The sequence below is a fragment of the Mycobacterium syngnathidarum genome, assembly GCF_001942625.1.
Lineage (GTDB): Bacteria > Actinomycetota > Actinomycetes > Mycobacteriales > Mycobacteriaceae > Mycobacterium > Mycobacterium syngnathidarum.
In genome coordinates this window covers 1-47,127 of the sequence record NZ_MLCL01000068.1, presented here as the reverse complement: position 1 = coordinate 47,127, position 47,127 = coordinate 1, and the positions used below count along the sequence as shown (strand labels likewise).

General features: G+C 66.3%; 46 protein-coding genes, 5 tRNA genes and 2 pseudogenes. 28 read left to right on the top strand and 25 right to left on the bottom strand.

The window, feature by feature from the left end; all coding sequences use genetic code 11:
• Positions 1 to 366: 366 nt before the first annotated feature.
• Positions 367 to 432 (top strand): annotated as a pseudogene (locus tag BKG60_RS32845) (alpha/beta-hydrolase family protein); the annotation flags it as partial.
• Between the two features lie 84 nt (positions 433 to 516).
• Here BKG60_RS32845 and BKG60_RS18365 read toward each other — a convergent pair.
• The 3 genes from BKG60_RS18365 to BKG60_RS18360 form a co-directional block, all read right to left on the bottom strand.
• The gene (locus BKG60_RS18365; protein WP_070947227.1) at positions 517 to 1,500 is read right to left on the bottom strand and encodes a hypothetical protein; all 984 of its coding nucleotides are present in this window, start codon (positions 1,498 to 1,500) and stop codon (positions 517 to 519) included.
• A gap of 64 nt (positions 1,501 to 1,564) precedes the next feature.
• Complete coding sequence (locus BKG60_RS32710; protein WP_255742145.1) at positions 1,565 to 1,699, bottom strand: hypothetical protein; 135 nt, start codon at positions 1,697 to 1,699, stop codon at positions 1,565 to 1,567.
• A 282-nt stretch (positions 1,700 to 1,981) separates the two neighbouring features.
• Positions 1,982 to 2,054: transfer RNA gene (locus BKG60_RS18360), tRNA-Gly, on the bottom strand.
• 131 nt (positions 2,055 to 2,185) lie between these two features.
• On the opposite strand from BKG60_RS18360, the gene BKG60_RS32005 reads away from it, so the two are divergent.
• Positions 2,186 to 3,895 (top strand): serine/threonine-protein kinase, encoded by a 1,710-nt coding sequence (locus BKG60_RS32005; RefSeq protein ID WP_070947226.1) that lies wholly within the window; start codon positions 2,186 to 2,188, stop codon positions 3,893 to 3,895.
• Positions 3,896 to 4,151: 256 nt separating this feature from the next.
• On the top strand, positions 4,152 to 4,835 hold the full coding sequence (locus BKG60_RS18350) for a hypothetical protein (protein ID WP_070947225.1): 684 nt from the start codon (positions 4,152 to 4,154) through the stop codon (positions 4,833 to 4,835).
• Positions 4,836 to 5,411: 576 nt separating this feature from the next.
• Here the strand turns inward: BKG60_RS18350 and BKG60_RS32195 are convergent.
• The 7 genes from BKG60_RS32195 to BKG60_RS18315 all read right to left on the bottom strand — a co-directional run bounded on the left by BKG60_RS32195 (position 5,412) and on the right by BKG60_RS18315 (position 8,328).
• Entirely contained in the window at positions 5,412 to 6,599 is a 1,188-nt protein-coding gene (locus tag BKG60_RS32195; protein ID WP_070947224.1) for a hypothetical protein, read from the bottom strand.
• Positions 6,596 to 6,871, bottom strand: a complete 276-nt coding sequence (locus BKG60_RS31740; RefSeq protein WP_070947223.1) for a hypothetical protein — start codon at positions 6,869 to 6,871, stop codon at positions 6,596 to 6,598. Before BKG60_RS31740 ends, BKG60_RS32195 begins: the two co-directional genes overlap by 4 nt.
• A 105-nt stretch (positions 6,872 to 6,976) precedes the next feature.
• Positions 6,977 to 7,231 carry a hypothetical protein gene (locus BKG60_RS31735; RefSeq protein WP_131823458.1) on the bottom strand — a complete coding sequence of 85 codons (255 nt, stop codon included), beginning with the start codon at positions 7,229 to 7,231 and terminating at the stop codon, positions 6,977 to 6,979.
• Between the two features lie 358 nt (positions 7,232 to 7,589).
• Positions 7,590 to 7,664, bottom strand: a tRNA-Val gene (locus BKG60_RS18330).
• Positions 7,665 to 7,681: 17 nt separating this feature from the next.
• Positions 7,682 to 7,755 (bottom strand) — tRNA-Cys (locus BKG60_RS18325).
• 31 nt (positions 7,756 to 7,786) lie between these two features.
• Positions 7,787 to 7,859: transfer RNA gene (locus tag BKG60_RS18320), tRNA-Gly, on the bottom strand.
• 109 nt (positions 7,860 to 7,968) lie between these two features.
• On the bottom strand, positions 7,969 to 8,328 hold the full coding sequence (locus BKG60_RS18315; protein WP_070186077.1) for a DUF6636 domain-containing protein: 360 nt from the start codon (positions 8,326 to 8,328) through the stop codon (positions 7,969 to 7,971).
• Positions 8,329 to 8,590: 262 nt separating this feature from the next.
• Between BKG60_RS18315 and BKG60_RS18310 the strand changes: the two genes are divergently transcribed.
• Both BKG60_RS18310 and BKG60_RS18305 read left to right on the top strand, forming a co-directional pair.
• A tRNA-Val gene (locus BKG60_RS18310) sits at positions 8,591 to 8,665 on the top strand.
• Between the two features lie 105 nt (positions 8,666 to 8,770).
• Positions 8,771 to 11,149, top strand: coding sequence for a Tex family protein (locus tag BKG60_RS18305; RefSeq protein WP_070947221.1), 2,379 nt, complete (start codon positions 8,771 to 8,773; stop codon positions 11,147 to 11,149).
• Positions 11,150 to 11,152: 3 nt separating this feature from the next.
• On the opposite strand, the gene BKG60_RS18300 is transcribed toward BKG60_RS18305, so the two are convergent.
• Both BKG60_RS18300 and BKG60_RS18295 read right to left on the bottom strand, forming a co-directional pair.
• Positions 11,153 to 11,866, bottom strand: coding sequence for a TVP38/TMEM64 family protein (locus BKG60_RS18300; RefSeq protein ID WP_070947220.1), 714 nt, complete (start codon positions 11,864 to 11,866; stop codon positions 11,153 to 11,155).
• Between the two features lie 191 nt (positions 11,867 to 12,057).
• On the bottom strand, positions 12,058 to 12,441 hold the full coding sequence (locus tag BKG60_RS18295) for a thioredoxin family protein (protein WP_070947219.1): 384 nt from the start codon (positions 12,439 to 12,441) through the stop codon (positions 12,058 to 12,060).
• Between the two features lie 163 nt (positions 12,442 to 12,604).
• On the opposite strand from BKG60_RS18295, the gene BKG60_RS18290 reads away from it, so the two are divergent.
• Entirely contained in the window at positions 12,605 to 13,006 is a 402-nt protein-coding gene (locus BKG60_RS18290; protein ID WP_070947218.1) for a DUF302 domain-containing protein, read from the top strand.
• A gap of 18 nt (positions 13,007 to 13,024) precedes the next feature.
• Positions 13,025 to 13,825: an SDR family NAD(P)-dependent oxidoreductase gene (locus BKG60_RS18285; RefSeq protein WP_070947217.1), complete on the top strand. Its 801-nt coding sequence runs from the start codon at positions 13,025 to 13,027 to the stop codon at positions 13,823 to 13,825.
• Here BKG60_RS18285 and BKG60_RS18280 read toward each other — a convergent pair whose 3' ends face one another.
• From BKG60_RS18280 to BKG60_RS18255, 6 genes are all read right to left on the bottom strand, one after another.
• Positions 13,826 to 14,890 carry an NAD(P)H-dependent amine dehydrogenase family protein gene (locus BKG60_RS18280; RefSeq protein ID WP_070947216.1) on the bottom strand — a complete coding sequence of 355 codons (1,065 nt, stop codon included), beginning with the start codon at positions 14,888 to 14,890 and terminating at the stop codon, positions 13,826 to 13,828.
• An 88-nt stretch (positions 14,891 to 14,978) separates the two neighbouring features.
• A complete protein-coding gene (locus BKG60_RS18275) occupies positions 14,979 to 15,935 on the bottom strand; it encodes a glycine betaine ABC transporter substrate-binding protein (RefSeq protein ID WP_070943582.1) in 957 nt (318 codons plus the stop codon).
• Positions 15,935 to 16,714, bottom strand: coding sequence for an ABC transporter permease (locus tag BKG60_RS18270; protein ID WP_070943583.1), 780 nt, complete (start codon positions 16,712 to 16,714; stop codon positions 15,935 to 15,937). The genes BKG60_RS18275 and BKG60_RS18270 overlap by 1 nt, the downstream gene beginning before the upstream one ends.
• Positions 16,711 to 17,907 carry an ABC transporter ATP-binding protein gene (locus BKG60_RS18265; protein WP_070943584.1) on the bottom strand — a complete coding sequence of 399 codons (1,197 nt, stop codon included), beginning with the start codon at positions 17,905 to 17,907 and terminating at the stop codon, positions 16,711 to 16,713. Before BKG60_RS18265 ends, BKG60_RS18270 begins: the two co-directional genes overlap by 4 nt.
• The gene (locus BKG60_RS18260; RefSeq protein WP_070186086.1) at positions 17,900 to 18,547 is read right to left on the bottom strand and encodes an ABC transporter permease; all 648 of its coding nucleotides are present in this window, start codon (positions 18,545 to 18,547) and stop codon (positions 17,900 to 17,902) included. The genes BKG60_RS18265 and BKG60_RS18260 overlap by 8 nt, the downstream gene beginning before the upstream one ends.
• Before the next feature lie 155 nt (positions 18,548 to 18,702).
• Positions 18,703 to 19,200: a DUF1990 domain-containing protein gene (locus BKG60_RS18255; protein ID WP_070943585.1), complete on the bottom strand. Its 498-nt coding sequence runs from the start codon at positions 19,198 to 19,200 to the stop codon at positions 18,703 to 18,705.
• 31 nt (positions 19,201 to 19,231) lie between these two features.
• Between BKG60_RS18255 and BKG60_RS18250 the strand changes: the two genes are divergently transcribed.
• From BKG60_RS18250 to pdxT, 11 genes are all read left to right on the top strand, one after another.
• Positions 19,232 to 19,852 carry a PaaI family thioesterase gene (locus BKG60_RS18250; protein WP_070943586.1) on the top strand — a complete coding sequence of 207 codons (621 nt, stop codon included), beginning with the start codon at positions 19,232 to 19,234 and terminating at the stop codon, positions 19,850 to 19,852.
• Entirely contained in the window at positions 19,849 to 20,280 is a 432-nt protein-coding gene (locus BKG60_RS18245) for a TIGR02611 family protein (protein ID WP_070943587.1), read from the top strand. The genes BKG60_RS18250 and BKG60_RS18245 overlap by 4 nt, the downstream gene beginning before the upstream one ends.
• A gap of 60 nt (positions 20,281 to 20,340) precedes the next feature.
• Positions 20,341 to 22,392: a threonine--tRNA ligase gene (gene thrS / locus BKG60_RS18240; protein WP_070943588.1), complete on the top strand. Its 2,052-nt coding sequence runs from the start codon at positions 20,341 to 20,343 to the stop codon at positions 22,390 to 22,392.
• A 4-nt stretch (positions 22,393 to 22,396) separates the two neighbouring features.
• A complete protein-coding gene (locus BKG60_RS18235) occupies positions 22,397 to 22,987 on the top strand; it encodes an ATP adenylyltransferase (protein WP_165617728.1) in 591 nt (196 codons plus the stop codon).
• On the top strand, positions 22,984 to 23,631 hold the full coding sequence (gene pgsA / locus BKG60_RS18230; RefSeq protein WP_070184621.1) for a phosphatidylinositol phosphate synthase: 648 nt from the start codon (positions 22,984 to 22,986) through the stop codon (positions 23,629 to 23,631). The genes BKG60_RS18235 and pgsA overlap by 4 nt, the downstream gene beginning before the upstream one ends.
• Complete coding sequence (locus BKG60_RS18225; RefSeq protein ID WP_070943590.1) at positions 23,628 to 24,539, top strand: phosphatidylinositol mannoside acyltransferase; 912 nt, start codon at positions 23,628 to 23,630, stop codon at positions 24,537 to 24,539. Before pgsA ends, BKG60_RS18225 begins: the two co-directional genes overlap by 4 nt.
• Positions 24,540 to 24,573: 34 nt before the next feature.
• Positions 24,574 to 25,698, top strand: coding sequence for a glycosyltransferase family 4 protein (locus BKG60_RS18220; RefSeq protein WP_070943591.1), 1,125 nt, complete (start codon positions 24,574 to 24,576; stop codon positions 25,696 to 25,698).
• Between the two features lie 2 nt (positions 25,699 to 25,700).
• Positions 25,701 to 26,759 carry an NUDIX hydrolase gene (locus tag BKG60_RS18215; RefSeq protein ID WP_070943592.1) on the top strand — a complete coding sequence of 353 codons (1,059 nt, stop codon included), beginning with the start codon at positions 25,701 to 25,703 and terminating at the stop codon, positions 26,757 to 26,759.
• A 65-nt stretch (positions 26,760 to 26,824) separates the two neighbouring features.
• A complete protein-coding gene (gene pdxS / locus BKG60_RS18210; RefSeq protein WP_070943593.1) occupies positions 26,825 to 27,736 on the top strand; it encodes a pyridoxal 5'-phosphate synthase lyase subunit PdxS in 912 nt (303 codons plus the stop codon).
• Positions 27,737 to 27,745: 9 nt separating this feature from the next.
• Positions 27,746 to 28,594, top strand: a complete 849-nt coding sequence (gene tesB, locus BKG60_RS18205) for an acyl-CoA thioesterase II (RefSeq protein WP_070184606.1) — start codon at positions 27,746 to 27,748, stop codon at positions 28,592 to 28,594.
• The gene (pdxT, locus tag BKG60_RS18200; protein ID WP_070184607.1) at positions 28,591 to 29,172 is read left to right on the top strand and encodes a pyridoxal 5'-phosphate synthase glutaminase subunit PdxT; all 582 of its coding nucleotides are present in this window, start codon (positions 28,591 to 28,593) and stop codon (positions 29,170 to 29,172) included. The genes tesB and pdxT overlap by 4 nt, the downstream gene beginning before the upstream one ends.
• Positions 29,173 to 29,202: 30 nt before the next feature.
• On the opposite strand, the gene BKG60_RS18195 is transcribed toward pdxT, so the two are convergent.
• From BKG60_RS18195 to BKG60_RS18185, 3 genes are read right to left on the bottom strand one after another with little or no spacing between them, the layout of a single operon-like run.
• A complete protein-coding gene (locus BKG60_RS18195) occupies positions 29,203 to 30,093 on the bottom strand; it encodes an NAD(P)-dependent oxidoreductase (protein ID WP_075909804.1) in 891 nt (296 codons plus the stop codon).
• Positions 30,090 to 30,476 (bottom strand): carboxymuconolactone decarboxylase family protein, encoded by a 387-nt coding sequence (locus BKG60_RS18190; RefSeq protein ID WP_070184608.1) that lies wholly within the window; start codon positions 30,474 to 30,476, stop codon positions 30,090 to 30,092. Before BKG60_RS18190 ends, BKG60_RS18195 begins: the two co-directional genes overlap by 4 nt.
• Before the next feature lie 11 nt (positions 30,477 to 30,487).
• On the bottom strand, positions 30,488 to 31,159 hold the full coding sequence (locus BKG60_RS18185) for a TetR/AcrR family transcriptional regulator (protein WP_070943594.1): 672 nt from the start codon (positions 31,157 to 31,159) through the stop codon (positions 30,488 to 30,490).
• An 82-nt stretch (positions 31,160 to 31,241) separates the two neighbouring features.
• On the opposite strand from BKG60_RS18185, the gene BKG60_RS18180 reads away from it, so the two are divergent.
• Together BKG60_RS18180 and BKG60_RS18175 are read left to right on the top strand one after the other, a co-directional pair.
• On the top strand, positions 31,242 to 31,547 hold the full coding sequence (locus BKG60_RS18180; RefSeq protein WP_070943595.1) for a hypothetical protein: 306 nt from the start codon (positions 31,242 to 31,244) through the stop codon (positions 31,545 to 31,547).
• 76 nt (positions 31,548 to 31,623) lie between these two features.
• Positions 31,624 to 32,379, top strand: a complete 756-nt coding sequence (locus BKG60_RS18175; RefSeq protein ID WP_070184611.1) for a YebC/PmpR family DNA-binding transcriptional regulator — start codon at positions 31,624 to 31,626, stop codon at positions 32,377 to 32,379.
• Positions 32,380 to 32,429: 50 nt separating this feature from the next.
• Here the strand turns inward: BKG60_RS18175 and BKG60_RS18170 are convergent, their stop codons facing one another.
• Positions 32,430 to 33,089 carry an NAD(P)H-binding protein gene (locus BKG60_RS18170; RefSeq protein WP_070943596.1) on the bottom strand — a complete coding sequence of 220 codons (660 nt, stop codon included), beginning with the start codon at positions 33,087 to 33,089 and terminating at the stop codon, positions 32,430 to 32,432.
• A gap of 94 nt (positions 33,090 to 33,183) precedes the next feature.
• Here BKG60_RS18170 and ruvC point away from each other — a divergent pair, with 94 nt between their 5' ends.
• From ruvC to BKG60_RS18145, 5 genes are all read left to right on the top strand, one after another.
• Complete coding sequence (gene ruvC, locus BKG60_RS18165) at positions 33,184 to 33,741, top strand: crossover junction endodeoxyribonuclease RuvC (protein WP_070184613.1); 558 nt, start codon at positions 33,184 to 33,186, stop codon at positions 33,739 to 33,741.
• Positions 33,738 to 34,325 carry a Holliday junction branch migration protein RuvA gene (gene ruvA, locus BKG60_RS18160; RefSeq protein ID WP_070943597.1) on the top strand — a complete coding sequence of 196 codons (588 nt, stop codon included), beginning with the start codon at positions 33,738 to 33,740 and terminating at the stop codon, positions 34,323 to 34,325. The genes ruvC and ruvA overlap by 4 nt, the downstream gene beginning before the upstream one ends.
• Complete coding sequence (gene ruvB, locus BKG60_RS18155) at positions 34,325 to 35,380, top strand: Holliday junction branch migration DNA helicase RuvB (protein WP_070184615.1); 1,056 nt, start codon at positions 34,325 to 34,327, stop codon at positions 35,378 to 35,380. Before ruvA ends, ruvB begins: the two co-directional genes overlap by 1 nt.
• Positions 35,381 to 35,385: 5 nt before the next feature.
• Positions 35,386 to 35,769, top strand: a complete 384-nt coding sequence (locus BKG60_RS18150; RefSeq protein WP_070184616.1) for a DUF1304 domain-containing protein — start codon at positions 35,386 to 35,388, stop codon at positions 35,767 to 35,769.
• A gap of 99 nt (positions 35,770 to 35,868) precedes the next feature.
• The gene (locus BKG60_RS18145) at positions 35,869 to 36,630 is read left to right on the top strand and encodes a MerR family transcriptional regulator (protein ID WP_070184623.1); all 762 of its coding nucleotides are present in this window, start codon (positions 35,869 to 35,871) and stop codon (positions 36,628 to 36,630) included.
• Positions 36,631 to 36,722: 92 nt separating this feature from the next.
• Here BKG60_RS18145 and car (BKG60_RS18140) read toward each other — a convergent pair whose 3' ends face one another.
• Both car (BKG60_RS18140) and car (BKG60_RS18135) read right to left on the bottom strand, forming a co-directional pair.
• Positions 36,723 to 40,193 (bottom strand): carboxylic acid reductase, encoded by a 3,471-nt coding sequence (gene car, locus BKG60_RS18140; RefSeq protein WP_070943598.1) that lies wholly within the window; start codon positions 40,191 to 40,193, stop codon positions 36,723 to 36,725.
• Between the two features lie 168 nt (positions 40,194 to 40,361).
• The gene (car, locus tag BKG60_RS18135) at positions 40,362 to 43,847 is read right to left on the bottom strand and encodes a carboxylic acid reductase (RefSeq protein WP_070184618.1); all 3,486 of its coding nucleotides are present in this window, start codon (positions 43,845 to 43,847) and stop codon (positions 40,362 to 40,364) included.
• 269 nt (positions 43,848 to 44,116) lie between these two features.
• Here car (BKG60_RS18135) and BKG60_RS18130 point away from each other — a divergent pair, with 269 nt between their 5' ends.
• Positions 44,117 to 44,728, top strand: a complete 612-nt coding sequence (locus tag BKG60_RS18130) for a hypothetical protein (RefSeq protein WP_070184619.1) — start codon at positions 44,117 to 44,119, stop codon at positions 44,726 to 44,728.
• Positions 44,729 to 44,732: 4 nt separating this feature from the next.
• Here BKG60_RS18130 and gabT read toward each other — a convergent pair whose 3' ends face one another.
• Positions 44,733 to 46,073 (bottom strand): 4-aminobutyrate--2-oxoglutarate transaminase, encoded by a 1,341-nt coding sequence (gene gabT / locus BKG60_RS18125; RefSeq protein WP_070943733.1) that lies wholly within the window; start codon positions 46,071 to 46,073, stop codon positions 44,733 to 44,735.
• Between the two features lie 160 nt (positions 46,074 to 46,233).
• On the opposite strand from gabT, the gene yajC reads away from it, so the two are divergent.
• Positions 46,234 to 46,587: a preprotein translocase subunit YajC gene (gene yajC, locus BKG60_RS18120; RefSeq protein WP_070184620.1), complete on the top strand. Its 354-nt coding sequence runs from the start codon at positions 46,234 to 46,236 to the stop codon at positions 46,585 to 46,587.
• A gap of 72 nt (positions 46,588 to 46,659) precedes the next feature.
• Positions 46,660 to 47,127 (top strand): annotated as a pseudogene (locus BKG60_RS18115) (protein translocase subunit SecD); the annotation flags it as partial.

Genomic DNA, 47,127 nt, shown 5'->3' with positions numbered 1-47,127 from the left:
TAGGCCGGTCCGGTCGGCAAGTTCACGCAACATACCCATCCCGGCATGCGACACGACGCCATGGCCATCAGCAGACACTTTCACCCGTGCAACGACCGCGATATTCTTCACCCGCGAAGTGCCTTCCCGTCAGGACGATTGAACCCTAGAGAAGTCCAATTATCCCTTGCAGGACAGGCACTTTCGCTTACCTACACACCCCACACGCAACATTCCGTGAAAAATCCGGGCTAACGTCCGCTGCGAAATCCGAACCTGTTGGTCCGGCTTTGGTGATTCGCCCGGTGCTCATACGGTCCACCGCAGTCTCGATACCCAACTGATGAAGGGCGGGGCCCACCTATCCAGTCGCGCATCGCCTCTGGGTGGCTGCCGTTCGTGACGTTCTGGCAGGTGACGCTGGACATGATCTTCTCGGCGGACGTGCCCGCCGACCTGTGGTTGCGATCCCGCGCTGACTGACCGGATTCAGGACGCCATAGCCGCGGGCTGAGGGTGATCAAACTCGCCGAATGGTCATCGGACGACATCGCGAAAGAGTTCGCGCCACATCGCCATGACACTTATATCGTCATGCTCGCCCCGGCGCAGTGATGCCCATATCGTCCGAATCTGCTCGCGGCCGCCAGGAAATTCTTCGAGGGTCGGGTTGCACCACCTCTGGTAGTACTCGCTGTCCCGGTATGCTTCACCGTGTTTCCGGAATCCGGCCAGCATCCTGAACTCGGCGATCCAGGGAATGGCGGCCGCGAGTGTGGTCGGGATTTTGACGTACCACGCAATTACCGGTACCGCGAATGGCGCGAGGACGTCGAAGGCGTAATGCAGATTCGGCGGATACAGCCATTTAGTGCCCTCCTCGAGCAGGTGGGCAATGTTGAGGCTAAACCACCAGGCCGCTGCGGTGATCGCCCAGCCGACCCACGGCCAGCGCAGTGATACGACTTTGACGAACAGGAACCAGTTCGTCAGGACGTGCAGGCAGACAGCAATCTGCAGGGCCCAGAAACTGATGATCAGAATCCACAACAAGAAGCCCAAGAATATTTGCACTCCCAGTGAAATACCGCGTGCCCACATCATGAATGCTGTTGTGGTGAGCCATAGGATGGTCGCCAAGAACAGCACCCATTGAACTGCTTTCTTCGGACCGGTTGCCGCCCTGATGTTAGGCAACATCTTGATCCGGGCACCCACGACCAGGACCCCGATAACCCCGGCGGCATACCCGGTAGCAAGGATATTGGGATAGTAGGCCGCCGCGCCCAGAAGTTCGCCGAGAAACTCAGGCGCGTGTGACATAGCCTGCGCGACAAGCTTGGCCGTCAAGTTGAGCGGCCATACCGAAGCGGCGAGGATTAAGAACGTGGCAATCATCATGGGGAGCATGCGGTGCAACCGCGCGCCGCGATTGCTGCGCTTGAAGTTCTCCCGAATCTCGCGATGCCACCGGTAGTACCGGCCGGCGCTGGTCCGTAGTTCCCGTGAGATGGTGACCATCCCTCTGCCCCCCGGATGTTGATGGCTTTGGGCATGAGTTTCTACGAGGGGTCTGACAACGTAGTCAATCGATGGCGGCGATCCGCGCGGGGAGCTTGGTCGTCCATTCCTTCAAATAGCAGTCCGCGGCTTCGGCTTGGCTATCGACGCTGAAGAACATCGCGGTCGCGCGCCTACCTAGCCGGGCGTTGATGCTCACGATGGCGACGGTGCGGCGCTGGCTAGGTCGAGCGTCGGAGCCCAGTTGTGGTCCAGTCGTCGAGTTCGGTGCAGAGCCCGTCGTGGCATAGGTGTGGCCGAGCCAGGCGAACAATGACCTGATGTGTGCATCGCGCGGCGCCGTCCGACTGGCGGTCGATACCGGCTGCCAGGAGGATTCCTGGCGATGGTCCAGTGATCAACCGTGTGCATGGCTTTGCAGCCCGTTGCCTCATCACTCGGCCACTCCGCCACTGGGATTGATGCCAGATCGCACTCGTTGAGCGGATGACGGGATTCGAACCCGCGACCCTCACCTTGGCAAGGTGATGCGCTACCAACTGCGCTACATCCGCGCGCCACGAGCGAGATCGCCCGTCGCGAAAGCGAACATTAGCCGACCGGTGCGTGCGGACACAAATCCTCGCTCTGATTTGCTTTGTGGGGCAACGTAAACAGTCCGGAGGGCAGTCCGTAGGATTCCTGAATGCCGCTCAACGTCGATGAGACGTTCTCCGTCTTCCGGATCGTTCGACTGCTGGGGTCAGGCGGGGCCGGGGAGGTCTACCTCGCGCAGCATCCCAGACGTCCTGACCCCGAGGCGCTGACGGTGCCACCCGACGAATGGTCCGGCGACCCCGAGTACCGGGAGAGGTTTCACCGCGAGGCAGATCTGGCCGCCACGTTGTGGCATCCCAGCATCGCCAAGGTCCGCGGTCACGGGGAGCACAACGGTCAGCTCTGGATCTCGACCGACTTCGTCGACGGGGCGAATCTCGCCGGTCTCCTCGATCAGCGATATCCCAACGGCCTGCCGCGCGAACAGGTTTTCGGCATCGTCATCGCGGTTGCCGGGGCACTCGACTACGCCCACAAGCACAGTTTGCCGCACCGCGACGTCAGCCCGGCCAACATCATCCTCAGTGATGCCACCGGTGCCACCGGGCCGCGTGCCGTTCTGGTTCGCCTCGGTGTCGCTCGCAACGTCGGGGCTGCCGACAACCCCGGCTATGCCGCACCGGAACAACTGGTGGGGGAGGATGTCGACGGCCGCGCCGACCAGTACGCCTTGGCCTGCACCGCGTACCACCTGCTGACCGGGACACAACTGTTCGCGCATGCCAACCCCGCCGTGGTGGTCAGCCGCCACGTCAACTCGAAGCCGCCGGAGTTGGCCGCCACCCGGCCCGAATTGGCCGATCTCGATCCGGTGTTTGCCAAAGCCCTCGCCAAGAACCCGGCTGAGCGATTCGCCAGCTGCGGTGCCTTCGCGCATGCCCTGGCTGATGAAACCCCGGTGCCCGCACTGACTTTGGCGCCGCCGGCACCGCCGGCACCTGGTCGACACGCGCCCGGGTATCGGTTGGCGGGGATGCCGGCCTGGGCGCCCGTGGCGGCGATCGCCGCTGTCGGCGTCGCCGTCGGTGTCGGGGCGTGGCAGCTGTGGCCGTCGGCTGATGCCGCAGCCAGCGAGCAGCCGAGCTCATCGCCGAGCACGGCCGTTGCCAGTGTGGCGAACGCGCCGATCGCGCTGCCGCCCGCCGACCCGGTCTTCGACGGCCTCTACCGCCTCGACTACGACAACCCGCACGCCAGCCTCAACGGCAACCCGTGGCCGGCGGCGGGAAACCAGATCGCAAGCTTCTGGTGGGCATTCCGGTCGGCCTGCAATCCCTCGGGATGTGTTGCGACCTCGACGCGCATGGACGGCACCAACCACGCCATCGCTTACGCCGAAGGTGGCGGCATGACAGCGGTATTCCGCTTCATCGACAACTCTTGGCAAGGTGATCCCGGAACCGGCACCCTGCCCTGTGAAGCGCCGAATCTCGGGCAAGCGCAGACCATGGAGACGGCATTGGCGTTGGCGCCGCAGCCCGATGGTGGGCTGGCCGGCGCGCAAACCACCACCATCCTGTCCAACGAGTGCGGACTACAAGGCGCGGTGATCAGCGTGCCCGTACACGCCACCCGGCTCGATGAGGTTCCACCGGGCAGCCCGATCGCCGACCCGGTCGCGGTCGCAGACCCGCTGCCGCCCGCTCCGCAGCTGCCTCCGCCATTGCCACTGCCACCTGGCCCACCGGTTGCTGCGCCGCCGCCGCCCGCTGTGCCTGCGTTGGCGCCGCCGGTGATCGCCCCGATCGTGCCGCCGCCCGGGGCACCCGCCGCCCCGGTGCCACCCCCACCGGCATAGGCCCCGAACCCACGGGCGAACGTTGGCTTGTGCGAGATACCAGCGGGTTGTCGAACCCAAGCCAACGTTGGGCGCGCAGGCGGGTCACGCCTCTGAATGGGCAAAAAAATAGCCCCTGGGCAGGGGCTATGGTGGTGCGCGATACTGGGATTGAACTTGTACCAATTCCAACGTGTCGAGTAACCGTCTGAACTGCATCAACAAGCATTCTGACCTGCTGATGTAGCTGAAGGCTCGCCAATCAGCCTTTGATCAGATGGGCACGCCGCAGACCGACAAATTGATTGCGGCGATTATTGCCGGCGAAGGCCCCATTGATGAGCTTCGCGCGGATGCTTTGGCCGAGCATGCCAGCGCGTCGATCGTCCATAAGGTTCACGATGCGGTATTCGAGCGGTCAATTCATATTCTGCATCAATTCGCGCCGTATCCCACTGTTCAAAAGAAGTTCAATGATGTGTGGGGTAAGTTCGCGAAGACCGCCGATCTGGTCAACGTCGATGAAACTGATTCGGAAGTCATTGGTGGGCTCGATCAGAAGCAATTGGCAGCGTGGCGTGATGCAAAAAACTATTCCGGTGAATTGAATAAGCTGATTGACGCGCTGACGGTTGCCGCGCAGCTTTCGGGCCAGGGCCATCCGCCGGGCACCGACGGCTCGGCCCCCAGCGTGAACTGGGATGCAAATTTCGAGCTGGGCCTGGTGGTCGATCCGACCGGGTTGCATGTCCGTCGGCTTTGGGAGGCTTACAGCGCTACCGGCCGGTGTGGTGCCTGGGCTGGTCTACATCGCCTCGGCGCCAAGGTCGGTGCGAAGGATCTGGCCGACTACGAACCGCAGCGCCGACCTCGGCCGACGCTGGAACGCCGCACTGATCGGGGTCTCGAAGTGATCGATCCAGAAGACGATCTTGTGGAAACTGCCGCATCGGCGGAGTGACGGAGACGCAGCCCCCCGGCCTCTTGCTCAACCGCCCCCGGCTTGGGCCGGGGGCGGTTTTGCCGTTACCGGGACGTTGACCGTCACCTCGACCATTCGTCGTTGGGTATCTCAACATGTTCTGACGGCCATGTGTTAGGGCATTCTTCGCGTAGCTCTTGGGCCGTTCCATACGTTTGCGTTCCTGCGTCGGCCACCTTCATTTGCAATTCAAAACGTGAGCTGTCCGAAGGCGGGTTAGCCAAGTCGTTCTGGAGGTCGGCCAGGTTGTCGAACCCCTTCGCCCACTCGTCAAGGTGCCCTTTGATCTCTGGGGTGGACACTGATCCCGCGCTAGCCCGCGCGTCGTTTCGCAGCGCTATCCAGTCGTCCGCCCTGGCGTTTCCGCTCAAGCTGGCGGTCGCGAGCTTGTTCCACTTGGACGCAAGTGCCCCTACCGTCTCGCAGTCCGCTGAATTAGCTGAGTCGGATGTCGAAGATTGATGAGATATCCACAGCGCACCTACCGTCACGATCACGGCGCAGAGCGCGGCGACAGTCACCCATGGCCACCGTCTTCTAAGCATGGACACGACCCTATCTGCCCCAAGCGCCAGGGTCGCTCGGAGACAGTTGGTGCATGCCGCCGAATGGGTTCGGGATATACATCGTCAGGCTCGGGTTGTCCGCCCGTGCTTGGTAGATCTCCGTGATGTCCGTGGGATTCCATTCGCCCAGGCCAAGTCGAATTGGGGGCACGCCGGCCATGTCGTTCTGTGGGGCGAATTGGATGATGTGCTCGGCTTCGTACTGGTAGTCCACCCATGTTGCCGGGTACCAGGTGCCGTCGCGTGCGATCCACCGAGTGTGGGCAGGCGAGCCGTTGTATTCTTCGCCCACGACGCGAAATCGGTACCCCTCTGAGCCGATCCAACCCGGTTTGACGCCCCACCCCTCGGGAGGTGCCCCCGAAGCAATCTCCTTGAGCCCGGATGGGTGCCCAGTGATGGGAGTTGGAAACTCCTTACTCCATGCCTTGGCCTCGGGCTGGCCCGATGGGGTGCCAGAACCCTGGTAGGGGTGGTCGTAGTCGATGTCCCACCGGCCACCGCCAGGGCGGGAGTCCGGGGGAGGCGGCGGCTCCCAGGGGTACGGGAACGGATCGCCAGGGGCCCCAGGTAGGTCGCCCAACGGGCCATCCTGCTTGAATCCGTCACCGAAGCTGGCGGCCTTGATCGTGCCGTTGTCGGCCCCGTCGAACGTGATCCCATCCAGCTCACTGGCTTTCGCGGTGAGGCGTTCCCCGATCGAGGTGTCGGCTGCCACCAGTTGCTCAGCGTTCCACCGGATATTCTCGGTGTGCTCGGCCAGGGCGCGGTTGCGGTCGATGGCCGAGTTGATGTCCCATCGGCGAGTATCGGTCACCCGGAGGTCTTCACTCACCCGGAATCCATCGGCTTCGGCCTCAGCGATCGCGGTGAGCGCCTTCTGCGCGGCGGCGCGCAGGTCCGCGACGCTGCTGTCCGCGAGATCGGCCGCAGCCCGCACCACTTCGCCGTGCCGGTCGACCACCGCAGTGTCGGCGGTGACCCGGTCCAGGGCGGCGTCCTTGGCAGTGCCCTCCCACTCGGTTCCACTGATGTTTTGGCGGTGCCGGGAGAACAGTTCCTCAAACTTGGCGGCGGAAGCGCGCCAACGTGTCGCGGCGGCTTCCAGATGGGTGATGTCCCAGTTTTCGAGCTGCGAGCGCGTCAACCCAGCGCCACCGTCGGACGCGGGGCTCACACGGTCCTCGCGACGGCGTCGGCCCCGTCATCATCTGTGCGGCGATACACCCCACTGCCCACCTTCATGTACTCCGAGTGGTTGCTGACCCGCGCGGCTTGCCGGTCGCGCGCCGACGCCAGCGCCGCATCGATCGCCGACACCCCAGCGTGGCTGGGCTGGGACCCGCTACCTTCACCGGCCGCGCCAGTCGATGCCAACGTGGCCGCAACCGCATCGCCCTGTGCCGCTGCTGCGCTCAGCGAACCGGTGTCAACGTGTAGGTGTGCCATGTTCCCCCCCTTGATCTTGACGTTACTACGCTAGATGGTCGATATGGCGAAGCCCCCGGCAATCAGAGGCATTGATGCGCCGGGGGCTTCTTGTTTCGTAGGGGATTAGGTCATGGGGGCACCTGCGTGGCTGAACACCGGCACATCGGCCTGTACGGCGTCGGCTCGCATCTCAGCTTCGGCGCCCTGCAGCACCGCGACCAGTTCACTCAGAGCCCCAGGGGAGTAGTGCCCGGCGTCGATCCCGTTGACTGCGAGGGATAGGTACCGCTTTACGCGCCGGTCTGGTGTTTGGATGCCCTCGATGCGGGCCTCTACAAGCGGACTCGTCACGCCAAACCCGAGACTGTTGTCTGTCACTGGCTGGACTGTGCGGACGGCTGCGGCGAACCACCGGAAGATCAGGCCATCCCAGTTTTCGGGGGCCGCTACCTCGATAGCGCCCGCTGGCGGTGAGTAGTCCGCGCAGAACGCGCAGAGGTCGGCGGTAGTTGGTTGGTTGCAGGTGCGGCAAGGGTGTTCGCTGCCGACACCCTTGGGGTTGTCCGAGTTCATGGACACTCTTACGGGGGTGTCGGCGGTGGTCGACAACCTTTGAGTGTGATTAGGCATTGTTCGGTTCTCCCTACATATAGGGGTCACTCGAAACGTTGTTGCATGGATGTTGTATGCGAATTGGTGAGAAGTTCTAACTAGTACCTCTGACCTACGGTAATGGTGGTGCGCGATACTGGGATTGAACCAGTGACCTCTTCCGTGTCAGGGAAGCGCTCTCCCGCTGAGCTAATCGCGCGGGGTGAAACTCTTACTTGGAGGTGGAGACGGGAATCGAACCCGTGTGCACGGCTTTGCAGGCCGTTGCCTCACCACTCGGCCACTCCACCACTGGGGTTGATGCCACACATCGCACCTTCGAGCGGATGACGGGATTCGAACCCGCGACCCTCACCTTGGCAAGGTGATGCGCTACCAACTGCGCTACATCCGCGCGCCACGAGCGAGATCGTCGCCCGTCGCGATGCAGAACATTAGTCCACCGACGTGCGCAGACACAAATCCCCATTACGGGAGGGCAAAGCGCGGCCAAAAACGGTGTTTCAGAACAGGTGGTAAGCCTCCCGTGAGAGGGCGAACCCGTGGCGGGTCTTTGTGTCACGGCAGGTGATACCGGTGCCGGCGCTCTCGCATCGCAGGGTCCCGGCCGTGATCGAATCTCCGTATCCCAGTTCGGTGTCCGTGCTCAACGCGGTGTCGCCCGCGCAGACGAACTCCGCCGGCCGGCCCGGGCGCAGCGTCATGCCCTGGCCGTACGCGAGCTCGCAACTGGCGGGGCGCAGCGGCGGCGCCCAGCTACGGTCGCGGATATCGCAGCGCGCCATCGACGCGTCGAGGTGGCAACCCACGTTGCCCGACGGCGAGGTGAACGCCGTCGGCTCTCTGACCTGCCGGTTCACCACGCCGGCGACACTGTGGAAGTTCGGCGTTACACCAACCGGCCGATCTGTCATCGGCGTCGGGGCGCTGTGGCATCCCGAAAATAGGGCACTAGCAGCAAAAACTGCACCGCCGACGGCCGGCCAGCGGGCCCGCAGGTGAACCATGACGGGTGACCATACGCCCGCATCAACGTGCATATTTGGCAAATCGAACAAGTCGATTCGGCGGATACCGATTCGGGTCCGCCCCGGAATGCGTGCTAGTGTTCGACGTCGTTCCCACGGTCTCGTAGCTCAGTGGGAGAGCGTCCGCCTCACACGCGGAAGGTCGCTGGTTCGAACCCAGCCGGGACCACCATCGCCACCGACGGCTTCGGAGAAATCCGGGGCCGTTTTTTTGTGGCCGGACACACGTCGCGTCCGCACCGGGAGTTGTCGCGGTGATTCGGTAGGGTCCTCCGACGTGACTCAGAGCGTGACCGTCGGAACCATCAAATCCGTAACCGCCCGTCTGGCCGAGGAACTCGCCGTGGGCGAGGGACAGGTCGTTGCCACGGTGGGACTCTTGGACGAGGGCGCGACGGTCCCGTTCATCGCGCGGTACCGCAAGGAGGTCACCGGCGGCCTCGACGACGGTCAGCTACGCACTCTGGAGGAGCGCCTGGGCTACCTGCGTGAGCTCGACCAGCGCCGTGAGGCCGTGCTGGCCTCGATCGAGGAGCAGGGCAAGCTCACCGACGAGTTGCGGGCTGCCTTGATGGCCGCCGAGACCAAAGCCCGGGTCGAAGACATCTACCTGCCGTACAAGCCCAAGCGGCGCACCAAGGCCCAGATCGCCAAGGAAGCCGGCCTTGAGCCGCTGGCCGAGCGGCTGTTGGCCGATCCGACGCTGGTGCCCGACGAGGTGGCCGGTGAGTTCCTCAACGACGACGTGGCCGACGCCGCCGCGGCGCTGGAAGGCGCTCGCCACATCATCATCGAGCGGGCTTCCGAGGATGCCGAGCTGGTCGGCGCCACCCGTGAGAAATTCTGGGCCGACGGCTCGCTACGCACCGGCCCGTGGTCCGAAGAGGCAGCGAAAAGCCCTGCCGCACAGAAGTTCCGCGATTACTTCGAGTTCTCCGAACCGCTGGAGAACATGCCGTCGCACCGGGTGCTCGCGGTGTTGCGCGGTGAGAAGGAGCAGGCGCTGTCAGTGAACTTCGACGGCGGCGAGGATGAGCAGTACCAGGCGATGATCGCCCAGTCCCTGGGCATCGACATGACCGCCAAGGCGCCCGCCACGGCGTGGTTGGCCACCACCGTGCGGTTGGCCTGGCGGGCCAAGCTGATGATCTCGGCTGCCGTGGACGCGCGTGTCCGGCTGCGTCAGCGCGCCGAGGAAGAAGCCGTTGCGGTGTTCGCCCGCAATCTCAAAGACCTGCTGCTGGCCGCACCGGCCGGCACCCGCGCCACCCTCGGGCTGGACCCGGGTTTCCGGACCGGCGTGAAGGTCGCCGTCGTCGACGCCACCGGCAAGGTCGTCGACACGTGCGCGATCTTCCCGCACCAGCCGCAGAAGCAGTGGGACCAGGCCAAGGCCACGTTGGCGGCCCTGATCGCCCGGCACAACGTCGAGTTGATCGCCGTCGGCAACGGCACCGCTTCACGCGAGACCGACGCGTTGGCCGGTGAGCTGATCGCCGACATCCGAGCGGCTGGGGCCAAGGCACCGGCCAAGGCCATGGTCAGCGAGGCCGGTGCGTCGGTGTACTCGGCCTCCGAGTACGCGGCCCGGGAGATGCCGAACCTCGACGTGACGCTGCGCGGTGCGGTTTCGATCGCTCGTCGCCTGCAGGATCCGTTGGCCGAGTTGGTCAAGATCGATCCCAAGTCGATCGGTGTCGGCCAGTACCAGCACGACGTGACGCCTGGCTCGCTGGCGCGCAGCCTCGACGCCGTGGTCGAAGACGCCGTGAACGCGGTGGGCGTGGACCTCAACACGGCCTCGGTGCCGCTGCTGTCCCGGGTATCGGGGGTGACCGAATCCCTGGCCGAGGCCATCGTCGCGTACCGCGAGAGCGCCGGCGCGTTCCGCAGCCGCAAGGCGCTGCTGGATGTTCCGCGCCTGGGCCCCAAGGCATTCGAACAGTGCGCGGGGTTCCTGCGGATCCGGGACGGGGAGGACCCGCTGGACGCGTCCGGCGTGCACCCCGAGTCCTACCCGGTGGTGCGGCGCATCCTGGACCGCTCCGGGGTGACGCTGGCCGAACTGATCGGTGACGAACGCACCCTGCGGAAGCTCAAGCCCGCCGATTTCGCCGACGAACGATTCGGTGTGCCGACGGTGACCGACATCCTGGCCGAGCTCGAAAAGCCCGGACGTGACCCGCGTCCGGCGTTCTCCACCGCCACCTTCGCCGCCGGCGTCGAGAAGGTCGCCGACCTCAAGCCCGGAATGGTGCTCGAGGGGGTGGTGACCAACGTGGCGGCGTTCGGTGCATTCGTCGACGTGGGTGTGCACCAGGACGGCCTCGTGCACGTCTCGGCCATGGCTGACCGGTTCATCTCCGACCCGCACGAGGTGGTGAAGTCGGGTCAGGTGGTCAAGGTCAAGGTGGTCGACGTCGATGTGGACCGGCAGCGGATCGGACTGAGCCTGCGGCTCAACGACACCCCGCAGCGCGAGCAGGGCAAGCGGCCCGAGCGCGGTGGTCAGGGCGGCCAGAACCGCCGAGACGGCGGCAATCAGGGTCGTGGCGGGCGAAATCAGAACCGTGGCAACAATTCCGGTCGTCGCGAATCGAATCAGCCGATGGGCTCGATGGCCGAGGCGCTGCGCAACGCGGGCTTCGGCAAGTAGCGGCTACGGCGTCTGCTCCGGGGCCTGATCGGCCCCGGAGTGGTGACTGCGCCAAGACCGGTAGCCGCGATGGGCGGCGAACGCCCCGATGACTGCCGTGATGCACCACACCCCGATCGCGGTGTAGGCCAACGGGGCCGACAGATCACCGATCGACGCGCCGAGTGCGGTGTAGACGAACGCGCGCGGCACCGAACCGATGAACGCCCCAGCTGCCATCTGCCACAACGGCACGCCGAATGCGCCGAAGGCGTAGGAGGCGAGCGCGTCGGACACGCCGGGAACGAAACGCTGCCCGACCACCGCCCACAAGCCGCCCCGCTCGATCTGGTGATCCAGCCGATCCGCGCGTTGTGCCCCGAGTAAGGCCCGGGCGCTGTCGCGGCCCGCGCGCCGGCCGATCAGGCTGGCCACCACCGCCGTGCCGACCGTGGCGCCCAGGGTCACGAATGTGCCCAGTACCGGACCGAACAACACACCGCTGCCCGCGGCCAGGATCGGGCCGGGCACGAACAGCGCTCCGAGGCAAGCAGACATCACGATGTAGGCCAGGGGAGCGGCCGGCCCGGCCGAGGCGACCAGGGCCCGCATGTTGTCGACATCGATGACGCGGGCCACGGCCACCAGATAGAACAGGCCGAACAGGAACGCCGCGAACGCGACGAGCCGCAGGATGTGCGGTCGCCGGTTGGCGCCAGGGGAGTCGTCGTCAGCCATCGCGGCCACGATTCTTCCCTACATCCAGGGCGTCAGCCGGGGCCGCGGTCACCTGCCGGCGTGTTGGTGCAGGTGCAGCGCCGGGTCGCCGGTACCGACCGCATGACTTCGGCGGCGTGCTGACCGCAGCCGTCCCAGGTGGTCTTGCCGCAGCTCGGGCATTTCACCGGATAACACATCGGCGTGCGCTTTCAGCTCGTGGTGGTGGAACTCGTGGCTTTGCGGGCCGCGATTTTCGCACGGACCTGGTCCATGTCGAGGTCTGCGATCTGGGAGATGAGATTCTCCAGTGCTACCGGTGGCAGCGCCCCTGGTTGGCTGAACACCAGGACTCCTTCGCGGAAGGCCGCGATGGTGGGGATGGATCGGATGCCCATCAGGGCGGCAAGCTCACTCTCCTGCTCGGTGTCGACCTTGGCGTGAACAATCTCGGGATGGTTGGTGGCCGACCGCTCGAAGGTCGGAGCGAAAGCCCGGCACGGGCCGCACCAGGAAGCCCAGAAGTCGACGAGCACGATGTCGTTGGTGCGGATCGTGGATTCGAAGTCGGCGTAGCCGAGGTTGCGGATGGTCATTGGGTACTCCTTGGATCAGTTCGTTCGAATCAAGTCAACATACCCCTGGGGGTATATATTCCAATCGGATGGTTCCCACTTCCAGGGGGTCTCTGGGCGGTAGCGTGGCAGAAGAAACGTGTCCTTGACGGGCGTGCGACGACGCGGCGAAAGAGGCCACAACATGGAAATCGCTTTGGTGACCACGACGACGGGCCCGTTCGAGGAGGCCGTTGCCCGCACTCGAGACGCGCTGGCCCAGCAAGGATTCGGTGTTCTGACGGAGATCGACATCCGGGCGACGCTGAACGCCAAGTTGGGTGGCGACGCCGGTGATCGGTTGGGTGACTATCTGATCCTCGGTGCCTGCAACCCCCAGTTCGCCCAGCAGGCCCTCAGTGCCTACCGGCAGATCGGTGTGCTGTTGCCGTGCAATGTGGTGCTGCGCACCGCTCCGGGGGATGATGCCGTGGTCGTCGAGGCGATGAATCCGAACCTGATGGCCGAGGTCACCGATGAGCCGAAGTTGGTCGACATCGCCGCCGAGGTCGGCCGGCGGCTACAGGCGGCGCTCGACAGCCTCTAGGTCCGTAAGTTGATACCCATGGATACCCCGATCGCTGTGGTCACCGGGGCGAGTCGCGGCGCGGGCCGCGGCATCGCCGCAGCCCTGCTCGCCTCGGGTTGGCGGGTGTATGTCACCGGACGGACGGTGACCGATCCGGGGGAGGGTGGCATCGCCGTTCAGGTCGACCACGCCGACGACGCGGCAGTGGGTGCGTTGTTCCAGCGGATCGGCGAGCAGGAGGGCCGGCTGGACCTCCTGGTCAACAACGCGGCCGCCGTCCACGACGACCTGGTCAACCCGAAACCGTTCTGGGAGAAGCCGATCGAGCTGGCTGATGTGCTCGACGTCGGATTGCGCTCGGCCTATGTGGCGTCCTGGCATGCCGCGCCGCTGCTGCTCGCGGCGGACAAGGGCATGATCGTGTTCACCTCGTCGCCCGGATCGGTCTGCTATATGCACGGTCCCGCTTACGGGGCGCAGAAGGCCGGGGTGGACAAACTGGCCGCAGACATGGCGGTCGACTTCGCCGACACCGGCGTGTCGACGGTGTCGATCTGGATGGGCATCCTGCTGACCGAGAAGCTCAAGGCCGCGTTCACCGGCCACCCGGATGCACTGGCCAAGACCGCCGAGCACGCCGAGACCCCGGAGTTCACCGGATATCTGATCGACGCGTTGTACCGGGATCCGGAGCTGGCCCAAATGTCCGGGCACACCGTGATCGGCGCCGAGCTCGCAACCCGCTACGGCCTGACCGACGAAGGCGGACGCGTGCCGCCGTCGCACCGGGACATGCTGGGCGCGCCGAGGGAGCCGAGCTCGGCCATCGTCCGATAATCAGCGCCGAAACCCGCTGTGGCTGCGGATCAGTGGCAGCGTCGCGAGTGTGGCGAATCCGGGCTCGGCGTCACACACCTCGGGTACCGCGTTGAGGACCTGCATCGCCGTGGCCACGTTGGCCGCCCGCACATGCTGGGCCATCGTGGCCTCGCGGGTGAAACTGGCCAGGGTGAAGAAGTGCGTCTGCATGGACGGGTCACCCTCGATGGTCAGTGTCCAGCCGTGTTTGGGCCGTGGCCAGTGATCGGGGTATTCGTTGCCGACCGTCCATAAGGTCTCGATCTCGATGAGCGGTTCGCCGTCGCGTACGCCCACCCAGTTCCACCGTTGCCCGGCGGTGGTTCCGGCAGCCAGCAGGTTGTCGAAGATCTGGTGGTCGTGACGTGCGGCGACGGCCTCCACCGATGAGGTGACCCCGTCGATACCAGCACCCAGGGCATCAGCCAGGAGCCACACCTGCTCGGTGAACAGTTCGTTGTTGAAGGCCAGGAACTCGGTTGTCTCGACGCCGATCTCGTCCACGGGGCGGCCGAACGACATGTTGTCGAAAGTGATGTGGGTGCTGTCGTAGTCCGACCAGTCGGCACGCTCCTGCAGGGTGATCTTGTCGATCCGGCGGCTCATCCCTGACAGCACCAGAGGCAGGGCGCCGGACAGGTTGCCCGGGTTGATCCCGCTGCCGTGCACGGTCGTGCCGCCTGCCGTGCAGGCCGCCTGCAGCCGATCTCGGTCGGGCGCGGGCATCCGCTGCGGATGGAACAGGAAGGCCGTCGTCACCACGTTCTTGCCGCCGGCCAACAGGGCGCACACGTCGTCCAGATCAGTGGTCCGCGGGGTGTAGACGACGCAGTCGGCTGCCAGGTCCAGGATGGCCGTTACGTCGGTGGTAGCGCGGAGGCCGACCGGTTCCCGGCCCAGCAGCTCGCCGACGTCGACACCGTTTTTGGCGTCCGAGTACACGCGGACCCCGACCAGGTCCAGGTCGGGACGGTCGTCCAGGATCGCCGCCAGCGTCTCGACCCCGACTGCGCCCGTACCCCACTGAATTACCCGATATGCCATAGCTTTCCGCCTTCGATGTTGCTGCCGGGAGGTAGTTCGTCAGGCTAGCCAATCTGCGGCCCGGTGTACGGCGGTCGGAGAAATCGGGCTAGGTCAGCAGCCCTTCCGAGATCAGCCAGTCCCGCGCCACGATGGCCGGGTCCTCGCCGTCACTGTCGACCTTCGCATTCAGTGTCATCATGGTCTCGTTGGTGAGTCGCGGATTGAGCTGCGCGAAGATTTCGGCGAGTTCGGGATGGGCGTCGAGCAGGGCGGTGTCGATCACCTCGGTGAGGTTGTACAGCGGGAAGAACTGCTTGTCGTCCTCGAGGACCCGCAGGTTCAGGGTCGGGATACGGCCATCGGTGGTGAACACCTCGCCGAAGTTGCAATCACCGTTGGCGGTTGCGGTGTAGATGACACCGGTGTCCAGGTGGATCACCCGGCCAAGCTTGGCCCGGGTCAGCCCGTAGGTCCTCAGCATCGGCACGAATCCGTCGTTGCGGTTGGCGAATTCGCTCTCCACGCAGAACGTCAGCGCCTGCCGGGGGAGCCCGGTGAGGTCGGACAGTTTGGTCACTCCGAGTCGCTGGGCCTCGGACTCGCGGATCGCGAAGGCATAGGTGTTGTTCATCGGTGCCGGCGGCAGCCAGCTCAAGTCGTTGGCCTGGTCGGCTTCGTCGACAGCCTGCCACTGGGCGACGGGGTCCTTGATCGGCTCCTCGTTGCCCATGTAATTGATCCAGCCGGTGCCGGTGTATTCGGGTGAGATGTTCGCGGTCCCGTCCAGCATGGCCTGGCGTACCCCGAAACTGCCCGGTGTGTTGGTCATGTTGGTGACGTCGGCGCCGACGGCGTTGAGGATGATCGACAGCATGTTGCCGAGGATCAGCTGCTCGGTGAAATCCTTGGCGGCCACCGTGATCGGCACACCCTCCAGTGAGTCGTAATGCTGGATGGTTCCCGGTTTCGCCTTGAGCACCGCACCACTGGCCGACCGCAGCCCGCACCCGGCCGCCAGCAGAACCACCAGGGCCAGCGCGACGAGCCGTAGGCTGCGATGCATCAGAGTCCCTTCGGCGCCGCGACCATCTCGACAACGCGCGCGAGCCAGTCGATGAACAGCGCCAGTGCGGCAACCAGGATGGCGCCCACCACCAGGGTGACGGTCTGTTGCAGCTTGATGCCGGTGGTGATGAGCTGGCCCAGCCCGCCACCTCCGGTGAACGAGGCCAGGGCCGCCGTACCGACGATGAGCACCAGCGCGGTGCGCACCCCGGCGACGATCACCCGCAGCGCCAGCGGCAACTCCACCTTGACGAGCGTGGCGAACGCCGACATCCCCATGCCGCGGGCCGCCTCGATCACCCGCCGGTCGACACCGTCGAGGCCGATGACGGTGTTGGCGACGATCGGCAGCGCACCGTAAACCGTCAGCGCCACAACGGCACCCATGCTGCCGATCCCGAACAACACCGCTCCGAGGGCGATCAACCCGATCGCGGGTGCAGCCTGTCCGAAGCCGGCCACGGTGATGATCGGCGCCGAATAGCGCCGCATCGGCCCGCGGGTCAGCGCGATCCCGAGCGGGATTGCCACCAGGCAGGTCAGGACCGTGGCGGCCAGGCTGATCGCCATGTGTTGACGCAACAGCGTCAACAGGTTGCCGACCCCGAGGGACCGCTGTTCGGATTCCGAGACATGGGCGATGTTGACGTAGGCGAGCGAACCCAGCACGGCCACAACGCAGACCAGTGGTTGCACCAGCCACCGTCCCAGGCCCAGCCGCGACGTCGGCTCGGCCGGTAGGGCCGAGGCCTCGGTCTGCGGCGCGGTGGCGGTCATGAGGTCGGCTCCGCGGACTGGGCGGCACTGCGCACCTCGGCCATCGCATCCATGATCGTCTCCACCCGGATCACGCCCCGGTAGACGTTGCGCCGACCCGTCACCACCACCACGCCGTGCGAGGAGGTCAGCATGACATCCAAAGCATCGTTGAGTGTCGAAGCCAGGCTGACCTTTTCGAGATCCTCATCGCGGGTGACCTGCTGCAGGGAGCGTGGGTCGTCGAGCTCGGTCAGCGACATCCAACGCAGCGGCCGGTCCTGCCCGTCGAGCACGATGACGTGTTCACGCTCGATGGCCTGTGCGGCGCGGACCGCCGCGGCAGGATCTCCGCCGACATGGGCGACGGCGGCCTCGTGCAAATCGACGTCACGGACCCTGGTCAGAGTCAGCTGTTTGAGTGCGGCGCCGTGCCCGACGAAGCCGCGGACGAAGTCGTTGGCCGGATTGGCCAAGATGTGTTCGGGGGTGTCGTATTGAACGATCTCGGAACCCTGCCGCAGGATCGCGATCTTGTCGCCGAGTTTGACCGCCTCGTCGAAGTCGTGGGTGACGAACACGATCGTCTTGCGCAGCTCATCCTGCAGGCGCAGCAGCTCGTCCTGCAGGCGCTGGCGGGTTATCGGGTCGACGGCGCCGAACGGCTCGTCCATCAGCAACACCGGCGGGTCGGCGGCCAGAGCCCGAGCCACCCCGACGCGTTGCTGCTGACCGCCGGAGAGCTCGCGCGGATAGCGGTCGCGATACTGCGCCGGGTCGAGGTTCACCAGATCGAGCAGTTCGTCCACCCGCGCCGATATCTGCTCCTTGTCCCACTTCAGCAGCCGCGGGACGATCGCGATGTTGTCCCCGACCGTGAAATGGGGGAACAGGCCGGCCCCTTGGATGACGTAGCCGATATGGCGGCGGAGTTGGTCGGGGTTGTGATGGGTGACATCGTCGTCGCCGATCAGGATGCGCCCGCTGGTCGGTTCGATCAGCCGGTTGATCATCTTCATCGTCGTGGTCTTGCCACAACCTGACGGACCGACGAGCATCACGATCTCCCCGGCCGGGAACTCCATCGTGATGTTGTCCACTGCCGGAGCGCTTTTGGCGTCGTAGCGTTTGGTGACCCCGTCGAGCAGAATGCGCACGCCACTGATCTCGGAGGCGTCGCCGGATTCGGAAACGTCGGTCGCCGGGTCAGACACGGATCCCCCTCGGTGTGGTCAGGCGGGTGATGACGTTGAGCACGGTGTCCAAAACGATTGCCAGGATCAGGATGCCGACGGTGCCGGCCACGATCGAGTTGGTCGCATTGGCGCCCCCGGTGCGGGAGATACCGGAGAAGATGTAGCCGCCGAGTCCGGGCCCGAGCGCATAGGCCGCGATGGCGGCGATGCCCATCAGCATCTGCGCTGATACGCGCACGCCGGTCATGATGACCGGCCACGCCAGGGGCAGCTCGAGACGGACCAGTGTGGACAGGCGGCCCATTCCCATCCCGCGGGCGGACTCGACGAGGGTGCGATCCACCCCGGTCAATCCGACCAGAACATTGCGGAGGATCGGCAGGAATCCGAAGAACACCAGCATGATCACCGACGGCAGCACCCCGATGCCCACGATGCCGACCAGCACACCGAGCAATGCGTACGACGGGATTGTCAGGCCCACCGACGTCAGCACGTTCCCGAGCGCACTACCCCACGGAGAGCGGTAGATCAGCACTCCGACCAGCAGTGCGGCGACGGTGGCGAGGAGCAGGGTTTGCACCACCAGGCTCATGTGCTGATACGCGAGGAAGGACAGGATCGACCAACGGTCCCGGACAAACTCGAAAAAGCCCATCAGCTCTGCAGCGCCTCACTTCGGTTACCCGAGGACAGCGGTATGCCGTCGCCAGGCAAAACGAGCCTAGCGAACGTGGGCAGCCCGCCGAGGCATTAAGCGCGTATCGGCGGGGCAGGAACCCGTGTGCGACCACGGATGTGGCGGCAGTCGTTTCAGATCCCGGTCAGATAGCGGCGTGTCACCACCCGCTGCAGCAACCGCGTCACCGGCCCGCCCAACCGGCTCCACCAGGTGGCCGGCCGGGAGAATGCGACCACCTCGGCATGCACCTCGTCGGTCGTCGGGTCGTAGCGGACCGAGAACAACTCCTCGCCGGACTCGGGATGCCCGGCCAGGGTGCCGTAGGCGAAGCCCCGCCGATCGGGTTCGTCGAGCACGTAGACCACCCGGCACGGCGCCGGCACCGGACCGAGGCGGACCAGCAACTCGGTGCTCACGCCGGCGGCCTCGGTGGTGGCTTGTACGCGCAGGCCGGCGCCGCGTTGCATGCCCCAGTGCAACACGGAATCGGCGGCCGTCTCGAAGCGTGCGCGGCCGGTACCGATCACCTCCGTGGCCCGGATGTGGCGATAGCCGGCGGGCGGGTCGCCCGCGGTGGCGCCCACCTCCGGATAGGTCAACGACAGCCGTGCCAGGTCGTGCAGTTTCACGTCACCACCATGGCACTAATACGGTGGTTTCGTGGCCACAGAAACAGCGCACCCCGGCGGAGGATTCAACCCGCCCGAGCCCACCGATCGCGGCGGGCCCGATTACGGACGCTTCATCGAGGCGGTACGCACCCTGGGGGACCACGCACGCAGCGCCGACGCCCCGGACGAGGTGATCACCGAGGCGGCCGACCTGATCGAGAAGGTGTCCGCGCTGCTGGCCCCGTACGAAGCCGACGAATGGAATTCACCGTCCGGTCGGCGACTGGACCTGCCCAATCGTGGCAACGTCAACAACGTGCCGGTGCATCTGGAGCAAACCGCCGACAACCGGATCGCCGGGACGGCCCGCTTCCGGCGGTTTCACCTCGGTCGCAACGGGGCGGTACACGGCGGTTCGCTGGCGTTGCTGTTCGATTCACTGCTCGGTTACACCGCGGCCAAACTGACCGGCAGCATGTATCAGCGCACGGCGTATCTGCACGTCAACTACCGCCAGATCGCCCCGATCGAGAAAGAGCTGCAGGTGCAGGCCGGCATCAACCGCATCGAGGGGCGCAAGATCTACGTCGAGGGACGCCTGCTCGACGGCGACGACGTGCTCACCGAGGCCGAGGCGTTGTTCGTGCGGCTCAAGCCGGGGCAGCCATGAGTGTGGCGGCCAACCTCGCCGAGGTGAAGCGGCGCTGGACGAGCTGGCGGGAGGGGTTGCGCTCGCGCCCGGCCGTCGATTTCACCTACCGCATCGTGGTCGGCGTCGTCGGCACGCTCGTGCTGGCGGTCGGGATCGTGGCGATCCCGTATCCGGGCCCGGGCTGGGCCATCGTGTTCCTCGGGCTGGCGATCCTGGCCAGCGAATTCGACTTCGCCAAGCGGGCGCTGCGTTATGTCCGGGCCCGCTACGACGCCGTGATGGCCTGGTTCGACCGCCAGCACATCGCGGTCAAAGGTGTCAGTGCGGCTTTCACCGGACTGGTGGTGCTCGGCACGCTGTGGCTGTTCGGCGTGATCGGCTTCGCGGCGGGTCTGGTCGGGTTTGATCAGGAGTGGCTCAAGAGCCCTATCGGGATCGGGTCCTGATCAGGCCACCGATAGCATGGTCGCGTTCGCATTAGCCCACGCATGGTAGGAGACTCCCCGATGAGCGCCGCCCCCAGCCCAGCCCCCGCTGCCCCGATCCGGGTCGCGGCCGGGACCACCGCCGGCGCGGCGGTGCGCGAGGCGGGCCTGCCCAGCCGCGGAGCCCCTGATGCGATCGTGGTGGTGCGCGACAGCGAGGGCCGCCTCCGCGACCTGTCCTGGACCCCGGACGCCGATGTCGAGGTGACGCCGGTGGCCGCCGACACCGAGGACGGCCGCAGCGTGATCCGGCACTCCTGCGCCCACGTGCTGGCCCAGGCCGTGCAAGACCTGTTTCCCCAGGCCAAACTCGGCATCGGCCCGCCGATCACCGACGGCTTCTACTACGACTTCGACGTCGCCGAGCCGTTCACGCCAGAGGACCTGGAGAAGCTCGAAAAGCGGATGGCCAAGATCGTCAAGGACGGTCAGCTGTTCTCCCGGCGCGTCTACGACTCCAAGGACCAGGCCCGCGAGGAACTGGCCAACGAGCCCTACAAGCTGGAGTTGGTCGACGACAAGTCGGGTGACCCGGATGTGATGGAGGTGGGCGGCGACGAGCTGACCGCCTACGACAACCTCAACGCCCGCACCAAGGAGCGGGTGTGGGGCGATCTGTGCCGCGGTCCGCACATCCCGACCACCAAGTACATCCCGGCGTTCAAATTGACCCGCAGCAGCGCTGCGTATTGGCGCGGCGACCAGACCAACGCCAGTCTGCAGCGGGTGTACGGCACGGCCTGGGAGTCGCAGGAGGCCCTTGACCGCCACCTCGAGCTCATCGAGGAGGCGCAGCGTCGCGACCACCGCAAGCTCGGTGTCGAGCTGGACCTGTTCAGCTTCCCCGACGAGCTCGGCTCCGGCCTGCCGGTGTTCCATCCCAAGGGCGGTGTCATCCGCAAGGAGCTGGAGGACTACTCGCGGCGCAAGCACTCCGAGGCCGGCTACGAGTTCGTCAACACCCCCCACATCACCAAGGAACACCTCTACATCACCTCGGGCCACCTGGAGTGGTACGCCGACGGCATGTACCCGCCGATGCACATCGACGCGGAGTACAACGAGGACGGCACGGTGCGCAAGCCCGGGCAGGACTACTACCTCAAGCCCATGAACTGCCCCATGCACCACCTGATCTACCGGGCGCGGGGCCGCTCCTACCGTGAACTTCCGTTGCGGCTCTTCGAATTCGGCTCGGTGTACCGCTACGAGAAGTCCGGTGTGGTGCACGGCCTGACCCGGGTGCGCGGCATGACCCAGGACGACGCACACATCTACACCACGCGTGAGCAGATGCGCGACGAGCTCACCTCGCTGCTGCAGTTCGTACTCGACCTGCTCTCGGACTACGGCCTGGACGACTACTACCTGGAGTTGTCCACCAAGGATCCCGACAAGTATGTGGGCTCCGACGAGATGTGGGACGAGGCCACCGAAACCCTGCGCTCGGTCGCCGAGGCCTCGGGACTGGAGCTGGTGCCGGATCCGGGCGGGGCGGCGTTCTACGGCCCCAAGATCTCGGTTCAGGTCAAGGACGCGCTGGGCCGCAACTGGCAGATGTCGACGATCCAGTTGGACTTCAACATGCCCGACCGTTTCGAGTTGGAGTACACCGCTGCCGACGGCAGCCGCCGGCGTCCCGTCCTGATCCACCGAGCCCTGTTCGGCTCGATCGAACGATTCTTCGGCGTGCTCACCGAGCATTACGCGGGCGCGTTCCCGGCTTGGCTGGCGCCGGTGCAGGTGGTCGGTATCCCGGTCGCCGATGCGCACCTTGACTACCTGTATGACGTTGCCGCCCAGCTCAAGTCGCGCGGGGTCCGGGTCGAGGTGGATGGCAGCGACGACCGGATGGCGAAGAAGATCGTCAACCACACCAATCAGAAGGTGCCGTTCATGCTGCTGGCCGGTGACAAAGACATCGATGCGAGCGCGGTCAGCTTCCGGTTCGGTGACCGCACGCAGATCAACGGCGTTCCACGCGACGAGGCCGTGGATGCGATCGTGGAGTGGATCGCCGAACGCAACAACGCGGTGCCGACGGCAGACCTGGTACGGGTGGGCTTGCGATGAGCGCTTGCGCGAAGAGCCGACAGGTCGCGCGGTGACGGGGGACGAGCGGTCGATCATCGACCACGGGGTGGGCGAGCCGGATCACCTGCAGCGGCTGTGGACGCCGCACCGCATGAGTTACATCGTCGATGCAGTCAAGGGCGACACCAAGATGGGGTCGGCCGGTTCGTCCCAACCGTTCACCGACATCCCCGAGATGTCCGACGAGGACGGACTCATGGTGGCCCGCGGTGAACTCGTGTACGCCGTGCTCAACCTTTACCCGTACAACCCGGGTCATCTCATGGTGGTGCCCTATCGCCGGGTGTCCGAGCTGGAAGACCTCACCGAGGCCGAGAGTGCCGAGTTGATGGCATTCACGCAGAAGGCGATTCGCGTCATCAAGGCGGTCTCGCGCCCGCACGGCTTCAACGTCGGCTTGAACCTGGGCACCTCGGCCGGCGGATCACTGGCCGAGCACCTGCACATGCACGTGGTGCCGCGGTGGGGCGGCGACGCGAACTTCATCACGATCATCGGTGGCGCCAAGGTCATCCCGCAGTTGCTGAGTGAGACCCGGGAGCTGCTGGCTGCGGAATGGGCTCGGCAGCCATGAGCAACCTGTTCCTGATGAGTCGGGCGGCCTACGCCAAGTTGTCGCGGCCGGTGGCCAAGGCTGCGCTGCGCGCGGGCCTGAGTCCCGACATCGTCACCATCGTCGGAACCGCCGGGTCGGTGACTGCCGCGCTGACGTTGTTCCCGATCGGTCAGTTGTGGTGGGGCGCGTTCGCGGTGTTCGTCTTCGTGCTCGCCGACATGCTCGACGGAGCGATGGCGCGTGAACGCGGCGGCGGTACCCGGTTCGGGGCCGTGCTCGACGCGGCGTGTGACCGGATCGCCGACGGGGCCATATTCGCCGGCCTGCTGTGGTGGGCGGCGTTCGGCCTGCACGATCCGACGCTCGTGGTGGCGCTTCTCATCTGCCTGGTCACCTCGCAGGTGATCTCTTACATCAAGGCCCGAGCCGAGGCCAGCGGGCTGCGTGGCGACGGCGGCATCATCGAGCGGCCCGAGCGCCTGGTGATCGTGCTGGTCGGGGCGGGGCTGTCCGGTGTGCCGTTCCTGCACGCGCCGTGGCTGTTGCACGGGGCCGCCTGGCTGCTGGCCGTGGCCAGCGTGGTCACGGTGGCACAGCGGATCCACGCGGTGCGCAGGTCTCCGGGTGCGATGGATCTGCTGCAACCCCCGGGGGCGTCGTGAACATTCCGCTGTCCGGGCAGGTGACCGATCTGGGTTTTGCGGCAGGCTGGCAGCTGGTGCGTGCGATGCCGGAAGTGGTGGCGCGCAATCTGTTCGACGCAGGTGCCTTCTATGCCTCCCGTGGTGGCGGGCCCCAGCAGCTGCGCAAGAACCTGGCCCGGGTGACCGGGGTGTCCCCGGCTGAGGTGCCGGACGACCTGATGCGTGCTTCACTGGCCTCATACGCCCGGTACTGGCGGGAGGCGTTCCGGTTGCCGTCGATGGATCTGACCGCTGTGGCCAAGCGCCTGGACGAGGTTTTCGTCGGCGCGGACAAGCTGCGGGCTGCTCACCAGGCCGGCCGCGGCGCCGTGCTGGCGTTGCCGCACAGCGGTAACTGGGACATGGCGGGGGTGTGGCTGGCCCAGCAGTACGGAACCTTCGCCACCGTGGCCGAACGGCTCAAACCCGAATCGCTCTACCGCCGCTTCATCGACTACCGCGAGAGCCTGGGATTTGAGGTCTTCCCGCTGTCGGGCGGGGAGCGCCCGCCGTTCGAGGTGCTCGCGGAACGGTTGCGGGACAACAAGTTCGTCTGCCTGATGGCTGACCGGGACCTCACCCGCAACGGCGTGGAGGTCGACTTTTTCGGCGAACCCACCCGGATGCCGGCGGGCCCGGCCAAGCTGGCGATCGAAACCGGTGCGCCTTTGCATCCTGCCCATGTCCACTACGACGGGGACGACTGCATCGTCGAGATCTTCGACGCCCTCGACACCTCGTCGGGGGATGTGGCGGTGGTGATCCAGCAACTGGCCGACCGGTTCGCCGCGAACATCGCCGCACATCCGGCCGACTGGCACATGCTGCAGCCGCAGTGGCCGGCCGACCTGTCAGACGAACGTCGCGCGCGACTGGGTACCACCTGATGAGCGTTTGCGCGAAGAGGCGACGGAGCTAGCCATGCGTATCGGGATGGTCTGCCCCTATTCGTTCGACGTACCGGGCGGTGTGCAATCCCATGTGCTGCAACTGGCGGAGGTGATGCGCGCCGGCGGGCATCACGTGAGTGTCCTGGCGCCGTCGTCGCCGCACGTGAAGCTGCCGGATTACGTGGTGTCCGGCGGCAAGGCCGTTCCGATTCCCTACAACGGTTCGGTTGCCCGCCTGCGGTTCGGGCCTGCGACGCATCGGAAGGTGAAGAAGTGGATCGCCGAGGGTGACTTCGACGTACTGCACCTGCACGAGCCCAACGCGCCGAGCCTGTCCATGCTGGCGCTGCAGGCCGCCGAGGGCCCGATCGTGGCGACGTTTCACACTTCGACGACAAAGTCGTTGACGCTCAGCGTGTTCCAGGGGATCCTGCGCCCGTACCACGAGAAGATCGTTGGCCGCATCGCGGTGTCGGACCTGGCCCGGCGCTGGCAGATGGAGGCGCTCGGCTCGGATGCGGTCGAGATCCCCAACGGGGTCGACGTACCGTCCTTCGCGAATGCGCCTCGGTTGGAAGGATATCCGCGGCCGGGCCGCTCTGTGCTGTTCCTCGGGCGGTTCGACGAAACGCGTAAGGGCATGCCGGTCCTGCTGAGCGCGCTGCCCAAACTGGTGCGCCGGTTCGCTGACGTCGAGATCCTGATCGTGGGCCGCGGAGACGAGGACGCGTTGCGTGAGGAGGCCGGCGAACTCTCCGGGCACCTGCGGTTTCTCGGGCAGGTCGACGACGACGCGAAGGCCGCGGCCATGCGCAGTGTCGACGTCTACTGCGCCCCCAACCTCGGCGGTGAGAGTTTCGGCATCGTGCTGGTCGAGGCGATGGCGGCCCGAACTGCCGTGGTGGCCAGTGAACTCGACGCGTTCAGCCGCGTTCTGGACCAGGGACAGGCCGGTCGGCTGGTCCCGGTCGGTGATGCCGACGCGTTGGCCGATGCGCTGATCGAGGTGCTCGACGACGACGCGCTGCGCGCGCGGTATATCGACAAAGCGACCGAGCGGGTGGCCCGCTACGACTGGTCTGTGGTGGCCGGTCAGATCATGCGGGTGTACGAGACCGTGGCCAGCCCCGGTGTCAAAGTTCAGGTGGGTGACTAGACATGCCGACCTGGTTGGTGATCACGACGGTGGCCGTACTGGTGGCTCTGCTGCTCGTCGGCGGGTGGGCTTACCAGACCGCCAACCGACTCGACCGGCTCCACGTGCGCTACGACCTGTCGTGGCAGGCGCTCGATGGTGCGCTGGCCCGCCGGGCTGTCGTGGCACGCGCCGTTGCGGTCGACGCCTATGCGGGTGCGCCGGCGGGTAAGCGGCTGGCGGCGCTGGCAGACACCGCCGAACGAGCCCCGCGTCCGGCGCGGGAAGCTGCCGAGAACGACCTGTCGGCCGCGTTGGCCGCGGTCGATCCGGCCGGATTACCCGTCCCACTGGTCGCCGAACTCGCCGACGCCGAGGCTCGGGTGCTGCTGGCCCGGCGCTTCCACAACGACGCCGTCCGCGACACCCTGGCACTGCGGGAACGCCGCGCGGTGCGGGTGCTGCGGCTCGGCGGGACTGCTGCACTGCCAACCTATTTCGAGATCGTCGAGCGGCCGGATTCGCAAGCCGAGGTCAACCCGGTGAGTCGGCGTACCTCGGCACGCGTGGTGCTGCTCGACGAAGACGGTGCGGTGTTGCTGCTGCGCGGCAGTGACCCCGCGATCGACGACCCGGACAAGCCCGCGCCGCGGTGGTGGTTCACCGTCGGGGGCGCCGTCCAGCCCGGCGAGGATCTGGCGGCTGCCGCGGCCCGCGAGCTCGCCGAGGAGACCGGGTTGCGGGCGGCTCCCGAGAGCCTCGTCGGCCCGGTGTGGCGGCGAGACGCCGTCATCGACTTCAACGCCTCGGTGATCCGTAGCGAGGAGTTCTTCTTCATCCACCGGACCGCCCGGTTCGAGCCGTCGGCAACGGGGCGCACCACCCTGGAACGGCACTACATTCACGGGCACCGTTGGTGCGATGAGACAATGATCGCCGAGTTGGTTGCCGGCGGGGAGGCCGTGTATCCGCTTCAACTTGGTGAGCTGCTGGCTCAGGCCAACGAACTGGCCGAACAGCCGGCAGCGACGCTGGCGAATCCGCGGGGATCTGCGGTTCGCGAGCTGCAAGCCATCCGTTGATTGCGGATTCTATGGATTTGGCGGCTCCACTAGACTGAATCAGTAGGAATTTGGAGGAGATTGCAGTGGATACCGCGGCGCAGAACGGCTCCAGCAACCAGACCGGCACCGCGCGCGTGAAGCGCGGCATGGCTGAGATGCTCAAGGGCGGCGTGATCATGGACGTGGTCACGCCCGAGCAGGCGAAGATCGCCGAGGGTGCGGGTGCGGTGGCCGTGATGGCCCTGGAGCGGGTCCCCGCTGACATCCGGGCCCAGGGCGGGGTGTCGCGGATGAGTGACCCGGACATGATCGAGGGCATCATCGAAGCGGTCACCATCCCGGTGATGGCCAAGGCGCGTATCGGGCATTTCGTCGAGGCGCAGATCCTGCAGAGCCTCGGTGTGGATTACATCGACGAGTCCGAGGTGCTGACCCCGGCCGACTACACCAACCACATCGACAAGTGGCGTTTCACCGTGCCGTTCGTGTGCGGGGCCACCAATCTGGGTGAGGCGCTGCGCCGGATCACCGAGGGTGCGGCGATGATCCGTTCCAAGGGTGAGGCCGGCACCGGTGATGTCTCCAACGCGACCACCCACATGCGCAAGATCGGCGGGGAGATCCGCCGGCTCACCTCGATGAGCTCCGACGAGCTGTATGTGGCAGCCAAAGAACTGCAGGCCCCCTACGAGCTGGTGGCCGAGGTGGCTCGGGCCGGCAAGCTGCCGGTCACGCTGTTCACCGCGGGTGGCATCGCCACCCCGGCCGACGCGGCGATGATGATGCAGCTCGGTGCCGAGGGCGTGTTCGTCGGTTCGGGCATCTTCAAGTCGGGCAACCCGGCCCAGCGGGCGGCGGCGATCGTCAAGGCCACCACGTTCTACGACGACCCCGATGTGTTGGCCAAGGTGTCGCGCGGTCTGGGCGAGGCCATGGTGGGCATCAACGTCGAGGAGATCGCCGCACCGCACCGGCTCGCCGAGCGCGGCTGGTAAACATCTCGAATGGCGATTGAAGAGATCCTCGATCTGGAGCAGCTCGAGGTCAACATCTATCGCGGCGGGGTGTTCAGCCCGGAGTCGGGCTTCCTGCAGCGGACCTTCGGCGGCCACGTGGCCGGTCAATCGCTGGTGTCAGCGGTGCGCACCGTGGAGCCGACGTTCCAGGTGCACTCTCTGCACGGCTACTTCCTGCGCCCCGGCGACGCCCGGGCACCGTCGGTCTACACCGTCGAGCGCATCCGAGACGGCGGCTCGTTCTGCACCCGTCGGGTGAGCGCGATTCAGCACGGCGAGACGATCTTCACGATGTCGGCCTCCTTTCAGACCGACCAGACCGGTATCGAGCATCAGGACGTGATGCCCGAGGCCCCCGGGCCCGACGACCTGCCTGGGTTCCGGTCCGGGGGAGCATTCGACGACGCCGGGTTCGCCCAGTTCGACGAATGGGATGTCAGGATCGTGCCGCGCGACCTCGTGGCACGGATTCCCGGCAAGGCATCTCAGCAGCAGGTGTGGTTCCGGCACCGCGACCCGCTGCCCGACGATCATGTGCTGCACATCTGTGCGCTGGCCTATATGAGCGATCTGACGCTGCTGGGTTCGGCCCAGGTGAACCACCTCGATGTGCGTAAGCACCTGATGGTGGCATCGCTGGACCACGCCATGTGGTTCATGCGGCCGTTCCGCGCCGACGAGTGGCTGCTCTACGACCAGTCCTCGCCCTCGGCCTGCGGCGGGCGTTCGCTGACCCAGGGCAAGATCTTCAATCGCTACGGCGAGATGGTCGCTGCGGTCATGCAAGAGGGGCTGACCCGCTACCGGCGCGACTTCGCCCCGCCGGAGGGTGCGTGAGTCCTCGAGTCGGGGTGCTCGCGTTGCAGGGCGACACCCGTGAGCATCTGGCTGCCCTGCGTGAGGCCGGCGCCGAAGCGGTCACGGTGCGGCGGCTTTCCGAGCTCGAGGGGGTCGACGCATTGGTGATTCCGGGCGGGGAATCCACTGCCATGAGCCATCTGCTGCGCGAGTTCGAGCTTCTCGAACCGCTGCGTGCGCGCATCGCCGCCGGGTTGCCGTGCTATGGCTCGTGCGCCGGGATGATCTTGCTGGCCGGCGAGATCGCCGACGCCGGAGCCGATGGCCGGGCCGCGGTGCCCCTCAAAGGTATCGATATGACGGTGCGGCGCAACGCATTTGGACGTCAAGTCGATTCTTTCGAGGGAGATATCGACTTCGAGGGTCTCGACACCCCGGTGCATGCGGTGTTCATCCGGGCGCCGTGGGTCGAGCGGGTCGGTGCGGGTGTCAAGGTGTTGGCCCGCGCCGCTGGCCACATCGTGGCGGTGCGCCAGGGCTCGATGCTGGCGACGTCCTTCCATCCGGAGATGACCGGGGATCGCCGTATCCACAAGCTGTTCGTCGATTCGCTGTGAGCCCGGCGGATCCAACGGCGGATACGTTGCTCACCGCCGCGTGCCCTCGACGATGACGCCCGCGGCCTGCTCCATCGGTTTGACGACGGAGGTGAAGTCGGATTCGGGCCCCTCGGCGCGCAACGTCTGCTCCCAGACGCGCTGCACGGTCTCGGCCATCTCGACCGGCAGGCCCAGGGCGGTGGCCTCGTCGAGGTAGAGCCGGACGTCCTTGGCCATCAGGCCGGTGGCAAACCCGTAGTCGAATGTGCGGGGCAGCACCGCGCGCGGGAACTTGTCCCGGCTGGCGTGGGTGCCACCGGATCCGGCATTGAGCACATCGATCATCACGTCGGCGCTCAGTCCGGCCTTGACGCCCATCACCATCACCTCGGCGGTCGCGGCCAGGGTGGTGGCGGCCATCAGATTGTTGATCAGCTTCATGGTCTGTGCGGCGCCGGGCTGTTCGGAGACGAAGATCGCCCGGCCGAGCACCTCGAAAATCGCGGCGAGCGAATCGAATTCACTGCGGGGTCCGGACACCATGATGGCCAGGGTGCCGGCCTGCGCGCCATGCATACCGCCGCTGACCGGGCTGTCCAGCGCGGCAATGTCCCGGGCGGCCAGCGCGGCGTGATTGCGTTGTGCTGCTTGACCTCCCACTGTGGACAGGTCGACGAAGCGCCGAACCCTGGAACCGTCGGTGACCTCGGCCACCACCGCAGCGGAGACCTGCGGGGTCGGCAGGCTGGCCAGTATCGTCTCGCAGTGCTCGGCCACGTCGCGGACCGAGTCGGCTCGCCGGGCGCCCAGCGCAGCCGCTTTGGCCAGCACATCCTCGCGAACGTCGAAGGCCACCACCGGAAATCCCGCCGCCAGCAGCCGATCCATCATGGGCCACCCCATGTTGCCCAGTCCGACGAAGCCGATGTCGGGGTTCACGACTGCTGCCCGTCGAGATCGGCGAACACGGCGCGGGCCAGCCGGAAACTGTCGACCGCGGCCGGGATCCCGGCGTAGATGCCCACCTGCAGGAAGATCTCGCAGATCTCCTCGCGGGTGACGCCGTTGGTGAGTGCGCCGCGGATGTGTGTGCTCAGCTCGTTCGGCCGGTTCAGCACCGCGATCATCGCGAGGTTCAGCATGCTGCGGGTCTTCAGTTCGAGTCCTTCACGACCCCACACGGCACCCCAGCAGTATTCGGTGACCAGATCTTGCAGCGGCTTGGAGAACGCATCGACGTTTCCAGCCGCCTTGCGGACGTACTCCTCGCCGAGAACCGCTGTGCGGATCGCCAATCCCTTGTCGTACGTGTCTTGATCCATGGTGTTGCCTTTCAGTTTCGAGGGCGGACCCCGTCGAGGAACAGTCGCACGTAGGTGCGCATGCGTTTGTCCAGATCGTCGGGGTCCCAGTTGACGCCCCAGAGAGCGCCGGTGGCGGGGCCACCGACGGTCATGCTCAGAAACGCGCTCCCGACCACCTCGGGATCGTCGATCTCGACGATCCCGGCTTCGGCGTGGCGGGTGAGGACTTCGGTGATGAAAGTCAGGGCGGGCACCGTGCCTTGTTCGTAGAGCAGCCGGAACAGTCGGGGAAAGCGATTGCCTTCGGCGTTGAGGATTCGCTGCAGTGCGATGCCGGCCGGGCCGGTGATGCCGGCCAACCGGATCCGGGCGATGGCCAGCAGGGTTTCTTCCAGGTCGTCGGTCTCGGCCGCGCGAAGCGTCTCGATCGGCACGAGCCACCGCTCCACGGCGCGTTGTACGGCGGCTTCGAACAGCGCGGACTTGTCGGGGTAGAGGCCGTAGATGGTGCGCTTGGCCATGCCGGCAGCCGTCGCGATGCGCTCGATGGTGGACCGGTCGAATCCGTTGTCCAGGAACACTTCCAATGCACAGTCGAGGAGCTCGCGGTGTCGATGCTCGGCCTGCCGCCGGGTGGGCCGGCCCGCGCGGGATCGCGGCTTGGCGTTACGTCCCCGCACGGTGACATCTGTTGACGGCATGGGGCATGTTAGCGCGTTAATGAAACGACGTAGGTGCTATTAATTGCCGGGGTTGCGCCCGGCCTCGGCGTACGCTGCCGGCATGTCTGGCCGCAGACCGGGAGTCGTTGAGTCGCTGATCAGTTGGGCGGCGTGGGCTATGACCGGCCTGATTGCCGTCCTGCTGGCGTTCGCCACGATCTTCCCGGTGGGCTTCAGTGGGGCGTACCCCGAACAAGCCGATGATGCGGCCACGGTGGCCGGGTGGGCGGTACTCACCCTGGCTCTGGTGGTGCTCGCGCCGATCGGCATGGCGATCGGGCATTGGCGGCATTGGCACATCTGGTATTGGCCGGTGCTGTGCAGCGCCGCGGCGGTTACGACGCTCGTCTTACTGCAGGCCCTCTAGGCGTCGTATCGAGCGGCCCGGGAGCGGCACGTAGACTGGAGAACCGGAGTTTTGACCGGAAAAGGGGCGTACCTGCATGAGCGGCCATTCCAAGTGGGCCACCACCAAGCACAAAAAGGCCGTCATCGACGCCAAGCGCGGCAAGATGTTCGCCAAGCTGATCAAGAACATCGAGGTCGCGGCGCGTGTCGGCGGGGGAGACCCAGCCGGTAACCCCACCCTCTACGACGCCATTCAGAAGGCCAAGAAGAGCTCGGTGCCCAACGACAACATCGAGCGTGCCCGCAAGCGGGGCGGTGGTGAGGAAGCCGGTGGCGCCGACTGGCAGAACATCACCTACGAGGGTTATGGCCCCAACGGTGTGGCGGTGCTCGTGGAATGCCTGACCGACAACCGCAACCGTGCCGCCGGCGAGGTCCGCGTCGCGATGACCCGCAATGGCGGGAACATGGCCGATCCGGGTTCGGTGGCCTACCTGTTCTCCCGCAAGGGCATGGTGACACTGGAGAAGAACGGCCTGACCGAGGACGACGTGCTGATGGCCGTCCTGGAGGCCGGCGCCGAGGAGGTCAACGACCTCGACGACTCGTTCGAGATCATCTGCGAGCCGACCGATCTGGTCGCGGTGCGGACCGCGCTGCAGGACGCAGGCATTGACTACGACTCGGCCGAGGCGAGTTTCCAGCCGTCGGTCACGGTGCCCGTGGATCTCGAAGGCGCCCGCAAGGTGCTCAAGCTCGTCGATGCGCTGGAGGACAGCGACGACGTGCAAGAGGTCTACACCAACATCGACATCCCCGACGACGTCGCCGCGCAGCTCGACGAGGAGTAGTCCTCGAACTTGACGGCGTCAGCACGCCGGCATCGATCACGTCGAGTCGGTCATTGGCTCGGGTGCAGCGCTGCGTCGATGGGCGTCTCGCCAGAGATCACCTCGAACGTCCGCCCGGCGGTCTCGGGCTCGTGCAGGACGGCGAGCAGCACGTGTGCGACGTCGGCGCGCGGGATGGTGCCGCGTCCGGTCGATTCGGCCACCATCACTTTCCCGGTCCCAGCCTCGTCGGTGAGCCCGCCCGGGCGCACGATCGTGGTGCGCAGCCCGGCGCGGGCCCGCACATTGGCGTCGGCTTCGGATTTGGCGTGCATATAGGCCCGAAACACCTCGTCGTAGTTCGCGTCGAGCGACCGGTCGTCGGCGGCCAAGGCCGAGACCATCACGTAGCGGCCCACTCCCGCGGCTTCGGCGGCATCGGCCAGCAGGATCGCGGCGTCCCGGTCCACGGTCTGCTTGCGGGCCGCGCCGCTGCCGGGCCCGGCGCCGGCCGCGAACACGACGGCGTCGGCGCCGCGCAGCGCGTCGGTCACCTCGTCCACCGACGCTCGTTCCAGGTCCAGAACGATGGCCTGGGCGCCGGCGGCCTGCAGGTCGGCGGCTTGGTCCGGGTTGCGGATCAGGCCGGCCACATCGTCGCCGCGTGCGGACAACAACTGCTCAAGAATCAGGGCGATCTTGCCGTGCCCGCCGGCTATCACTACGCGCATAGCCTCGACCCTACGGATGTGAGCGTGTCCCTGCGCCGGGCCGACGCGGGCTCACGCTAGGCTCTCGAACAGATGTTCTTACGAAGGGGTTCGTGTGCGGGTGATGGGAGTGGATCCCGGGTTGACGCGCTGCGGCCTGTCAGTGGTCGAGAGCGGTCGCGGTCGGCAGGTCACCGCGTTGGATGTGGACGTGGTCCGCACGCCGGCCGATGCACCGCTGCAAAAGCGGCTGCTGGAAATCAGTGATGTCGCCGAATACTGGATGGACACCCACCGGCCGGATGTGATCGCCATCGAGCGGGTCTTCGCCCAGCAGAATGTGTCCACGGTGATGGGAACCGCGCAGGCCGGCGGCGTGATCGCGCTGGCCGCGGCCCGCCGCGACATCGAGGTGCACTTTCACACCCCGTCGGAGGTGAAGGCGGCGGTCACCGGCAACGGCCGTGCCGACAAGGCGCAGGTCACCGAGATGATCACCAGAATCCTTGCGCTGCAGGCCAAGCCGACCCCGGCCGACGCCGCCGATGCCCTGGCCTTGGCCATCTGCCACTGCTGGCGCGCGCCGATGATCGCGCGGATGGCCGCCGCCGAGGCGCTGGCCGCCGAGCAGCGCCGTAAGTATCAGGCCCGACTGAAGGCGGCCCGGGCATGATCGCCTCGGTGCGCGGCGAGGTCATCGACATCGCCCTCGACCACGCCGTGATCGAGGCGGCCGGTGTCGGCTACAAGGTGATGGCGACACCGTCGACGCTGGCCACACTGCGTCGAGGTGCCGAATCCCGGCTGATCACCGCGATGATCGTGCGCGAGGACTCGATGACCCTCTACGGCTTCGCCGACGGGGAAGCGCGCGACCTGTTCCTCACCCTGCTGGGGGTCTCCGGTGTCGGCCCCAAGATCGCGTTGGCGACGCTGGCGGTCCATGACCCGCAGGCCCTGCGGCAGGCGCTGGCCGAGGGCGATGTCATGGCGTTGACCCGGGTTCCGGGCATCGGCAAACGCGGTGCCGAGCGCATGGTGCTCGAACTGCGCGACAAGATCGGTCCGGTCACCCCCGGGGCAGTCGGCGGGGCCGTGGGCCACGCAGTGCGCGCCCCGGTGGTGGAAGCGCTTGTCGGACTTGGTTTTGCGGCCAAACAAGCCGAGGAAGCCACCGACAAGGTGCTGGCCAACGATCCCGAGGCGACGACGGCTTCCGCGCTGCGGGCGGCGCTGTCCATGTTGGGTAAGAAGTGATGGGCCGATTCGACGACACCGACGACCCCGACGAGCGGGAGGTCTCACCCGCGCTGACCGTCGGTGAGGGGGATATCGACGCCAGCCTGCGGCCACGTTCGTTGGGGGAGTTCATCGGTCAGCCGCGGGTGCGCGAGCAGCTGCAACTGGTCATCGAGGGCGCCAAGAACCGCGGCGGCACACCGGATCACATCCTGCTGTCCGGTCCGCCCGGGCTCGGTAAGACGTCGCTGGCGATGATCATCGCGGCCGAGCTGGGCTCCTCGCTGCGGCTCACCTCAGGTCCCGCTTTGGAGCGGGCGGGTGACCTGGCCGCGATGCTGTCCAACCTCGTCGAGCACGATGTGTTGTTCATCGACGAGATCCACCGCATCGCCCGGCCCGCCGAGGAGATGCTGTACCTGGCGATGGAGGACTTCCGCGTCGACGTCGTGGTCGGCAAAGGCCCCGGGGCCACCTCGATCCCGCTTGAGGTCGCGCCCTTCACGTTGGTGGGAGCGACCACCCGGTCCGGGGCGCTGACCGGTCCGCTGCGGGACCGGTTCGGGTTCACCGCGCACATGGACTTCTACGAGCCGGTCGAACTCGAGCGGGTGCTGGCCCGGTCGGCCGGCATCCTCGGCATCGAGCTGGGTGCCGACGCCGGCACGGAGATCGCCCGGCGCTCCCGGGGCACGCCCCGCATCGCCAACCGGCTGCTGCGTCGGGTCCGCGATTATGCCGAGGTGCGCGCCGACGGCGTGATCACCCGCGACATCGCCAAGGCGGCGCTGGAGGTCTACGACGTCGACGAGCTCGGCCTGGACCGCCTGGACCGCGCCGTGTTGTCCGCGCTGACCCGCAGTTTTGGTGGCGGCCCCGTCGGGGTGTCGACGCTCGCGGTGGCCGTCGGCGAAGAGGCCACCACGGTCGAGGAAGTGTGTGAACCGTTCTTGGTGCGGGCGGGCATGGTGGCCCGCACGCCACGCGGCAGGGTGGCCACACCGCTGGCGTGGACGCACCTGGGATTGCAGCCGCCGGTTACCGGGCTGGGGCAGCCAGGGCTGTTTGAATAGGCGGCATGGTTATCGCCGGTCTGGTGTTCGCCGCGCTCGCCGCGGCCCTGCATGTCTACATCTTCGTGATGGAGTCGCTGACCTGGACTTCACCACGGACCCGCGCCACCTTCGGTCTCAGCGAGGAGCAAGCCCGGGCCACCAAGGAGCTGGCGTTCAACCAGGGCTTCTACAACCTGTTCCTGGCCATCGTCGCGGTGGTTGGCATCGTGGCTATGGGCTTGGGGCACAGCGCGGTTGGGGTTGCCCTGGTGTTAGCCGGGGCGGGGTCGATGCTGGCCGCGGCCGCGGTGCTGTTGATCAGCTCACCGGACAAGGCGCGGGCGGCGATCACCCAGGGCATCTTTCCGCTGCTCGCCGTCGCACTGATCGCGGTCAGCCTGCTCTAGGCCGTTTGTAGGACGCGACCCCCATACGTTCGGGCATGAGCACTTGACCCTCACGCGACGTGAGGCGCCAGTCTGATCAACATGACGCAGGAGTTGCCGGTGGATGAGCTCACCGTCGGCCAGGTGGCTGAGCGTTTTCGCATCACGGTCCGGACACTTCACCACTACGACGAGATCGGGTTGTTGACCCCGACCCGGCGTGGCGCCTCGGGATACCGGGTCTACACGTCGGCCGACCTGATGCGGCTGTCCCAGATCATCGTGTACCGCCGGCTCGAGTTCTCGCTTGAGGAGATCGCGAGCCTGCTGGACGAGGGCGATGAGGTCAGTCACCTGGTCCGTCAGCGCGAACGCGTCATGACCCGCCTCGACGAGATGAAGGACCTCGTCGAGGCCATCGATCAGGCATTGGAGAAGGCAATGACGAACACCCCCATGACCGACGACGACATGCGCGAACTCTTCGGCGAGGACTTCGACGACTATCAGGCCGAGGTCGAACAGAAGTGGGGCCAGACCCCGGAGTGGAAGGAGTCGCAGCGTCGAGCGAAGGCCTACGGCAAGGACGAGTGGATCCAGATCAAGGCCGAGGGAGAAGCCGTCGAGCAGGCCCTGTCCGACGCTTTCCGTAGCGGACTTCCGGCCGACTCCGACGCGGCAATGGATGCCGCCGAGCGGCACCGGCTGCACGTGAACCGCTGGTTCTACGACTGCTCGAGCGAATTCCACCGCAAGTTGGGAGACCTGTACGTGAGCGATCCGGCTTACGTCGCAAGGTACGACGAATCTTTCGCCCTTCCGGGCCTGGCGGCGTTCTGCCGCGACGCGATTCATGCGAACGCGGACCGAGCCGCTCGCTGACGGGACAACGGCTTCCCTCGGCGCTGATTGGCCGCGGTCCTGGATAAGGACCGCGGCCGCTCAGGGGGGATCTTCCCTTGTGGGGAAGTCTGTTACAGCAAACCGAGCAGTTTCAGATCGCTGATGTACTTGACGATGATCTCGCGGCTGACGTGCGGAATGTCTTTGTCCGGGCCGATCTTCGCTTCCTGCACCGCGGCGCGGAACACGTCGGTCGGTGCCATCGCGCCGTTCACCGGCATGCCGGGCTGTTGGTAGTTGTGCAGCAACGGCAGCAGTGAGGCCTGACGTTGCCTGTCGGGCAACGCCCGCAACGTGGTCTCGAAGCGGGACAACCACTCGGGGTACTCGTCGACCCGTTGGATCGGGTATCCGGCCTCGATGAGCCAGTCGACGAACTCGTCCATACCGAGACCGTCGTCGTGCGGGTTCATCACGTGATAGGTCTCGAAGCCGTCCTGCACGTGGGCGCCCAGGGTCGAGATGGCCTCGGCGATAAACTCGACGGGCAGGCCGTCGTAGTGCGAGCGCCGGCGCTCGCCGTCGGGACCGAGCTGGTTGAAGGATTTCGGTGCCACACCGGTGGCGACCAGGCTGAACATCATGCGGGTGAACATGTCCGGCAGGTTCAACTGCCCGGCATAGGTGGTGTCGGCCAGGATCATGTCGCACCGGAACACCGTCACCGGCAGGCCGGCCAGATCGTGAGCCTCGCGCAGCAGCACCTCACCGGCCCACTTGCTGTTGCCGTAGCCATTGGCGTAGCTGTCATCGACACGTCGGGTCGCGCTGATCTCACGAATGTCCGCGTCCTCCACGAACTTTCCGGGCTCGATGCCCCCGCCGACGCCGATCGTCGACACGTAGGCGAACGGCTTGATCCGCGTGGTGAGCGCGATACGGATGAGCTCGGCAGTCCCGAGTGCGTTGGGGCCGAACAGTTCGCTGTAGGGCAGCACGTGGTTGACCAGTGCGGCCGGGTCGACGATGAAATCGACGGTGTCGGCCAGTCGCTGCCAGGTCGCGGGGTCGAGGCCCAGGTCGGCCTCGCCCTTGTCGCCGGCGATCACTTCAAGGTGGTCGGCGGCCAGTTCACGGTAGTGCGCCAGCAGTTTCGGGTCGCCACTGTCGAAGGTCTTGTCGAGCCGTGCGCGGGCTTCGTCGTCGGACTTTGCGCGCACAAGGCAGATGACCTTGCCGTCAACCAGATCCATGCGCTCCAGCCATTCCAGGGCCAGGTAGCGGCCCAGGAATCCGGTTGCGCCTGTGAGCAGTACGGTGCGGATCTCATTGACCGGACCGGGCAGGCCCGGCGCGGCGGCCAAGGTTGCGGCGTCGATGAACTTGTCGAGAGTCAGGTCGGCCGCGTGGACTTCGGTCGCGTTGCGCCCGTGCACCGAGCTGAATGTCGGCCGCAGATTGGCGCCAGAGCGCTGAGCCTCGATGTAGCCGGCAATGGTCTGCAGATCCGATGCCGGACTGACGATCGCCGACACCGGCACCTCGACGCCGAAGATCTCCTGCAGCAGGTTTCCGAAGGTCAAGGCGGACAACGAATCTCCGCCGAGGTCGGTGAAGTGGGCCTCGGGCGCCAGATCGGATGCCGCAGCACCCAGCAGGGCACCGGCGGCCCGGCTCACGGTGTCGAGCACGGGAGCCTGAGCACCGCTGCGCCGCAGCTCGCTCAGTTCGTTGGCCTGGCCCTCGGCCAGCTCCGTGTACAGCTGCTCCAACCGCTCACCGTAATGGCTCTTCAGATTGGGGCGTGCCAGCTTGCGGATGCCGGTCAGCAGGCCGTTCTCCAAGCTGAAAGGCGTTGTCTCCACGATGAAATCGCGCGGAACCTCGTAAGACTGCAGACCGGCGGCGCGGGCCGCATCCTGCAGTGAGTCGCCGATCGCCTGCTTCGACGCGGTGGGATCGGTGGGTACCACGACGGCCAGCAGATACGAGCGGGCGCTGTTGCCGTAGATGAAGATCTGGCGCACCAGCGGGCTGTCCCCGAAGACCGCCTCGAGCTTGGAGACGGTGACGAACTCGCCCTGGGAAAGTTTGAGCACGTTGTTGCGCCGGTCGAGGTACTCGACATGATCGGGGCCCAGCTCGGCCACGATGTCTCCGGTGCGGTAGTACCCGTCCTCGTCGAACATCTCGGCGGTGATCTCCGGGCGCTTGTAATAGCCGGGGAACATCTGCTCGGACTTGACCAGCAGCTCACCGCGCGGGTGGGGCTGGTCGGTACGGAAGTAGCCCAGGTCCGGTACGTCGACCAGCTTGTAGTCGATGACCGGCGGACGCTGGATGTAGCCGTCGACGAACACCGAGCCGGCCTCCGTCGAGCCGTACCCCTCCAGCAGGTGCATGTCGAGCAGCCGCTCGACCCAGTTCTTCATCTCCGCGGAGATCGGAGCGGAACCCGTCATCGCCGAGACGAACCGTCCGCCCAGCAGGTCCTCGCGGACCTCGGCGAGCACTGCGTCCTCACTGCCGCCGGAACGGTCGAGCCGGCTCTGGTACTCCTGGTACAGCATGTCCCAGATCCGGGGCACGAAGCTCAGCTGCGTGGGCCGGACCAGGGCGAGGTCCTCGAGGAAGGTCGAAAGGTCGCTGCGGGCAGCGAAATACGCGGTGCCACCCGAGCTGAGCGTGCCGATCAGGATGCCGCGACCCATGACGTGGCTCATCGGCATGAAGTTGAGGGTGATCGCCGGCAGTGCCGCCTGGTTCTCGTCCCAAGTTGCCTTGGTGGCCAGCTGCCACATGTTGGCGACCTTGCTCTCCGGATACATCGCCCCCTTGGGGGTGCCGGTGCTGCCGGAGGTGTAGATCAGCATGGCCAGCGGATCGGGCTGGCCCGGGGTGTACAGCCGGGCGTCGGCCAGTGAGCGGCCGCGATCGAGGACGTCGGCCAATGGTTCGACGACAACGTCGGTGCCGGCGAGCGCGGACTTGGCGGCCTCGAAGGCTTCGCGCTGAGCGTCGACCTGGGGCCGGTAGTCGAAGACCACCAGCCGGCGGGGCACGGGTCCGGAGCGCACCAATTCAACTGCGTCGTCGAGGAAATCGATGCTCGCCGCGATCACGGTCGGTTCGGTCTCGGCGACGATGGGCCGCAGGGTGGTGACGGGCGCGCTGGTCTGCAGCGGCACCGACACGGCGCCGAGCTCGATGAGGGCGGTGTCGATGGTGGTGTAGTCGACGCTGGTGAACCCGAGGATGGCGACGCGATCGCCGGGCTTCACCGGGTGGTTGTGCCAGGCGTTGGTCACGGCCTGAACGCGGTCGCCCAACTGCCGGTAGGTGATGGTGTCAAAACGGGGGAGCAGCGCGGCCGACGTGCGTCCGTCGGCATCGGTGACGAACTCCACGGCGCGCTGTCCGAGCGCGGGGCGGTCGGCGTACCCGGCGAACACCGCTTTGACGATGGCCGGCAATCTGAGGTCGGGTTGGGCCACGGCAGCGTTGACGGCATCGTCGGGGCGGGCCGCGGCAAACTGCGAATCGGTGTCATAGAGGTGTGCGATGCGGTGTTCGAGCTGGTCTTCGCGTGCTTCGGTGGTCATATCGGTCCCCTGAGCAAATCAAAATAACTATGGTCGGCGCATTTGTCGCGCCTACTCATTACTACGTTAGTAAAACTAATTATATTTCGAGTTGCCAGCGCCCATGGTGCGAGATGCATCACGCCGGCGTGTGCTCGCCCCTGAGGCGGGGCGAGCACACGCGGGCGATCACAACAAGCCGAGTTGCTGCAGGTCGGTGATGTACTTGACGATCACGGCCGGGCTGACATGGGGGATGTCCTTGTCGGGCCCGATCTTGGCTTCCTGCACCGCGGCGCGGAAGTGGTCCGTAGGCGCCAGGGCGCCCAGCATCGGCCGCTCGGGCTTCTGATAGTTGTGCAGCAGAGGCAACAACGAGGCCTGACGCTGCTTGTCCGGCAGGGCGCGCAGGGTGCTCTCGAAGCGCTGGATCCACTGTCCGTAATCGGGGATGCGCTCGATCGGGTAGCCGGCCTCGATGAGCCAGTCCGTGAACTCGTCCATGCCGAGGCCGTCGTCATACGGGTTCATCACGTGGTAGGTCTCGAAGCTCTCGACCGATTGGCCGCCCAGCGTCGAGATCGACTCGGCGATGAACTCGACTGGCAGCCCGTCGTAATGCGAGCGCTGCCGGTTGCCGTCGGAATCGAGCTCATAGAAGGACTTCGGCGCGATACCGCTGGCGACCAGGCTGAACATCATCCGGGTGAACATGTCCGGCAGGTTCAGCTGGCCCGAGTACGTGGTGTCGGCCAGGATCATGTCGCAGCGGAAGACCGCCACCGGCAGCCCGCACAGGTCGTTGGCCTCGCGCAGCAGGACCTCGCCGGCCCACTTGCTGTTGCCGTACCCGTTGGCATAGCCGTCGTTGATCTTGCGGACCGCACTCATCTCCCGGACATCGACGTTCTCGACGAACTTCCCGGGCTCGATCTGATCGCCCACGCCGATGGTCGACACGTAGGTGTACGGCTTGATCTTCGTGGTGAGCGCGATCTTGATCAGCTCGGCGGTGCCCAGGGCGTTGGGACCGAACAGCTCGCTGTACGGGAGCACGTGGTTGACCAGTGCGGCCGGGTCGACGATGAGGTCGACTTCGTCGGCCAGCCGCTGCCAGGTCTGCTGATCCAGTCCGAGGTTCTCCTCGCCCTTGTCGCCGGCGATCACCTCGAGGTGATCGGCAGCCAGAACTTGGTAGTGCGCAAGCAGTTTCGCGTCGCCGGAATCGAAGGTGGCGTCGAGTCGGGCGCGGGCTTCGTCGTCGGACTTGGCGCGGACCAGCGCGATCACCTTGCCGTCGACGAGGTCCATGCGCTCCAGCCATTCCAGCGCCAGGTAGCGGCCCAGGAAGCCGGTGGCGCCGGTGAGCAGCACGGTCCGCACCTCGGCCGGAGCCTTGGGCAGGCCTGGCGCTGCGGCCAGCGTGTCGGCGTCGAGGAACTTGTCCAACGTGAGGTCGGCGGCACTGACCTCGGCGGCGTGCCTGCCGTGCACCGACGCGTAGGTCGGGCGCTTGGATCCGCTGCGCTGCGCTTCGATGTGCGCAGCGATACCGGCCAGATCAGTGGCCGGGCTGACGATCACGCCGACCGGCACATCCACGTCGAAGATCTCGCGGAGTAGATTGCCGAAAGTCAACGCCGACAGGGAATCTCCACCCAGATCGGTGAAGTGGGCATCGGGTCCCAGGTCGGATGCGGCAGCGCCCAGCAGCGCGCCGGCCGCCCGGCTGACGGTCTCCAGCACCGGGGCGTCAGCCGCGCCCGTGCGCAGTGCACGCAACTCGTTGGCCTGCGTCTCGGCCAGCTCGGCGTACAGCTGCTCCAGCCGATCGCCGTAGTGCGCCTTCAGTTTCGGCCAGGCCAGTTTGCGGATACCGGTCAGCAGACCGTTCTCCAGGCTGAAAGGCGTGGTCTCCACGATGAAGTCGCGTGGGATCTCGTAGGACTGCAGGTCGGCCTCTCTGGCGACCTCTTGCAGGGATGCGCTGATCGCTTCTTTCGTGACACCCGGGTCGGTGGGTACCACCACGGCCAGCAGGTAGGGCTGTGCGCTGTTGCCGTAGACGTAGATCTGTTGCACCAGTGGGCTGTTGCCGAACACGGCCTCCAGCTTGGCCAATGTGACGAACTCACCCTGGGCGAGCTTGAGCACGTTGTTGCGGCGGTCGACGTAACGTAGCTGGTCCGGGCCGACCTCGGCGACGACGTCGCCGGTGCGGTAGAAGCCGTCCTCGTCGAACACCGAAGCGGTGACCTCGGGGCGCTTGTAGTAGCCGGGGAACAGGTTCTCGGTCTTGATCAGCAGCTCGCCGCGAGGGTGCGGCTGGTCGGTGCCGAAGTAGCCGAGATCGGGGACGTCGACCAGCTTGTAGTCGATCACCGGTGGGCGCTGGACGACACCGTCGAACAGCGCCATCCCGGCCTCGGTGGAGCCGTAGCCCTCCAACAGGTGGATTCCGAGCATGTCTTCGGTCCAGGCCTTGAGCTCGGCAGAGATGGGCGCCGAGCCGGTCATCGCCGCCACGAACCGTCCGCCGAGCACCTGGTCGCGCACCTCGGCCAACACCTCGGCCTCGACGGCGTCGCGATCGGCGTCGGCCTCGGCCAGGCGGTGATCGACCCGGCTGCAGAACTCGCTGTGGATCATCTCCCATACGCGCGGAACGAAATTCAGCTCCGTGGGCCGCGTCAGGGCGAGGTCCTCCAAGAGCGTGGACAGGTCGCTGCGGGCCGCGAAGTAGCAGGTGCCGCCGGCGGCGAGAGAGGCGTAGAGGACGCCGCGGCCCATCACATGGCTCATCGGCATGAAGCTCAGATTGATCGCCGAGCTCACCGGTCCGAGCCAGGCCTTGCTGTTGCGCCGCCAGAACTTGGCGACCGAGCTCTGCAGGTACATCGCGCCCTTGGGGGCGCCGGTGCTGCCAGAGGTGTAGATCAGCAAGGCGAGCGGATCGGTGCCGTCGGACTCGGGGGCCGGGGGTGCCGGCAGTTCGCGGCCGCGGTTGAGCAGATCGGCCAGAGTTGCGACCGCCGTACCGGCCCCGGCGACCTTCTCGGTGGCCGATGCCACCGCGTCGCGATGATCGTCGACCTCGCCGTGGTGGTCGAAGACGACCAGCTGGGCCGGAGTGTGGGCATTGAGTGCCAGCTCGACGGCATCGGCGAGGTGGTCGACACTCGCGGCGATCACCACTGGTTCGGTCTCGGTCACGATGGGCGCCAGGGCCTCGGGCGACGAGCTGGTCTGCAGGGGCACCGACACCGCGCCGATCTGGCTCAGTGCGGTGTCGATCACGGTGTAGTCAGCGCTGGTGAAACCCAGGATGGCGACCCGGTCTCCGGCCGCGACGCCGGAGGCGTGCAAGGCCGCGGCGAGGGAGCGGATCCGATCCCAGAGTTCGCCGTAGCTGATGGTGTCGAACCGGGGGAGAAGATGCGCGCTGGTGCGTCCCGTAGCCGGGTCGAGGACGAATTCGACGGCGCGTTCGCCGAGCGCGGGCCGCTCGGCGTAACCCTGCAGGACGGTCTGGACGATTTCGGGCAGAAGCAGGCCGGGGACGTCGACGGCGGCGGTGACGGTGTCGCTGGGAATCGCGGCGGCGAACTGTGGATCGTTGGCGGTCAGATCGGCTATGCGGCTCGCCAGTTGCTCATCACGAGTGTCAAACGACATCAAAAATCCTCTTCACAGATAGCGGAAATAATCACCGGCGCAACGTTGCGCTACTGAACTACTACGTTAGTGAAACTAAACTTATTTCCGGAAAACCAGCTTCTCAGCTGTCAATGTGCTGTGAGTCTGGTCGTTCCGGTGTGAGCGCCGGGCGGGCCTGATACCCGAGTCCATGCGCAACGCGCCCGGATGAAACGCATGCCTTGAAGGGTAGGAGCGTTACCTGCCCGTCAGTTCGGGGTACCCAGCGGGGTGTCAAAGGAGGCATCATGACCGAATTCGATACCCGCGGTAGCCGGCTACGGATGCGGCGCAGCCGCGGCGCCGCCAGCGGCCTTTTGCTGGTTCTACTGGGAATCTGGGGCGCGCTGATCCCGTTCATCGGACCGTACTTCGACTTCGCCTACACCCCGGACCAAGCCTGGGTTTGGACCTCGGCGCGCGGCTGGCTGGAAGTGCTTCCCGGTGCCGTCACGGCGCTCGGCGGTCTGCTTCTCCTGGTTTCGAGTAACCGGGCCACGGCCCACTTCGGCGCATGGCTGGCGGTACTCGGCGGGGCCTGGTTCGTGGTCGGCCGAGCGCTCGCAGGGCCGCTGGGCATCGGCGACCCCGGGATGCCGATAGCCGTGACCGATGCCAAGCGCGTGACGCTGGAACTGGCCTACTTCTCCGGCCTCGGCGCGCTGATCGTGTTCTTGGGCGCCATCGCGGTCGGCCGATTGTCGGTTCGCAGTGTGCGTGACGTCGAATACGCGCAGCGGCCCGTCGCGGCAGCCGAGCCGGCTGCCGTCACTGAGGCGCCGCGGACCGAAGCCGTGGCAGCACCTCGGCGCCGGGGCTGGGGCGGACTGTTCGGTGGCCGTCACACCCACGCGCACTAGCGCCTCAGAGATCGCGCAGGATCAGCTCGAGCACGTCGAGTCCCTCGATGAGCAGTTCGTCGCTGATCGTGAGCGGTGGCAGGAAGCGCAGCACGTTTCCGTAGGTGCCACAGGACAGCACGATCACGCCCGCCGCGTGGGCACCGGCGCACAGCGCCTTGGTCAGCTCCGCGTCGGGCGTGGTGGTGCCTGGCTTCACCAGCTCGACGGCGATCATCGCGCCCCGGCCGCGCACGTCGCCGATCCGGTCGTCCTCGGCCTGCAACCGGCCCAGCCGGTCTTTCATGAGCTGCCCGATGTGCTGGGCGCGGGTCACCAACCCGTCGGCCTCGATGGTCTCGATGGTCGCCAGCGCCGCCGCGCACGCAACCGGATTTCCGCCATAGGTGCCACCCAGCCCGGACACATGCGGGGAGTCCATGATCTCGGCCCGCCCGGTCACCGCGGACAACGGCAGGCCGTCGGCGATGCCCTTGGCGGTGACGATCAGATCGGGATCGATGCCCTCGTGCTCACACGCGAACATCGCCCCGGTGCGGGCGAACCCGGTCTGGACTTCGTCGGCGATGAACACCACGTCGTTGTCGCGGCACCACCCCAACAGCGCCGGCAGGAACCCCTCGGCCGGGACGATGAAACCGCCCTCGCCCTGGATGGGCTCGATGATGACCGCGGCCAAGTTGTCGGCGCCGACCTGCTTTTCCATCACGTCGATGGCCCGCCGGGCCGCGAGCGCGCCGTCGGTGGCCAACTCCTTGCCGAACTCGGCATCGCGGAACGGATAGGACAACGGCGCCCGATAGACCTCGGGCGCAAACGGACCGAAGCCGTGCTTGTACGGCATGACCTTGGCGGTCAGCGCCATCGTGAGGTTCGTGCGCCCGTGATACGCGTGGTCGAAGGAGACGACGGCCGGCTTGTGGGTATGGGAACGCGCGATCTTGACCGAGTTCTCCACGGCCTCGGACCCCGAGTTGAACAGCGCCGAACGCTTTTCACCACGAACCGGCGTCAGCCGGTTGAGGTGCTCGCAGACCGCGACGTACTGCTCGTACGGCGTCACCATGAAGCAGGTGTGGGTGAAGTCGGCGGCTTGTGCGGCCACGGCCTCGACCACGCGCGGCGACGAGTTTCCGATGGTGGTGACGGCGATGCCCGAGCCCAGGTCGATCAGCCGGTTGCCGTCGACATCCTCGACGATGCCACCGCCGGCGCGGGCGGCATATACGGGCATGGTGTTGCCGACCCCGCGGGCGACCGCGGCCGTTCTACGGCCGATCAACGCCTCGGATTTGGGTCCGGGGATGGTGGTGGCCAGATGGCGACTCTGCTCGGGATGACTCAACACTGCCTCCTCGACGGGGAAGGGCGACGCCGGAAAGAACGCGTTCTGAGCCTAGTTGCGAGGCCCGCCAGTCGGCGGCGAATGGGGTGGTCCGGGTCGGCGGCGGTATCGTGGCCTCGGTCGCCCTGACATCCGACACAACACGAAAGACATACCTGACATGGATCTCGTCATTTTCCTGCCCCTGCTGATCGTCATGGGCGCGTTTATGTTCTTCGCGTCGCGTCGTCAGCGCAAGGCCATGCAGGCGACCATTGACCTGCACAACTCGCTGCAGATCGGCGACCGCGTGCACACCACATCGGGCCTGCAGGCCACGATCACCGGCATCACCGACGACAACGTCGACCTGGAGATCGCCCCCGGCGTCGTCACCACCTGGATGAAGCTCGCGGTGCGCGACCGCATCGAGGAGGACACCGAGGACAGCGCCGACGCCGATGAGGCGGCCGGTGCGACCGAACTGACCGAGAGCACCGGCGTCACTGACACCGACGGCCTCAAAAAAGACTGACCGCAGAGCACCCAGCACAAGCACGTACCCTTTGCGGTGCTGACGAACTGATCTCGAGGAGACCCTAGAAACGTGGCATCGTCTTCGGCGCCGGTGCATCCTGCGCGCTATCTGACACTTTTCCTGGTCCTTCTGATCGGCGTTTATCTGCTGGTGTTCCTCACCGGCGACAAGCAGGCCGAGCCCAAACTCGGCATTGACCTGCAGGGCGGTACCCGGGTGACGCTGACCGCGCGCACCCCGGACGGCTCGACGCCGACCAGAGAGGCTCTCAACCAGGCTCAACAAATCATCAGCGCCCGCGTGGACGGTCTCGGCGTCTCCGGCTCGGAGGTCGTCATCGACGGCGACAACCTGGTGATCACCGTTCCCGGCAACGACGGCAGCGAGGCCCGCACCCTGGGCCAGACCGCCCGCCTGTACATCCGGCCCGTCGCACGCGCGGTGCCGGTGGCACAGCTCAAGCAACTCGCGGAAGGTGGCGCACCGGGCGCCCCAGGCGCGCCAGGCGCGCCCGCCCCAGGCGCGCCAGGCGCGCCC

Coding starts and splice junctions, on each gene's coding strand:
- BKG60_RS18170 (WP_070943596.1), bottom strand. CDS start 33,089: ATGCGCGTAGTGATAGCCGGCGGGCACGGCAAGATCGCCCTGATTCTT.
- BKG60_RS18180 (WP_070943595.1), top strand. CDS start 31,242: ATGTCTGGCCGCAGACCGGGAGTCGTTGAGTCGCTGATCAGTTGGGCG.
- BKG60_RS18220 (WP_070943591.1), top strand. CDS start 24,574: ATGCGTATCGGGATGGTCTGCCCCTATTCGTTCGACGTACCGGGCGGT.
- pgsA (WP_070184621.1), top strand. CDS start 22,984: ATGAGCAACCTGTTCCTGATGAGTCGGGCGGCCTACGCCAAGTTGTCG.
- car (WP_070184618.1), bottom strand. CDS start 43,847: ATGTCGTTTGACACTCGTGATGAGCAACTGGCGAGCCGCATAGCCGAT.
- thrS (WP_070943588.1), top strand. CDS start 20,341: ATGAGCGCCGCCCCCAGCCCAGCCCCCGCTGCCCCGATCCGGGTCGCG.
- ruvB (WP_070184615.1), top strand. CDS start 34,325: ATGGGCCGATTCGACGACACCGACGACCCCGACGAGCGGGAGGTCTCA.
- BKG60_RS18185 (WP_070943594.1), bottom strand. CDS start 31,159: ATGCCGTCAACAGATGTCACCGTGCGGGGACGTAACGCCAAGCCGCGA.
- BKG60_RS31740 (WP_070947223.1), bottom strand. CDS start 6,871: ATGGCACACCTACACGTTGACACCGGTTCGCTGAGCGCAGCAGCGGCA.
- BKG60_RS32005 (WP_070947226.1), top strand. CDS start 2,186: ATGCCGCTCAACGTCGATGAGACGTTCTCCGTCTTCCGGATCGTTCGA.
- BKG60_RS18245 (WP_070943587.1), top strand. CDS start 19,849: ATGAGTGTGGCGGCCAACCTCGCCGAGGTGAAGCGGCGCTGGACGAGC.
- BKG60_RS18150 (WP_070184616.1), top strand. CDS start 35,386: ATGGTTATCGCCGGTCTGGTGTTCGCCGCGCTCGCCGCGGCCCTGCAT.
- BKG60_RS18300 (WP_070947220.1), bottom strand. CDS start 11,866: ATGGCTGACGACGACTCCCCTGGCGCCAACCGGCGACCGCACATCCTG.
- BKG60_RS18350 (WP_070947225.1), top strand. CDS start 4,152: ATGGGCACGCCGCAGACCGACAAATTGATTGCGGCGATTATTGCCGGC.
- BKG60_RS18365 (WP_070947227.1), bottom strand. CDS start 1,500: ATGGTCACCATCTCACGGGAACTACGGACCAGCGCCGGCCGGTACTAC.
- BKG60_RS18215 (WP_070943592.1), top strand. CDS start 25,701: ATGCCGACCTGGTTGGTGATCACGACGGTGGCCGTACTGGTGGCTCTG.
- ruvA (WP_070943597.1), top strand. CDS start 33,738: ATGATCGCCTCGGTGCGCGGCGAGGTCATCGACATCGCCCTCGACCAC.
- BKG60_RS18130 (WP_070184619.1), top strand. CDS start 44,117: ATGACCGAATTCGATACCCGCGGTAGCCGGCTACGGATGCGGCGCAGC.
- tesB (WP_070184606.1), top strand. CDS start 27,746: ATGGCGATTGAAGAGATCCTCGATCTGGAGCAGCTCGAGGTCAACATC.
- BKG60_RS18275 (WP_070943582.1), bottom strand. CDS start 15,935: ATGCATCGCAGCCTACGGCTCGTCGCGCTGGCCCTGGTGGTTCTGCTG.
- BKG60_RS18290 (WP_070947218.1), top strand. CDS start 12,605: ATGGAAATCGCTTTGGTGACCACGACGACGGGCCCGTTCGAGGAGGCC.
- BKG60_RS18285 (WP_070947217.1), top strand. CDS start 13,025: ATGGATACCCCGATCGCTGTGGTCACCGGGGCGAGTCGCGGCGCGGGC.
- BKG60_RS18260 (WP_070186086.1), bottom strand. CDS start 18,547: ATGGGCTTTTTCGAGTTTGTCCGGGACCGTTGGTCGATCCTGTCCTTC.
- BKG60_RS18270 (WP_070943583.1), bottom strand. CDS start 16,714: ATGACCGCCACCGCGCCGCAGACCGAGGCCTCGGCCCTACCGGCCGAG.
- BKG60_RS18175 (WP_070184611.1), top strand. CDS start 31,624: ATGAGCGGCCATTCCAAGTGGGCCACCACCAAGCACAAAAAGGCCGTC.
- car (WP_070943598.1), bottom strand. CDS start 40,193: ATGACCACCGAAGCACGCGAAGACCAGCTCGAACACCGCATCGCACAC.
- BKG60_RS18280 (WP_070947216.1), bottom strand. CDS start 14,890: ATGGCATATCGGGTAATTCAGTGGGGTACGGGCGCAGTCGGGGTCGAG.
- yajC (WP_070184620.1), top strand. CDS start 46,234: ATGGATCTCGTCATTTTCCTGCCCCTGCTGATCGTCATGGGCGCGTTT.
- BKG60_RS18190 (WP_070184608.1), bottom strand. CDS start 30,476: ATGGATCAAGACACGTACGACAAGGGATTGGCGATCCGCACAGCGGTT.
- BKG60_RS18295 (WP_070947219.1), bottom strand. CDS start 12,441: ATGACCATCCGCAACCTCGGCTACGCCGACTTCGAATCCACGATCCGC.